At 59.5% G+C, this 57671-nt stretch carries 50 protein-coding genes and 1 pseudogene (2 of these 51 only partly in view); 22 read left to right on the forward strand and 29 right to left on the reverse strand.

Annotation, left to right across the window (positions count from 1 at the left end):
• Nucleotides 1-622, reverse strand: partial view of a PA3225 family LysR-type transcriptional regulator gene (locus ACA066_RS07385; protein ID WP_017337034.1) — the 5' portion only. Its footprint begins 302 nt before the window's first position; the window shows 622 of its 924 coding nt (coding positions 1-622); it begins with the start codon at nt 620-622; its stop codon lies off the left edge, out of view.
• 49 nt (nt 623-671) lie between these two features.
• Between ACA066_RS07385 and ACA066_RS07390 the strand changes: the two genes are divergently transcribed.
• From ACA066_RS07390 to ACA066_RS07400, 3 genes are all read left to right on the forward strand, one after another.
• Nucleotides 672-986, forward strand: a complete 315-nt coding sequence (locus ACA066_RS07390) for a 3-phosphoglycerate kinase (protein ID WP_497698694.1) — start codon at nt 672-674, stop codon at nt 984-986.
• 170 nt (nt 987-1156) lie between these two features.
• Nucleotides 1157-1756, forward strand: a complete 600-nt coding sequence (locus tag ACA066_RS07395) for an FMN-dependent NADH-azoreductase (protein WP_497698695.1) — start codon at nt 1157-1159, stop codon at nt 1754-1756.
• Between the two features lie 335 nt (nt 1757-2091).
• A complete protein-coding gene (locus tag ACA066_RS07400) occupies nt 2092-2961 on the forward strand; it encodes a carboxylate/amino acid/amine transporter (RefSeq protein ID WP_497698696.1) in 870 nt (289 codons plus the stop codon).
• Nucleotides 2962-3061: 100 nt separating this feature from the next.
• On the opposite strand, the gene ACA066_RS07405 is transcribed toward ACA066_RS07400, so the two are convergent.
• Nucleotides 3062-4360 (reverse strand): mechanosensitive ion channel family protein, encoded by a 1299-nt coding sequence (locus ACA066_RS07405; protein ID WP_497698697.1) that lies wholly within the window; start codon nt 4358-4360, stop codon nt 3062-3064.
• 192 nt (nt 4361-4552) lie between these two features.
• Between ACA066_RS07405 and ACA066_RS07410 the strand changes: the two genes are divergently transcribed.
• The gene (locus ACA066_RS07410) at nt 4553-5899 is read left to right on the forward strand and encodes a DEAD/DEAH box helicase (RefSeq protein ID WP_150713764.1); all 1347 of its coding nucleotides are present in this window, start codon (nt 4553-4555) and stop codon (nt 5897-5899) included.
• A gap of 155 nt (nt 5900-6054) precedes the next feature.
• Here the strand turns inward: ACA066_RS07410 and ACA066_RS07415 are convergent, their stop codons facing one another.
• A complete protein-coding gene (locus ACA066_RS07415; RefSeq protein WP_497698698.1) occupies nt 6055-6330 on the reverse strand; it encodes a hypothetical protein in 276 nt (91 codons plus the stop codon).
• 237 nt (nt 6331-6567) lie between these two features.
• On the opposite strand from ACA066_RS07415, the gene ACA066_RS07420 reads away from it, so the two are divergent.
• Complete coding sequence (locus ACA066_RS07420) at nt 6568-6954, forward strand: contact-dependent growth inhibition system immunity protein (protein ID WP_497699823.1); 387 nt, start codon at nt 6568-6570, stop codon at nt 6952-6954.
• 139 nt (nt 6955-7093) lie between these two features.
• Here the strand turns inward: ACA066_RS07420 and ACA066_RS07425 are convergent, their stop codons facing one another.
• A complete protein-coding gene (locus ACA066_RS07425) occupies nt 7094-7828 on the reverse strand; it encodes a DUF899 domain-containing protein (RefSeq protein ID WP_497698699.1) in 735 nt (244 codons plus the stop codon).
• A 178-nt stretch (nt 7829-8006) separates the two neighbouring features.
• On the opposite strand from ACA066_RS07425, the gene ACA066_RS07430 reads away from it, so the two are divergent.
• On the forward strand, nt 8007-8396 hold the full coding sequence (locus ACA066_RS07430) for a transcriptional regulator (protein WP_497698700.1): 390 nt from the start codon (nt 8007-8009) through the stop codon (nt 8394-8396).
• 131 nt (nt 8397-8527) lie between these two features.
• Here ACA066_RS07430 and ACA066_RS07435 read toward each other — a convergent pair.
• From ACA066_RS07435 to ACA066_RS07445, 3 genes and pseudogenes are all read right to left on the reverse strand, one after another.
• Nucleotides 8528-9391 (reverse strand): annotated as a pseudogene (locus ACA066_RS07435) (DUF6279 family lipoprotein); the annotation flags it as partial.
• A gap of 65 nt (nt 9392-9456) precedes the next feature.
• Nucleotides 9457-10173 (reverse strand): TorF family putative porin, encoded by a 717-nt coding sequence (locus ACA066_RS07440; protein WP_497698701.1) that lies wholly within the window; start codon nt 10171-10173, stop codon nt 9457-9459.
• Nucleotides 10174-10392: 219 nt separating this feature from the next.
• Entirely contained in the window at nt 10393-10581 is a 189-nt protein-coding gene (locus ACA066_RS07445; RefSeq protein ID WP_017337097.1) for a PFL_1563 family small protein, read from the reverse strand.
• Between the two features lie 352 nt (nt 10582-10933).
• Between ACA066_RS07445 and ACA066_RS07450 the strand changes: the two genes are divergently transcribed.
• Both ACA066_RS07450 and ACA066_RS07455 read left to right on the forward strand, forming a co-directional pair.
• Complete coding sequence (locus ACA066_RS07450) at nt 10934-11770, forward strand: CvfB family protein (protein WP_461951398.1); 837 nt, start codon at nt 10934-10936, stop codon at nt 11768-11770.
• Between the two features lie 65 nt (nt 11771-11835).
• Nucleotides 11836-12768: a DMT family transporter gene (locus tag ACA066_RS07455; RefSeq protein WP_497698702.1), complete on the forward strand. Its 933-nt coding sequence runs from the start codon at nt 11836-11838 to the stop codon at nt 12766-12768.
• On the opposite strand, the gene ACA066_RS07460 is transcribed toward ACA066_RS07455, so the two are convergent.
• Complete coding sequence (locus tag ACA066_RS07460; RefSeq protein ID WP_497698703.1) at nt 12713-13894, reverse strand: MFS transporter; 1182 nt, start codon at nt 13892-13894, stop codon at nt 12713-12715. The genes ACA066_RS07455 and ACA066_RS07460 overlap by 56 nt on opposite strands.
• Nucleotides 13895-13997: 103 nt before the next feature.
• Here ACA066_RS07460 and ptrR point away from each other — a divergent pair, with 103 nt between their 5' ends.
• Nucleotides 13998-14891, forward strand: coding sequence for a putrescine utilization regulator PtrR (gene ptrR / locus ACA066_RS07465; protein WP_497698704.1), 894 nt, complete (start codon nt 13998-14000; stop codon nt 14889-14891).
• Between the two features lie 139 nt (nt 14892-15030).
• Nucleotides 15031-15159, forward strand: a complete 129-nt coding sequence (locus ACA066_RS07470) for a PA1414 family protein (protein ID WP_007914492.1) — start codon at nt 15031-15033, stop codon at nt 15157-15159.
• 200 nt (nt 15160-15359) lie between these two features.
• On the opposite strand, the gene ACA066_RS07475 is transcribed toward ACA066_RS07470, so the two are convergent.
• The 6 genes from ACA066_RS07475 to speB all read right to left on the reverse strand — a co-directional run bounded on the left by ACA066_RS07475 (nt 15360) and on the right by speB (nt 21039).
• Nucleotides 15360-15611, reverse strand: a complete 252-nt coding sequence (locus tag ACA066_RS07475; RefSeq protein WP_497698705.1) for an acyl carrier protein — start codon at nt 15609-15611, stop codon at nt 15360-15362.
• A gap of 56 nt (nt 15612-15667) precedes the next feature.
• Nucleotides 15668-16393, reverse strand: a complete 726-nt coding sequence (locus ACA066_RS07480) for an MBL fold metallo-hydrolase (protein ID WP_497698706.1) — start codon at nt 16391-16393, stop codon at nt 15668-15670.
• Between the two features lie 85 nt (nt 16394-16478).
• Nucleotides 16479-17858: a sodium:solute symporter family protein gene (locus ACA066_RS07485; RefSeq protein ID WP_497698707.1), complete on the reverse strand. Its 1380-nt coding sequence runs from the start codon at nt 17856-17858 to the stop codon at nt 16479-16481.
• Between the two features lie 232 nt (nt 17859-18090).
• Complete coding sequence (locus tag ACA066_RS07490; protein WP_497698708.1) at nt 18091-19602, reverse strand: purine-cytosine permease family protein; 1512 nt, start codon at nt 19600-19602, stop codon at nt 18091-18093.
• A 54-nt stretch (nt 19603-19656) separates the two neighbouring features.
• Nucleotides 19657-20079, reverse strand: coding sequence for a YybH family protein (locus ACA066_RS07495; protein ID WP_497698709.1), 423 nt, complete (start codon nt 20077-20079; stop codon nt 19657-19659).
• A 9-nt stretch (nt 20080-20088) separates the two neighbouring features.
• A complete protein-coding gene (speB, locus tag ACA066_RS07500) occupies nt 20089-21039 on the reverse strand; it encodes an agmatinase (protein ID WP_017337107.1) in 951 nt (316 codons plus the stop codon).
• Between the two features lie 359 nt (nt 21040-21398).
• Here speB and ACA066_RS07505 point away from each other — a divergent pair, with 359 nt between their 5' ends.
• Complete coding sequence (locus ACA066_RS07505) at nt 21399-22292, forward strand: LysR family transcriptional regulator (RefSeq protein WP_007945995.1); 894 nt, start codon at nt 21399-21401, stop codon at nt 22290-22292.
• A gap of 4 nt (nt 22293-22296) precedes the next feature.
• Nucleotides 22297-22893: a tRNA-uridine aminocarboxypropyltransferase gene (locus tag ACA066_RS07510; RefSeq protein WP_497698710.1), complete on the forward strand. Its 597-nt coding sequence runs from the start codon at nt 22297-22299 to the stop codon at nt 22891-22893.
• A 147-nt stretch (nt 22894-23040) separates the two neighbouring features.
• Here ACA066_RS07510 and ACA066_RS07515 read toward each other — a convergent pair whose 3' ends face one another.
• Genes ACA066_RS07515 through ACA066_RS07525 form a run of 3 tightly spaced genes read right to left on the reverse strand, consistent with a single transcriptional unit; the run spans nt 23041 to nt 27955 of the window.
• Complete coding sequence (locus tag ACA066_RS07515; protein ID WP_497698711.1) at nt 23041-24408, reverse strand: HlyD family type I secretion periplasmic adaptor subunit; 1368 nt, start codon at nt 24406-24408, stop codon at nt 23041-23043.
• 10 nt (nt 24409-24418) lie between these two features.
• Nucleotides 24419-26578: a type I secretion system permease/ATPase gene (locus ACA066_RS07520; RefSeq protein ID WP_497698712.1), complete on the reverse strand. Its 2160-nt coding sequence runs from the start codon at nt 26576-26578 to the stop codon at nt 24419-24421.
• Nucleotides 26579-26596: 18 nt separating this feature from the next.
• Nucleotides 26597-27955, reverse strand: a complete 1359-nt coding sequence (locus tag ACA066_RS07525) for a TolC family outer membrane protein (protein WP_497698713.1) — start codon at nt 27953-27955, stop codon at nt 26597-26599.
• 592 nt (nt 27956-28547) lie between these two features.
• On the opposite strand from ACA066_RS07525, the gene ACA066_RS07530 reads away from it, so the two are divergent.
• From ACA066_RS07530 to ACA066_RS07540, 3 genes are all read left to right on the forward strand, one after another.
• Nucleotides 28548-34487 (forward strand): retention module-containing protein, encoded by a 5940-nt coding sequence (locus tag ACA066_RS07530; protein WP_497698714.1) that lies wholly within the window; start codon nt 28548-28550, stop codon nt 34485-34487.
• Between the two features lie 271 nt (nt 34488-34758).
• Nucleotides 34759-36744 carry a hypothetical protein gene (locus ACA066_RS07535; protein ID WP_497698715.1) on the forward strand — a complete coding sequence of 662 codons (1986 nt, stop codon included), beginning with the start codon at nt 34759-34761 and terminating at the stop codon, nt 36742-36744.
• A 198-nt stretch (nt 36745-36942) separates the two neighbouring features.
• Nucleotides 36943-39222 (forward strand): autotransporter outer membrane beta-barrel domain-containing protein, encoded by a 2280-nt coding sequence (locus ACA066_RS07540; RefSeq protein WP_497698716.1) that lies wholly within the window; start codon nt 36943-36945, stop codon nt 39220-39222.
• A gap of 64 nt (nt 39223-39286) precedes the next feature.
• Here the strand turns inward: ACA066_RS07540 and ACA066_RS07545 are convergent, their stop codons facing one another.
• The 3 genes from ACA066_RS07545 to ACA066_RS07555 form a co-directional block, all read right to left on the reverse strand.
• On the reverse strand, nt 39287-40786 hold the full coding sequence (locus tag ACA066_RS07545; protein ID WP_497698717.1) for a hypothetical protein: 1500 nt from the start codon (nt 40784-40786) through the stop codon (nt 39287-39289).
• Nucleotides 40787-40949: 163 nt separating this feature from the next.
• A complete protein-coding gene (locus ACA066_RS07550) occupies nt 40950-41345 on the reverse strand; it encodes a YbaN family protein (protein ID WP_497698718.1) in 396 nt (131 codons plus the stop codon).
• A gap of 10 nt (nt 41346-41355) precedes the next feature.
• Nucleotides 41356-41943 carry a UPF0149 family protein gene (locus ACA066_RS07555; RefSeq protein ID WP_497698719.1) on the reverse strand — a complete coding sequence of 196 codons (588 nt, stop codon included), beginning with the start codon at nt 41941-41943 and terminating at the stop codon, nt 41356-41358.
• Nucleotides 41944-42344: 401 nt separating this feature from the next.
• Between ACA066_RS07555 and recQ the strand changes: the two genes are divergently transcribed.
• The 4 genes from recQ (at nt 42345) to ACA066_RS07575 (ending at nt 47251) form a co-directional block, all read left to right on the forward strand.
• On the forward strand, nt 42345-44471 hold the full coding sequence (gene recQ / locus ACA066_RS07560; RefSeq protein WP_497698720.1) for a DNA helicase RecQ: 2127 nt from the start codon (nt 42345-42347) through the stop codon (nt 44469-44471).
• A gap of 130 nt (nt 44472-44601) precedes the next feature.
• The gene (locus tag ACA066_RS07565) at nt 44602-45036 is read left to right on the forward strand and encodes a MarR family transcriptional regulator (RefSeq protein WP_084320510.1); all 435 of its coding nucleotides are present in this window, start codon (nt 44602-44604) and stop codon (nt 45034-45036) included.
• A gap of 128 nt (nt 45037-45164) precedes the next feature.
• Nucleotides 45165-46919: a motility hub landmark protein FimV gene (locus ACA066_RS07570; RefSeq protein ID WP_497698721.1), complete on the forward strand. Its 1755-nt coding sequence runs from the start codon at nt 45165-45167 to the stop codon at nt 46917-46919.
• Between the two features lie 44 nt (nt 46920-46963).
• Nucleotides 46964-47251, forward strand: a complete 288-nt coding sequence (locus tag ACA066_RS07575; protein ID WP_084320512.1) for an Rdx family protein — start codon at nt 46964-46966, stop codon at nt 47249-47251.
• Here ACA066_RS07575 and ACA066_RS07580 read toward each other — a convergent pair.
• Together ACA066_RS07580 and ACA066_RS07585 are read right to left on the reverse strand one after the other, a co-directional pair.
• Complete coding sequence (locus ACA066_RS07580) at nt 47245-48138, reverse strand: DMT family transporter (RefSeq protein ID WP_497698722.1); 894 nt, start codon at nt 48136-48138, stop codon at nt 47245-47247. The genes ACA066_RS07575 and ACA066_RS07580 overlap by 7 nt on opposite strands.
• Before the next feature lie 78 nt (nt 48139-48216).
• Nucleotides 48217-48975, reverse strand: coding sequence for a helix-turn-helix transcriptional regulator (locus tag ACA066_RS07585; RefSeq protein WP_497698723.1), 759 nt, complete (start codon nt 48973-48975; stop codon nt 48217-48219).
• A gap of 135 nt (nt 48976-49110) precedes the next feature.
• On the opposite strand from ACA066_RS07585, the gene ACA066_RS07590 reads away from it, so the two are divergent.
• The gene (locus tag ACA066_RS07590) at nt 49111-49926 is read left to right on the forward strand and encodes a UDP-2,3-diacylglucosamine diphosphatase (RefSeq protein WP_084320514.1); all 816 of its coding nucleotides are present in this window, start codon (nt 49111-49113) and stop codon (nt 49924-49926) included.
• A gap of 158 nt (nt 49927-50084) precedes the next feature.
• Here ACA066_RS07590 and ACA066_RS07595 read toward each other — a convergent pair whose 3' ends face one another.
• Both ACA066_RS07595 and ACA066_RS07600 read right to left on the reverse strand, forming a co-directional pair.
• Nucleotides 50085-50675: an HD domain-containing protein gene (locus ACA066_RS07595; protein ID WP_497698724.1), complete on the reverse strand. Its 591-nt coding sequence runs from the start codon at nt 50673-50675 to the stop codon at nt 50085-50087.
• Between the two features lie 99 nt (nt 50676-50774).
• On the reverse strand, nt 50775-51086 hold the full coding sequence (locus ACA066_RS07600) for an Mpo1-like protein (RefSeq protein ID WP_497698725.1): 312 nt from the start codon (nt 51084-51086) through the stop codon (nt 50775-50777).
• Nucleotides 51087-51246: 160 nt separating this feature from the next.
• On the opposite strand from ACA066_RS07600, the gene ACA066_RS07605 reads away from it, so the two are divergent.
• The gene (locus ACA066_RS07605; protein WP_497698726.1) at nt 51247-52308 is read left to right on the forward strand and encodes an AraC family transcriptional regulator; all 1062 of its coding nucleotides are present in this window, start codon (nt 51247-51249) and stop codon (nt 52306-52308) included.
• Here the strand turns inward: ACA066_RS07605 and ACA066_RS07610 are convergent.
• Nucleotides 52265-53719 (reverse strand): TrkH family potassium uptake protein, encoded by a 1455-nt coding sequence (locus ACA066_RS07610; RefSeq protein WP_497698727.1) that lies wholly within the window; start codon nt 53717-53719, stop codon nt 52265-52267. The two genes, ACA066_RS07605 and ACA066_RS07610, sit on opposite strands and share 44 nt — an antisense overlap.
• 122 nt (nt 53720-53841) lie before the next feature.
• Here ACA066_RS07610 and ACA066_RS07615 point away from each other — a divergent pair, with 122 nt between their 5' ends.
• Nucleotides 53842-54411 (forward strand): NAD(P)H nitroreductase, encoded by a 570-nt coding sequence (locus ACA066_RS07615; protein ID WP_497698728.1) that lies wholly within the window; start codon nt 53842-53844, stop codon nt 54409-54411.
• A gap of 172 nt (nt 54412-54583) precedes the next feature.
• Here the strand turns inward: ACA066_RS07615 and ACA066_RS07620 are convergent, their stop codons facing one another.
• The 4 genes from ACA066_RS07620 to ACA066_RS07635 all read right to left on the reverse strand — a co-directional run.
• Entirely contained in the window at nt 54584-55924 is a 1341-nt protein-coding gene (locus ACA066_RS07620) for a sensor histidine kinase (protein ID WP_497698729.1), read from the reverse strand.
• Nucleotides 55925-56099: 175 nt separating this feature from the next.
• A complete protein-coding gene (locus ACA066_RS07625) occupies nt 56100-56549 on the reverse strand; it encodes an LTXXQ domain-containing protein (RefSeq protein ID WP_017337134.1) in 450 nt (149 codons plus the stop codon).
• 255 nt (nt 56550-56804) lie between these two features.
• Nucleotides 56805-57482 carry a response regulator transcription factor gene (locus ACA066_RS07630; RefSeq protein WP_150637657.1) on the reverse strand — a complete coding sequence of 226 codons (678 nt, stop codon included), beginning with the start codon at nt 57480-57482 and terminating at the stop codon, nt 56805-56807.
• Between the two features lie 7 nt (nt 57483-57489).
• Nucleotides 57490-57671, reverse strand: partial view of an SH3 domain-containing protein gene (locus ACA066_RS07635; RefSeq protein WP_462007043.1) — the 3' end only. The gene runs 217 nt beyond the window's last position; only the last 182 of its 399 coding nucleotides appear in the window; its start codon lies beyond the right edge, outside the window — the gene reads right to left on this strand; the stop codon is at nt 57490-57492.

Raw genomic sequence — 57671 nt, forward strand, 5'->3', positions numbered from 1 at the left:
CCCGTGGCTGCTGGCGGCCGGAGTCGCGGATCACCACTTGCATCTGGCTTTCCAGGTCCTGGAAATTCAGTTCGCGGTTCAGACGGTGCAGGGCGTGCTCGGGGTGGGCGACGGCGACGAATTCGACGTCGCTCAATTCCGCGCCCAGATAGCCAGGAATACTGAAGCCGGTGATCGCCAGGTCGGCCACGCCTTCGAGCAAGACTTCTTCAACACCCGACAACACTTCTTCGCGCAGACGCACGCGGCAGCCACGGCTTTGCGGCATGAATGCGGTCAGGGCGCGGACGAGGCGGGCGCTTGGGTACGCGGCGTCGACCACCAGCCGCACTTCCGCTTCCCAGCCTTGCTCCATGTGATGCGCCAGGTCTTCCAGTTGGCTGGCCTGTTTCACCAGTTGCCGCGAGCGGCGCAGCAACACACCGCCGGCTTCGGTCAGCACGGCTTTGCGGCCGTCGATGCGCAGCAGGGGAACACCGAGCTGGTCCTGCATACGTGCCACGGTGTAGCTGACTGACGATTGCGAGCGGTGCAGCGCTTCGGCGGCCTGGGCGAAACCGCCGTGGTCGACCACGGCCTGCAGCGTTCGCCATTGATCAAGGGTCACGCGGGGCGCTTTCATGTTGAGCTCCTCTTGTCCTAAGCTGGCAGTCCTTATTGGAGACTGCCGAATGAAAAAATTCTGTTGTGTGGTGTTGGCGATGCTGCCGCTGACTGCCTTTGCTTACCCGATCGACGTACAAAAACAGTTGAACGGCTTGAGCATCGACTACAACGCGTATGACACGGATACCGACATCGCCTCCATTCAGGTGAACAACTACGGCAGCACCGATGCAGTCTGTAAGGTGGTTTTCAATAACGGTCCGGAAGCACCGCGCACCCGCAATATCGAAGTGGCTGCCGGCAAGCACAAAAATGCCACCGCCAAGTTCAACCGGAACATCATCAAGATGCGCATCAATCTGACCTGCACCCCGAAATAGTATTTAGATCCTGTGGGAGCGAGCAGGCTCGCTCCCACAGGAGAGCATGCCCAGCTTATAAACGAATTTATTGATGGGTTATAGCAGTTATTTGCGCTTTTTCATCGATATGACTCTGTTTAACCTTCACTCCATCGACTTACAACATTCTCAGATGGAGCCTACATCCCATGTCCCGCGTTCTGATCATCGAAAGCAGTGCCCGTCAGCAAGACTCGGTTTCCCGTCAACTGACCCAGACCTTCATCAGCCAGTGGAAAGCCGCCCACCCCAACGACCAGATCACCGTGCGTGACCTGGCCGTCAACCCGGTGCCGCACCTGGACATCAACCTGTTGGGCGGCTGGATGAAACCCGCCGAGCAGCGCAGCGACATCGAACAGGCTTCCCTGGAGCGCTCCAACCAGTTGACCGATGAATTGCTGGCCGCCGACGTGCTGGTCATGGCTGCGCCGATGTACAACTTCGCGATCCCGAGCACGCTGAAAGCCTGGCTCGACCACGTGCTGCGTGCCGGCGTGACCTTCAAGTACACCGACACCGGCCCGCAAGGCCTGCTCAGCGGCAAGCGCGCTTACGTGCTGACCGCTCGCGGGGGGATCTACGCCGGTAGCACCGCCGATCATCAGGAACCCTACCTGCGTCAGGTCATGGGCTTCATCGGCATCCACGACGTGACCTTCATCCATGCCGAAGGCATGAACCTGGGCGGCGACTTCCAGGAGAAGGGGCTGAACCAGGCCAACGCCAGGCTTGCCCAGGTGGCTTGAGGCTTTAATCGCCAGATAATCGCTGGATGGTCTAGTGACCTGGCGCAACCCTTCAAGCCTGTACGCGCATCGACCTCCCTTTGCACTTGTTGCTCCTGAGTGCTGTAGCCCGATTGAACGCTTTAGCGAGATCGGGCTTTTTTTTGCCTGCGATTTGGTGGTTGTCCACGGATCTGTAGGAGCCGAGCTTGCTCGCGATGGCGGCGCCACATTCAACATGGATGGCGACTGACACACCGCCATCGCGAGCAAGCCCGGCTCCTACAGGGATCTATGTGTTCTCGCGATCGCCGACAAAACCCGCTATCGTCGCCGCCATTCAAAACGAGGCGAGCATGGGCTATCTACTTTTTGTCACGCTGATCCAGGCGTTTTCCTTCAGTCTGATCGGCGAATACCTGGCCGGTCATGTCGACAGTTACTTCGCAGTGCTGGTGCGGGTGTTGCTGGCGGGTTTGGTGTTTATTCCGTTGACGCGCTGGCGTTCGGTGGAACCGGCGTTCATGCGCGGCATGCTGCTGATCGGCGCGTTGCAGTTTGGCGTGACCTACGTCTGCCTGTACCTGAGCTTCCGGGTGCTGACGGTGCCGGAAGTGTTGCTGTTCACCATCCTCACGCCACTGCATGTGACGTTGATTGAAGATGCGCTGAACCGGCGCTTCAATCCATGGGCGCTGGTCGCAGCGTTGGTGGCAGTGCTTGGCGCGGCGGTGATTCGCTTTGACCGGATCAACCCGGATTTCTTCATGGGATTCCTGCTGCTGCAACTGGCCAACTTCACCTACGCCGCCGGGCAGGTGCTTTATAAGCATCTGGTGGCGCGTCATCCGAGCGATCTGCCGCATTACCGGCGCTTCGGTTACTTCTACCTGGGCGCATTGGCGGTGGCGTTGCCGGCCTTTCTGCTGTTCGGCAAACAGAATTTCCTGCCCGAAGCACCGCTGCAATGGGGCGTGCTGGTGTTCCTCGGCCTGGTCTCGACCGCGTTGGGGTTGTATTGGTGGAACAAGGGCGCGTGCCTGGTGAATGGCGGGACACTGGCGGTGATGAACAATCTGCATGTGCCGGTGGGGCTGCTGATCAATCTGCTGATCTGGAATCAGCATGAAGAGTTGGGGCGGTTGTTTCTGGGTGGTTCGGTGATTTTGATGGCGGTGTGGATTAGTCGGTTGGGCATCAGACCCACCGCAATCCGCTCTTCGTAGGAGCATGGCTTGCCCGCGAAGGCGGAGTGTCAGGAGGCAATGATGTCGACTGACACTCCGTCTTCGCGGGCAAGCCTTGCTCCTACAGGGGGCGGCGGTGCTACATGATGTGTTTTTCCTGCTCCGGAATGTGGCTCGCGCCCAGCACCGCTGGCAACAACCCGGCGCGCAGATCCCCGCCACTCGGCTGTTGATAAAGACTCAAGCCAAACTCCGGCAGCACCGCCAGCAGATAATCGAAAATATCCCCCTGAATCCGCTCGTAGTCCGCCCACGCGGTGGTGCGGGTGAAGCAGTAGATTTCCAGCGGAATCCCCTGCGCCGTCGTCTGCATCTGACGAACCATGCAAGTCATGTTCGGCTGGATCTCCGGATGACTCTTCAAATACGCCAGCGCATACGCGCGGAAGGTCCCGACATTGGTCATCCGCCGACGGTTGGCCGACATGGCCGCGACGTTGCCCTGAGCCTCGTTCCACGCCTTGAGTTCAGCCTGTTTGCGGCTGATGTAGTCGGTCAGCAGATGCACCTGGGACAGTCTCTGTTCTTCGTCATCACGGATGAAGCGCACACCGCTGGCATCGATGAACAGGCTGCGCTTGATCCGTCGCCCACCCGATTGCTGCATACCGCGCCAGTTCTTGAACGACTCGGACATCAGGCGCCAGGTCGGAATCGAAACGATGGTCTTGTCGAAGTTCTGCACCTTGACCGTGTGCAGCGTGATGTCCACCACATCGCCATCGGCGCCGACTTGCGGCATCTCGATCCAGTCGCCGACCCGCAGCATGTCGTTGCTGGTCAGCTGCACGCTGGCGACGAACGACAACAGGGTGTCCTTGTAGACCAACAGAATCACCGCCGACATGGCGCCCAGACCCGACAGCAGCAACAGCGGCGAGCGGTCGATCAACGTGGCGACGATGATGATCGCGCCAAACACGTACAAGACCATTTTCGTCAGTTGCACGTAGCCCTTGATCGAGCGGGTACGGGCATGTTCGGTGCGCGCATAGATGTCCAGCAACGCGTTGAGCAGGGCGCTGATGGCCAGCACCAGGAACAGAATGGTGAAGGCCAGCGCGACGTTGCCGAGGAAGATCAGGCTGATTTTGCTCAGCTCCGGCACCAGGTGCAGGCCGAACTGGATCACCAGCGACGGCGTCATCTGCGCCAGGCGATGAAACACCTTGTTCTGCCGAAAGTCGTTGACCCAGTGCAACGCCGGTTGGCGGCCAAGCATTTTGGTCGCGTGCAGGATCAGGTAACGCGCCACTCGTCCGAGGGTCAGTGCCACCACCAGCAACAGAAGCAGCCCGAGGCCGGAATGCAGGAGCGGATGCTGATCGAGAGCACCCCAAAGGTCTTGGACGTTGAGCCAGAGCTGTTTGATATCCATGGGTAAAACCGTTCTTCTATAGGACGCGTCGGGGCGATTAGAGCATTTAAGACGCTTTGGATGACGTTTGAGGACAAAAGAGGCAACAAAAAAGCCACTGTTTACGGTCGTTTGCATAAAGAAACTCGGCCTCGGCGCTCGAAACCGTTACCCTATGCAGCTGTTTTTTTGTATTTCTTCGAGGTAGCACCCGTGTTTTCCCAATTCGCCCTGCACGAACGCCTGCTCAAAGCCGTGGCCGAGCTTAAATTTGTCGAGCCAACGCCTGTGCAAGCAGCGGCTATTCCGCTGGCGCTCCAAGGGCGTGACCTGCGGGTGACAGCGCAAACCGGCAGCGGCAAAACCGCCGCCTTCGTTTTGCCGATCCTCAACCGTCTGATCGGCCCGGCGAAAATCCGCGTCAGCATCAAGACCCTGATCCTGCTGCCGACCCGCGAGCTGGCCCAGCAGACCATCAAGGAAGTCGAGCGCTTCGCCCAGTTCACGTTCATCAAGTCCGGCCTGATCACCGGCGGCGAAGACTTCAAGGTCCAGGCCGCCATGCTGCGCAAGGTGCCGGACATCCTGATCGGTACGCCAGGGCGGATGATCGAGCAACTGAATGCCGGCAACCTCGACTTGAAAGAAGTTGAAGTGCTGGTCCTCGACGAAGCCGACCGCATGCTCGACATGGGTTTTGCCGAAGACGTGCAGCGTCTGGTGGAAGAGTGCACCAATCGCCAGCAGACCATGCTGTTCTCCGCCACCACCGGTGGTTCGGGCTTGCGCGAGATGGTCGCCAAGGTCCTGAACAACCCTGAGCACTTGCAGCTGAACAACGTCAGCGATCTGAACGCGACCACCCGTCAGCAGATCATCACCGCTGACCACAACCAGCACAAAGAACAGATCGTGAACTGGCTGTTGGCCAACGAGACCTATCAGAAGGCCATCGTGTTCACCAACACCCGTGCCATGGCCGACCGCATTTACGGCCGCCTGGTGGCGCAGGAATACAAAGCGTTTGTCCTGCACGGTGATAAGGACCAGAAAGACCGCAAACTGGCGATCGATCGCCTGAAACAGGGCGGCGTGAAAATCCTCGTCGCCACTGACGTTGCCGCTCGCGGCCTCGACGTCGACGGCCTCGACCTGGTGATCAACTTCGACATGCCGCGCAGCGGCGACGAATACGTTCACCGCATCGGTCGCACCGGCCGCGCCGGCAACGATGGCCTGGCCATCTCGCTGATCTGCCACGGCGACTGGAACCTGATGTCGAGCGTCGAACGCTACCTCAAGCAGAGCTTCGAGCGCCGCACCATCAAGGAAGTCAAAGGCACCTACGGCGGACCGAAAAAGGTCAAGGCCTCGGGCAAAGCCGTTGGCGTGAAGAAGAAAAAGGTCGACGCCAAGGGCGACAAGAAGAAAACCGGCGCCAAGGCACCGACCAAGCGCAAAATCGCCAACCGCCCGAAGACCGACGCCCTGTCGCTGGTCAGCAAGGACGGCATGGCGCCGCTCAAGCGCCGCAAGCCGGAAGCGCCGGCTGCTGAATAAGGCGCCGTAGCGATCCCATAAAAAAACCGGACCCATGTCCGGTTTTTTTACGCCCCTGAATTGGAACGCGATCCGCTAATGTAGGAGCCGGCTTGCTGGCGATCGCCTCGACGCGGTGTGTCAGGGAGAATCGCCAGCAAGCCGGCTCCTACAGATCAGCTTTCGGCTTTTTTCTCCGCCGATCCCAACTCCTTCAAACGCTGATCGATCAACTGGCACTTGTCCGGTAGATCGGCGCTGGCCGTGCCCAGATCCATCTTCTGCAACTCATCGTTGATCTCTTTGGCTTTCTTCGGATTCTGCTCCGTGAGCCTGGCGACTTCCTTGGCCAGCTGTTCACGTTTGGCGGTGGCTTCCTCCGGTGTGCAGGCCCAGGCGGGGAGGGCGCAAGCGAGGGTAGCGGCGAGGGTGAGTTTCAGCAGGGTTTTCATGGAGTGGGCCTCGGTTCCGGTTAAGGCGGGTTATCCGGTTGAGGGTTGAGGTCAGGGGAAAGTTCAGCGCACAGGCATTTTTTGCACAACAGCGGCTCAGTGGGTCCAGATTAACAAGGCGATCCAGTACGGTGCGACCAAAGGCGTTACCTAAAAATCAGCACGGTGAATTGACATGGTTGAGATTGCAAAAAAAAGCGTGGGCGGAAGTGAAGGCCAATAAGGAATAAGGAATTTATTTCGGTCAAAACGTTTTTCGGCTACAACAGCTGCCGCGCCGATCCTCTGGGGGTGGATTGTCTGATGGCTCCCGACGTGAACAACGAGGAATTGGGTGCTTGCGTGCAGGAAGCTCTGGCGCGCAGTAGATTCGTCCTGTCCGAACCACGCAACGACGTCTGGATTCACCCTGAAGCAACATTTGACCGGGATTTGTACGACTACGATTTGACCAATCGGCGCTATGACCAATGGGTTGCCAGCGTTATGGATCGTTATGAATACAAGACCAAACGTGCACTGTTCAAAGACATGCGACGATGCAGCATTGAAAGCAAAAATGGCGAGATAACCATTCGTCCGAGCTGCCATGAAAAGCTTGAGGGGTGGAGCGCAAGGGGATAGCTGAAAGTGATTGTGTCGTTATTTCTGTCACTGGCTCGCCGGCGGAAGTCGGCGCGGCGCTTCGATTGGCCCTTGGTCGCTGTAAATAAAAAAAATGCCCCGGTATTGCCGGGGCGTTTTTTTATCCTCGCGATATGATCTAGCCGCTATGGCAGCAGCTCGAAAAGGCCTTGTCTTCATACCGATCGTGATGCCTTACCCATTCCATGATTTCCCCTTCGTTGCGGCCCTTGGGCATGAGGTCGAGGTAGTTGTAGGCGCCGACCAGCAGGTCCAAGCCGCGGGCATAGGTGGAGTAGGTGTGAAAAATCTCGCCAGCTTCGTTGCGATAAAACACGCTGAGGCCTGGGAGTTCTTCTTCGGCGCCGTCGGATTTTTCGTAGTTGTAGGTCGCTTTTCCGGCGGCAACATCTTCTGCTCGGGCCGAGACGCCAAAGTCGTAGTTGAAATCGCAGCCTGCTGAAGATACCCAGTCGAATTTCCAGCCCATGCGCCGTTTGAACGCCTGGAATTCGGCGAACGGTGCGTGGGAAACCGCCACCACGGCGACATCGTGATGAGCCAGGTGCTGGTTGGCGCCGTCGATGTGGTCGGACAGGAACGAGCAACCGGGGCAGCCTTCATCCCAGCCTTCGGCGAACATGAAGTGGTAGATGACCAACTGACTGCGGCCGCCGAACAGGTCGGCCAGTTTCAATTCACCGTTGGGGCCCTGGAAGCGATAGTCCTTGTCGATTTTCACCCAAGGGAGTGCGCGACGTTCGGCGCTGAGTTTGTCCCGTTCCTTGGTAAAGGCTTTTTCGTGGGCCAGGTGTTGTTTGCGAGCGGCGAGCCATTCTTCTCGCGACACGATTTGATGGTTCTGAACGTTCATCGGGTTTTCTCCTGCGCAATGCGGGGAGGTGACTGACACAACCTTGTCGTTTGACCTGTGCCGAATTCGACATACCGCCGGTCAGCGCCGTTCAAAACCTGCGCTGAACGGCTGCGCGCGTCGTCGGTCACAACCTGTGAATGCCATCACACTCACGGGCTTTGGAGGTTGAATCAGGATGACAACTTACAACTGGGATTTGATTGAACGCTTGCTGCACGAAGTGCAAAACGGAGCAGCCAGCTTCACGCCACGGCCCTATGCCGAGCAGTATGCGGCGGAGAAAGCCACGGAGGGCGAACAGACTGAAAACCTGGATCACCTGAAAGCGGTGGCAGGTGAGTACGAAAAGTTACTGCTGGCGCGCGGTTATATTGAATCCAGGCCAGAAGAGCAGGGCGGCACCGGTTCGAATTACATACTGACGCCACGGGGCTCGAGTTTGTTGAGCCTGATCGACAGCAGCATTCCGGGCGATGCTCATCCGCGGCAGGTGCTGGATGAGCAGGAAGATGCGCTGGATGAAGTGACGTTTGATGAGGTGGCGTCGAAGGCGCAGATTGCCTGAAGATCGCCGATTACCAATGTGGGAGCGAGCCTGCTCGCGAATGCGGAGTGTCAGCTGACATCGATGTTGTCTGATACACCGCCATCGCGAGCAGGCTCGCTCCCACATTGTATTTGTGTTGATCCGTAACTCTGCTGCGCTGCTTTAAGGCACTTCAAATCGTTGAAATCCTTGCGCACCCCTTCGATTTTCTTCAACAACCGCTCACGCTGACTCGGCGTGCTCTCGGCCATCAAATCCACAAACAGGCTTCGCGCCTGTGCTTCGGTATTGGCGTAAGCCTTACGGTAATCGGCCGTCCATAAACTCTCGCGATTCACCAGAAGTGTCTCGATTCGCTGTGGGAATTCCGGACTCTGACGTTGCGCAACCGCTGCACTGAACTGCTTCTGCCAATGGGCGCGGTTGGCGATCCATTGCGTGTTCTGGTCACCCAAGGCATTCGACCAGGCGACGACACGTTGTTGCTGGGTCGGACTGAGCGGGCCGAGCCAGTCATTCAAGCGTTTTTCCATGCGCTCGCTGCGCTCCTTGATCTGCTGATCGAGGGACGGTTTCAGGTAATCCTGCTGGCGTTTGCGCTGGTCCTTGGCAAAGGCGTCGTTCATCTCCGCAACTTGCTTGTCATCCAGCCCCTGCAACAACTCGATGGCCGACGGGGTGATTTCCCGAGCGGTCTGGGCGATGGCTTGTTTGGCTTCCCGGGTGCGGGTTTGCAGCGCGGCGTCGGTCACCTGATTGGTCTCAACCATCACCTGCAAACGGTCGAGCCAATCGAGGTAACCCGGCAGTTGCGTGGTGCAGTGCCAGCTCAGGTGTTCTTTCAGGCGCTCGTTGAACCAGCCTTTCTGCTCGCCGTTCATGTCCAGGTAATCGCTGAGCGTCCACGGGATGATCACGTCGAGGTTGCGATAGGCCAGACCCACGCGACTGCACGCGCCGAGGGCGAGACTGAGGGTGAGGACGACGGCGAGACACTTCAACCAGCGCGACATGGGCGAGTCCTTGCGAAAGCGTAGATTCTCATGTGAACGCAGGATGAGCCTGCCAGTTCAGCCGATCAATAGAACGCGTGTTCTGCCTTGAGGGTGACCAGACCGTCGCACTGACTGTTATGCCCGGAATAGGCGGAGCAGTCGCTGCCGCTGAGGCTTGAGTCGCTGTAGATCAGGTCCAGGTCGATGCCCATGAACGGCCGGGACAATGTCAACGACCAGTCAGTGAAACTGCCTACATACCCACCGTCCACCGACACCGGGGTGTTGAGCTGGTGGGTGGTGTATTTCATGCTGATCCCGACGCCGAACGGTTGATTGCCACCGAGATCGGCGAACACGGTGCTGTTCTGTTTGTCCGGGTCGTTGCTGAAGGCTGCGCCGAAACGGCTGCCAAGCAGGGTCAGGCCGCCGAAGAGTTCCTGGGTGTCGAGGGTGTCCACCTTCGGATAGCTGTAGTGGATCATGCCGACTTCGTAACCGAGGGTTTGATCGAAGGGCTGTTTAAAACCCATGTAGGAATCGACTTCCAGGTTGTTCCCCGGACTCAATCCCATGCTCGGTGACCATTGACCGAAGTAGAAGCCGCTGTCGTGGCTCAGGTCGAGGCCGCCGTGAAAGGAGCCGGTGGTCGAGGGTTTGACCAGCCCCTGGGCCATGCTGCGACTGGGGGTGGTGCCGAGCTTGAGATCGAAATCCCCCAGTTCACGCTGGAAGATTTGCGCGTGGGCGACCGAACAGGACAGCAGGCCGCTGAGCAAAAACAGAAAGGGTTTGAGCATGCGTCACTCCATGACAGCGAGGAGCCGAAACGAAAAACTGCTGAAACGCTTAATCTAGACGTGTGCAAGCATACCGGCGAATGCCCGGCATCGAGGGCCGTTCGTCGATTTTTGAAATATTGATGTGTTTATCGGGGTGTTGCGGGAGGGTTCCAGTCCAAGCGCTTCGAAGCTCAAAGCGCTTACGGACCAGGTGATGCGAGGGGTCTTGTAAAAGTGTTACTTTTTGCCGAGCGTGATCTGCTTGGACGGGCCGAACGTCTGGCCGCTGACGCCTTTGGCAATTTGCTGGATCTCGCCACCGGACTTGAGGAAAGCAGCAATCTGGTTGTTGATCGATTCGCTGGTTTCAACGGCTGGAGCTGGCTTTGCTTTGCTGTTGGATGCTTTTACACGCATGGCGGCCATTAACCTGTAGAAAATTAACTTGGCCACGCATCGTACAGGAAATACTTGACAATTGCTTGGTAAATATCCCCCTGAAATACAGATCACAAATGCAAGATCAGTCGCAAGTTATTATTCGAAATATCTACGTAACCTGCTGTTTTGAATAAGAACATCGGTGCATATAAATGGATTTTTGCCTGGCTGGAAGGGGCAAAAACCAGCAGGCTGGCCTGACGAGTGGCCGGACGCCTCCGACAAAATCCAGGAAAATTAAGACCTTCACAGGATTTTTCTCGAGCCACCTGGCCGGGCGTCGAACGCCGCGTGCAAAAACGGGTAGAATGCCGCCCACGCAATGAGGGTATTGGAAATGGCTTTAGTCGGGCGTTACAACAGTTTGCAAGTGGTTAAACACACTAACTTCGGTTTATATCTGGACGGTGGCGCGGATGGCGAAATCCTTCTGCCTAACCGTTATATTCCCAAAGATATTCCCAGCGAAGATGAAGACTGGCTCAACGTTTTTATTTATCTGGACAGCGATGACAAACTTATCGCAACTACCGAAAAGCCGAAAGTTCAAGTCGGTGAATTCGCCAGTTTGAAAGTCGTTGAAGTCAACAGCATCGGTGTTTTCCTGGATTGGGGTTTGCCGAAGGATCTGTTGCTGCCGTTTTCCGAAGAGAAGCGTCAGATGACTGCTGGCGAGTACGTCGTGGTGCACGTCTACCTCGACAAGCACACCCGCCGCATCACCGCGACCGCGCGTCTGGACCGTTATCTGGACAAGACCCCGGCCAATTACACACCCGGCCAGGAAGTTGATCTGCTGGTTGCCGAAGCCACCGACATGGGTTTCAAGGCAATCATCAACAACAAGCACTGGGGCTTGATCCACAAGAACGAAATCTTCAAGTTCATGCGCGCCGGCAAGGAAGAGAAGGGCTTCATCAAAGAAGTCCGGGCCGACGGCAAGATCAGCCTGAGCCTGCAACCGGTGGGCGAAGAAGCGGCCACCAGCCTCAACTCGAAGATCCTCGCCAAGTTGCGTGAAAACAACGGCACGCTGCCGGTGAGCGACAAGAGCGACCCGACGGTGATCACCAGCATGTTTGGCGTCAGCAAGGGCAACTTCAAGAAGGCCATTGGTGCGCTGTACAAGAATGGCCAGATCGTTATTCATGCCGATCGCATTGAACTGAGCTGATCCCGCGCCGGCCTTTGCTTTAACTGTCGAGTCATTGCCATGGATTGTGTTGACGAGGTGTTCCGGTGAGCGCTACTCGGCGTAGCGCCGATGCTTTTGCCCTGCAAGTGATGATGGGGTTGTGCCTGATCTGGGGCGTGCAGCAGGTGATGATCAAGTGGGCGGCGCCTGACATCGCGCCGGTCATGCAGGCTGCGGGGCGGTCGGGTATTTCTGCGTTGCTTGTAGGATTGCTGATCTGTTGGAAGGGCGGCTGGGATCAGGTCGGCAAGACGTGGCGTGGTGGACTGCTGGCCGGCGCGCTGTTTGGACTGGAGTTCTTCTTCATTTCCGAAGGCCTGCAATTGACCACGGCTGCGCACATGTCGGTGTTCCTTTACACAGCGCCGATCTTCACCGCCCTGGGCGTGCACTGGCTGTTGCCGAGTGAACGTTTAAGGCCCGTCCAGTGGTTGGGCATTTTCCTCGCCTTTATCGGGATTGCCATCGCGTTTGCCGGTGGCGTGTCGTGGGACAACCTCGATCGCCGCATGTTGATGGGGGACGCGCTTGGCGTATTGGCCGGCGCCGCTTGGGGCGCGACCACCGTCGTGGTGCGCGCTTCGCGCTTGTCGGAAGCACCGGTGACGCTCACGTTGTTCTACCAACTGATTGTCGGTTTCGTCGGTTTGCTGCTGATCGCGATGCTCAGTGGCCAGGTCACCCACGTCAGCCTGACCACCGTGGCGGTGGCCAGTGTGCTGTTCCAGGGACTGGTGGTGTCGTTCTTCAGCTACCTGACCTGGTTCTGGTTGCTGCGTCGCTATCTGGCGGCGAACCTGGCGGTGTTTTCGTTCATGACGCCGTTGTTCGGCGTCACGTTCGGCGTGGTCTTGCTGGGCGAGGCGCTGAGCCTCAACTTCGTCATCGGTGCTGTGCTGGTGCTGCTCGGCATCACGTTTGTCAGCGCTGAACAGTGGGTGCGCCGTCGTTTGCGCAAAGCCCTCGGCCAGCACTGACCGGACGGAACAACAGACCACCAGCGATAAGCAAACCGCTGCCCGCCACGATCAGCGCCGGCTGCAAGCCACCGCTGAAATGGCTGCTCAACGCTGCCAGTAGCGGTCCGGCAAGCTGACCCACGGCAAAGCACGCGGTCAGCAGTCCGGCATTGCGTTGGGTGGCGTGGGGCGCCAGTTCCCGGGAGCGTTGCATCACCAGCTGCATGCAGGCCAGGAACGGCGTGCCACACAGCATCACGCCCAGCGCCAGGCCTGACCCGCTGCCCAACAGGCAGGCAAACACACCGGCCGCTTGCAGCCACAACGTTGCCATCAGCCAATGACGGGTGGCGTTCGGGTTGTGCCGACGAAGACTCACCAGCACCACGCCGATGGCCGATGCCAGACCAAAGCAGGGCCAGAACAGGTCGGCTTGCCATTGCCCGTGGAACTGCGCGTTGGCCATTTGTGAGAGGAAAGTGGCCGGGATGATGTAGCCCAGACCGTACAAGCAGTAGATCACCCCTAAACGGCCGATCCCCTGGTTGCCCGAACCGGCAGCGCTGGAGGCGACTGCCACGGTGGCGGACGGTTGCGGCAGGAAAGGCAAAATCCCCAACAGCATCACCAGTGCGACGCCGGCGTATACCAGCCACAAGGTTGCGGAGGTCTGACCCAACAGGTTCGAGCCCAAAGCCAACAATCCCGTCAGAAAAATCCCCAGACCCGGTCCGGCAAATACCACTGCGCCAAGCCGAGGTCGACCGGCTGCCGCGGCCAGTGGCTGGCTCAATGCGGTGATCATCACCAGCACCCAGGCGCTGGCCACGCCCGTGCCGAAACGCAGCAACAGATGCGACCAGAATCCGTTGGCCCAGAACGATGCGAGCGTGAGTAATACACACAGCCATAACCCCCCCAGCAACCGCTGCCGGACTTGCTCGGGACGGCGGGAGAACATCGCGTCCACGGCGCCAACGAAATACCCAAGGTAGTTGGCTGCGGCAATCAGACCGGCGGCCGTGAGGTCGATCTGACCTTCGCTGAGCAGGTGCGGCAGTTGCGGGGTGAGGGCGAATCGCCCGATGCCCATGGCCATCATGAGCGCGATAAAACTGGCGATTAAGCGAATCAGCGGGGACATAGTCTGAGTTCCGACAGAGGATCAATGACCGTCAGGCTAGGGCTGATTGACTTTCTTTAAAAATGAATAATAGTGAGTAACTTGTTCTTATTTGGAGAATATCGTGGAATTCAGCCAATTGCGGATCTTCCAGGCGGTGGCGGAAGAGGGCTCGATTACCCGTGCTGCTGAACGTTTGCATCGGGTGCCGTCGAACCTGTCGACACGACTCAAACAACTTGAGGAGCAGCTCGGTGTAGAGCTCTTCGTACGTGAGCGTCAGCGTTTGCAGTTGTCACCGGCGGGAAAAGTCTTGCTGGACTACACCGCGAAGCTGTTCAACCTGCACGATGAAGCGCAGGCGGCGGTGCAGGGCGGGCAACCGGCAGGTGATTTCGTGCTGGGGACCATGTACAGCACCGCCGCCATTCATCTTCCGAAGTTGTTGGCCCGTTATCACCGCACGTACCCGGCAGTGAACCTGCAAGTGCAGTCCGGGCCCAGCGGCGAACTACTGGAAGGCCTGCTCACCGGTCGCCTCGATGCGGCGCTGGTGGACGGTCCGCTGGAACTGGCCGGACTCGATGGCGTGCCCTTGTGCGACGAACGGCTGGTCCTGATCAGCGAAGCCGATCACCCGCCGGTACACAGCGCGCTGGATGTGGAGGGGCGCTCGGTGTTCACCTTTCGTCAGGGTTGTTCCTATCGGATGCGTCTGGAAGCTTGGTTCGCTCATGATCACGCGGCCATGGGCCGGGCGATGGAGATCGAGTCTTATCCGGGAATGCTCGCCTGCGTGATTGCCGGCTCGGGTGTGGCGCTGATGTCGGAGTCGATGCTTGCCAGCCTTCCGGGTCGCGAAAGTGTGGCGGTGCACCCGTTGGCCGAGCCATTCGCCAGTGCGACGACCTGGCTGATGTGGCGCAAGGGCATGCTCGGGGCCAATCTGAATGCATGGATCGAGCAGCAACAGGCGGTCTATCCGTCGGAAACGACGCCGGCCCTGGCAATTGCCTGAACTAATGGTCAGGTATTTGGATCAATTCAGTAACAGATCATTGCGGATTTTGCCGAGCATTGCGTAGGACTTCGGACTATTATCAGTGCGAAGGGGCTACAGAATTTCAGCCGCTCGGCACTACCCTGAAGGGGGCACCATGAAAGAGAAAATCCAAAACTGGCTGCATGACCTGGGTGTCGCACTCGGTTTGATCGAACCGCCTCTGCAGCCTGTGCCTATTCGCACAGACGACGAACAGCGTCGACGCCAGCAGCGCCGTCGGTAAGTTAGGCTCATTGGCGCAAATCACCTGTGGCGAGGGAGCTTGCTCCCGCTGGGGCGCGTAGCGCCCCTTGGCAGTCACGAAGATTTGTCAGGCATGGAACACGGGCACTGCATTTTGCGACTGCTGCGCAGTCGAGCGGGAGCAAGCTCCCTCGCCACAAGTCCACCGTTAAACCACGACAGTGTATTTGGCAGCTATTCTCAATGCCGCGCGATCTCCATCAAAAACCGACTCAAATCATTCGCCGTCCTGGCGGTCTTGAGTATCCGGTCTTCCTCAGCGGTAAACGCCGTCAACCCCAGCTCATCTTCCAAATGAAAGATCAGGTCTTCGATGTCCGCTTTATCCAACCCTAATTCCATCAGGCTGGCGTTATCGTCGAAGTCATCCTGACGCTCCAGCAGTCGGCTGATGAAACGATGCACTGCGGCACGTACGTCGGCTCTTTTCATGAGGGTTCTTCGAGGGCGTTGGTATTGTTGTTCCCTGCGCTTGAGTACAGCAGGCTTCAGGCGTGTGAGCGCTGCCACTCGTCAATCATGCTGCGCAAATGTTCCCCGGAAAAACTCCCGAAATGCCCGCCATGCACGGTGCGGATCGGCAACTCACGCAAGCGTTGCAGGCTGCGCGCGTAGTCGTCGAGGTCGGAGTGGTAGGCGTCTTCGATCAGCGGGCCGTCGTAGATGATGTCGCCACTGAACAACGTCTCGGTCGCCGCCTCATACAGGCTGATGCCGCCCGGTGAATGCCCCGGCGTGTGCAGCACTTGCAACACGCGATTGCCCAGATCCAGCACGTCACCTTCCTCAATCATCCCCGTGGCCGGTGCGGCTTTGACCCGGTATTCGGCGTAGCACAGCGGGCAGTCGGGATGAGCCTCGAACATGTCGTCGCCGACGAAGGCCCGGCTCAAATCGTTTTCGCCGTCAGGTGCCGCAAGGATCCCGGCCTCGGCCGGATGCACCAGGCGTTCGGCAAATTCGTGATGGCCGGCGATGTGATCGAAATGGCAATGACTGGCCACGGCCACCAGCGGCCGTTCGGTGATCCACGGCAGTTGCTCGCGCAGGCTCACCAGTCCGGAGCCGCTGTCCAGCAGCAGGTCCTTGTCGCGGCCCTGAATGTGCCAGAGGTTGCAGCGGTAAAAGGGACGGATGTAAGGCTCGTGGATCAGGCGGATGCCGTCGCTGAGCTGTTTGACCTCGAACCACTGATCGCGAGAAACAATCTTCATCAAAGGTTTTCTCCAGACGAAAAAAAACGGGTGTGGCAACCGACGCCACACCCGTCGAAGAAAGCATCAAGTCGTTATGTTCAGCTTAGGCGGCGCTGGCCACCACTGCAGGGCGAGGGGACAGCAAGCTGACTACCACGAAACTCACCAGACTTACGCCGAGGCTGTAGTAGATCGGGGTGTTGGCGTCCATACCGTCCTTGATCATGAACAGCAGCGCGGTGGCGAAGCCCATACCCATGCTGGCGATAGCGCCGGCGGTGGTTGCGCGTTTCCAGAAGATTGCACCGATCAGCGGGATCAGCATGCCGCCCACCAACAGGTTGTAGGCCAGGGTCAAGGCACTGATCACATCGTTTACCACCAGTGCGATACCCAGCACCACGAAGCCGGTCAGCAGGGTGAACAGGCGGTTGATGCCCAGGCTCGACGCTTTACCGCCGCGCAGTTTCGGCAGCAGGTCTTCGGTCAGGGTGGTGGCAGCGGCGAGCAGGCCGGCGCTGGCGGTGGACATCATGGCTGCCAGGGCAGCGGCGATCACCAGGCCACGGATACCGTCCGGCAGGGACAGTTTGACGATGGCGGCGAAGGCGTTGTTGACGTTGTCCAGGTCCGGGATCAGCACATGAGCAGCCATGCCGATCAGGGCGCAGGCCAGTCCGTAAAGGATGCAGTAGAAGCCTGCGAATGTACCGGCGACCTGAGCCACTTTGGCGCTCTTGACGGTGAACACACGCTGCCAGATGTCTTGGCCGATCAGGATCCCGAAGAAGTAGATCATGAAGTAGGTGATGATGGTGTCCCAGCCAATCGTGGTGAAGCTGAAGGCGGTTGCCGGCAGTTTCAACACCAACTCATCCCAACCACCGACGCGGTACAGGCATATTGGCAACAGGATGAACATCAGGCCCACGGTCTTGATGACGAACTGGACGATGTCGGTCAGGGTCAGGGACCACATGCCGCCGATCGCCGAATAAATCACCACCACGCCACCGCCGACCAATACCGACAGCCAGAACGGCAGGTCGAACAGCACTTGCAGCACGGTGCCAATGGCCAGGATCGAAACCACGCCGATCATCAGCGCATACGCCAGCATGATCACCGCGCTCGCGGAGCGGGCCATCGGGTTGTAGCGTTTTTCCAGCACCTGGGTAACGGTGTAGATTTTCAGTTTCAGCAGCGGTTTGGCGAGGAACAGGTTCAGCGCCACGATCCCGCAACCGAGGGCCGCGCAGAGCCAGAAACCGGAAATGCCATGGACGTAGCCCAGGCGCACGGTGCCGACGGTAGATGCGCCGCCCAGAACAGTAGCGGCCATGGTGCCCATGTACAGGCTCGGGCCGAGGTTACGACCGGCGACCAAAAAGTCTTCGTTGGTCTTGGCCTTGCGCATGCCGTAGTAGCCGAGAATCAGCATCGCGGCGGCATAGATGAGTACGACGAATAAATCCAATGCCATGATGGCGTGTCTCCGATTGTCTTTTTTATGGTGAGGCTGAAAAGCAATGTGGCAATCAGGCCGCTTTTTGTGGCGAGGGAGCTTGCTCCCGCTGGGCTGCGAAGCAGCCCCAAATCCTGCAACCGCGTTTCTTCAGGAGAAACACCATTAGCCTGTTTTGCGACTGCTGCGCAGTCGAGCGGGAGCAAGCTCCCTCGCCACAGAGGTTCCGTTGACCACCGTTTGTGTCGAATCAGGCGGCTTGTCGCACCGACGATTTAGCGAGCGAATCCGTGCTCTTGCTGCGTGGATCGTTGGGACCGAACACCGTTGCCGATTCCGGGAACAGGCTCAGCAGCGCCAGGTACACCAGCGAGGCCAGGCCCAGGGTTACCGGCAGGCTGATGTCGATACCGCCGGCCATTTCGCCCAGTGGTCCGACGAACTGCCCCGGCAGGTTCACGAAGCACAGGCCGACGGCCGCACTCGGGATCCAGGCACCCAGCCCACGCCAGTTCCAGCCATGGGTGAACCAGTAACGACCGCCTTTCTCGCCGCGGGTGAACACTTGCAGGTCATCCGGGCAATAGAAGCCGCGGCGAACCAGCAGACCGATGATCATGATCACCATCCACGGGGTGGTGCAGGTGATGATCAGCACGGCGAAGGTCGACACGCTCTGCACCAGGTTCGCCGCGAAGCGTCCGATGAAGATGAAGGCAATCGACATCACACCGATCAGCAGCGTGGCCTTGACCCGCGACAGCACACGCGGGAACACGCTGGACATGTCCAGCCCGGTGCCATACAGCGAGGTGGTGCCGGTGGACATGCCGCCGATCACTGCGATCAGGCACACCGGCAGGAAGAACCAGCTCGGCGAAACGGCCAGCAGGCCGCCGACGTAGTTGTTCGCCGCGATGTAGTCCGGCGCGTTGATCGCGACGATGGTCGCGGTGGCGAGGCCGAACAGGAACGGGATGAACGTTGCGATCTGCGAGATCACCACGGCGGCCATGATCCGGCGCTTTGAGGTGTCACGCGGGATGTAACGCGACCAGTCACCGAGGAACGCGCCGAAGGAAATCGGGTTGCTCATCGCCACCAGCGCGGCGCCGATAAAGGCTGCCCAGAAACCGGGCTGACCCATGTTCACGGTACCGGCGTAGTTCACATCGAAAGGACCGGCGAACGCGAAGATGCCCAACAGGAACAACAGGCTGGCGCTCCACACCGCGATCTTGTTGACCCACAGCAGGAAGCGGAAACCGTAGATGCAAACCGTCAGCACCAGAATCGCGAACAGACCGTAGGCCAGGCCCAGGGTCAGGTCGGTTTCCGGCAGGCCGATCAGGCGTTTCGCACCACCGATCAACGCATCACCCGAACTCCATACCGAGAGCGAGAAGAAGGCGATGGCGGTCAGCAGCGACAGAAACGAACCGACGATCCGCCCGTGCACGCCGAAGTGTGCACCGGAAGAAACCGCGTTGTTGGTGCCGTTGATCGGACCGAACAGGCCCATGGGTGCGAGGATCAACGAACCCAGCAACACGCCCAGCACAACCGCCCAGACGCCGGCCTGGAAAGACAGGCCAAACAGCACCGGGAAACTGCCGAGCACGGCGGTGGCAAAGGTGTTGGAACCGCCGAAGATCATCCGGAACAAGTCCGTCGGGCCTGCGGTGCGTTCGTTGTCCGGGATCTGTTCGACCCCGTAGGTTTCAATGTGCGTAAGGCTTTGGTCGTTTTTGTTGTTATTCATGATCTGCTCCGATCATAAAGGCGCGCTCATCGTGTGTGAGCGTCACCTGTTTGGCTAAGGGGTTGGCAGCCCTTCCGGCATTGCGGACAAATGTTCATGGCAGGCCAGCCACAGGCCTTGTTGTTCTTGGCCAGACGCTTGTTTCTTGAAAACAATCGTCTCGCGCTCCTGGCTGAAGTGTTGCTCCCCTTGCATGCGCAGCTCGGTGGCCACGTCATGGATGAAAATCGCGACGTCACCCTGCAGGCTGACGAAGGCGTTGCTCGAGGTGCACGAAAGCACCTCGAAGCCATCCTCGGCACGCCAGATGTCCCACAACGCCTGATAGGCATCGCGCGACAGCAGTGGCTGCTCGAGGGTGTAAAACACGAAGCTGGCATCGGCGCTGAACGCGCCGAAATACGCCTCGCGATCGTTACGGGCAAAGGCGGACACCAGATCGGCGGCGGCCTTCAAAACCTGATCACGTTCGTTCACGACCGATCCTCAGCGATGGACCACGCCAGGCAGTACGCAGAGCATTTCGTACAGCAGGTTGGCTGCCAGCAGCGAGGTGTTGCCGGTTGTGTCATAAGCGGGCGAGACTTCTACCAGATCGCAACCGACCAAGTCGAGGCCTTGGCAGCCGCGAACGATCTCGATTGCCTGAATGGTCGTCAGACCACCGATTTCCGGGGTGCCGGTGCCAGGCGCCCAGGCCGGGTCGATACCGTCGATGTCGAAACTCAGGTACACCGGACCGCCGCCGACTTTCTCGCGAACTTCGGCCATCAGCGGTGCCAGGGATTTGTGCCAGCACTCTTCGGCCTGAACCACACGGAAGCCCTGGTTACGGCTCCAGTTGAAGTCATCAGCGGTGTAGCCCTGGGCGCGCAGACCAATTTGCACGACACGGTCCGGGTCCAGAAGGCCTTCTTCGACGGCGCGGCGGAAGGTGGTGCCATGGGCGATCTTCTCGCCAAACATGTGATCGTTTACATCGGCGTGGGCGTCGATGTGCACCAGGCCGACCTTGCCATGCTTCTTGTGGATGGCACGCAGGATCGGCAGGGTGATGGTGTGGTCCCCGCCCAGAGTCAGGGGGATCACATCGTGTTCGAGGATTTTGTGGTAGGACTCTTCGATGATCCGTACGGCATCCAGCAGGTTGAAGGTGTTGATTGCCACGTCCCCGATGTCGGCAACCGACAGCGAATCGAACGGCGCTGCGCCGGTGGCCATGTTGTACGGGCGGATCATCACCGATTCGGCGCGGATGTCACGCGGCCCGAAACGGGTGCCGGGGCGCAGCGAAGTACCGATGTCCAAAGGCACGCCGACGAAGGCAGCGTCGAGGCCGGCAGCGGTAGGTACATGGGGGAGTCGCAGCATGGTGGCGATGCCGCCGAAGCGCGGCATTTCATTGCCGCCCAGTGGTTGGTGAAGAATCTTGTCCACGGGTAGGGCCTCATCGTCGTTGTTTTATTTATGTCGGTTGCGCAGGTCCAGGGAGGATCGGGCACCGTTAGGGGCCGATTTTGCGAAAGGTAGTGGCCGGGAAGAATCGCTACGGGCAAATACTTAGTTCAGATTTTTCTAAACTAATGGCTGCGGTTAGCGATAGACTTTCGATCACACGCAGAACCCCTGTGGCGAGGGAGCTTGCTCCCGCTGGGCTGCGAAGCAGCCCCAAAACCATGAACCCCGTTGTGTCAGACTGACCGCGCCGGGAAGTTTACGACTGCTGCGCAGCCGAGCGGGAGCAAGCTCCCTCGCCACAAAAGCAATATGCATGACTTTGCAAACGGAGCCCCCCCATGGCCAACGCTTTACCCGACCTGAAACTATTGCGCATCTTCGTCAGCGTGGTCCGCCATCAGGGGTTCGCCAACGCGCAGCAAGAGCTCAACCTCTCGACCTCGGCGATCAGCACCTACATGAGCCAGCTCGAAGCGGCCCTTGGCCTTGTGCTTTGCCATCGTGGTCGTGGCGGTTTCAGCCTGACCAGCAAAGGCGAATTGTTCCATCAGGAAACCCTGCGCCTGCTCGGCGAACTCGAAGGTTTCGAGCAATACGCGGCGGCGCTGAAGGGCGAGTTGCGCGGCACGCTGAACCTCGGTGTCATCGACTCCACCGTCAGCGACAAGGCCTTGCCGTTCGCCGAGGCCATCGGCGCCTACAGTCAGGAACACCCGGCCGTGCATCTGCACCTCTCGGTGATGAGCCCGTACGAACTGCAACTCGGCGTGCAGGACAACCGCCTCGACCTGGCCATCGGTGCGTTTTCAACGCGCATGAGCGGGCTGGTCTACATGCCGCTGTACCGCGAACAGCACTGGTTATATTGCAGCAGCCGCCATCCGCTGTTCACCGAGCGGCGCATCCCCGAGCAAGTCATCACCCAGCAACGCATGGTGGGGCGCGGTTACTGGAGCCAGGCTGAACTGGCGCGCCACGGTTTCAAACACAGCGCCGCGACCGTGGAAAGTATGGAGGCGCAGTTGATCCTGGTGCTGTCCGGCGCCTACATCGGTTACCTGCCGGAGCACTACGCCCAGGCTTGGGCAGACAAGGGTGACTTGCGCGTGTTGCTGCCGGCGACCTTCGGTTACCAGGCGCCGTTCTCGATGATCGTGCGCCGGGGGCGCAGCCGCGAACCGTTGATCCAGACCTTCCGCGATTTGCTCAAAGCACAGCTCAATCAGGCTTGAAAACATGTCCAGAATCCAATGCCCGCGCTGCCTGCGCCCGCAAACACATTGCCTGTGCCCCCTGATCCCGAGCCTCGACAGCCGCACTCGGGTGTTGCTGCTGCAGCATCCGAGCGAAGTGAACCACGCGCTGAACACTGCGCGTCTGGCCGCGTTGGGCTTGAACAATGCCGAGTTGATCGTGGGCGAGGTGTTCGATGATTTGCCGGCGCTGTTGAATCAACCTGGTTATCAGGCGCGGTTGTTGTTTCCTGCCGAGGATGCGCAGCCGTTGCAGGCTTACACCGTGAATGATCAACCACTGTTGCTGGTCGTACCGGACGGCACCTGGCGCAAGGCACGTAAAATGCTGCACCTCAATCCGCTGTTGGCGGCGTTGCCCCGAGTGACCTTGGTGGAGGGCGGCGTGTCCCGCTATCGATTGCGCAAGGCGCCGGGGCCGGGCGCGTTGTCGACGGTAGAGGCGATTGTGCAGGCGTTGCAGACGCTGGAAGCGCCTGTCAGTTTCGAGCCGTTGTTGAAACCGTTCGAGGCGTTGATCGAGGGGCAGATTGCGGCGATGGGGGAGGAAACCTTCCAGCGCAATCATGGCGACAGATAAGTATTGTCCGTACCGGCCCCATCGCTAGCAGGCTAGCTCCCACAGGGGACTTGGAGTGAACACATATTTGTATTCACAAGTGATCAAATGTGGGAGCTAGCCTGCTAGCGATAGCCATTGCACAGTCAATGTAGATTCTGGCCGGATCTATCGCTCGCGCATCGCCTCGGTCCGCGCTTTCAACACCGGTTTCAGCAGATAATCCAGCACACTTTTCTCACCCGTGATGATGTCCACAGTGGCCACCATCCCCGGAATAATCAGCAGCGGTTTCACATCCCCACCCAAGTGATTTTTATCGGTCCGCACCTGAATCAGATAAAAACTGTTGCCCTTGTCATCTGTAGTCGTGTCCGCACCAATCAACTCCAGCTTCGCACTCAACCCGCCATAAATCGTGTAGTCGTACGCACTGAACTTGACCATCGCTTTCTGCCCCGGATGCAGGAATGCCACGTCCTGTGGCCGCACCTTGGCTTCGATCAGCAGGTTGTCTTCGATGGGCACGATTTCCACCATGTCGCTGCCCGGCTGGACCACGCCGCCGATGGTGTTGACCTTCAGCACCTTGATAATCCCGTGCACCGGCGACACCACCGTGGTGCGGCTGACGCGGTCATCGATGGCGATGCTCGACGCGGTGATTTTCGACAGGTCGGTACGTTTCTCATTGAGCTCTTTCGCCGCGTCCGAGCGGAAGGATTGTTCCGATTCGTCGATCTTGCTTTTGATCTCGTTGATCGCCGATTCGGCGCGGGGAATCGCCAGCGTCGTGGCGTTCAGTGAGCCGCGAATCTCCACCGCGCTGCGTTTGAGCCGCAGGATTTCCACCGGCGAAACCGCCCCGGTGCCCACCAGCGGCGCGGACATGTTCATTTCCTGTTGCAGCAGCGCCAGGCTGGAACTGTATTGGCCCTGTTTCGAGCGAAACTCCGCCAGTTCCTGGGTTTTTTGCCGCAGTTGTTCGGTCAGCGTGCGCTGTTCGCTGGCCAGGCGACGTTGCCGTTGTTCGTACAGCGAGCGCTCGTCCTCGGCCACTTGCGGGGCCTTGGCGATCACCTCCGGCGACAACTTGAACGGCCGCCCCTCGGCCTCGGCGGACAGGCGTTCAACCTGCGCAGTCAGCGCATAACGATCCGCCTCGCTTTCACCCTTGTTCGACAGAAACCGTGTGTCATCCAGGCGCAGCAGCGTGTCGCCCTTGTTCACCATTTGCCCTTCGCGCACGAAGATCTCGGTGACGATGCCGCCCTCCAGGTTCTGGATCACCTGCACCTTGCTCGACGGGATTGCCTTGCCTTCGCCCATGGTGACTTCCTGCAACACGGCGAACTTGGCCCAGACCACGGCGCTGATGATCAACGCGGCGGCGAGCCACACAGTGATCCGCGACCAGCGCGGAGAATCCTGCAATGACGCGCCGGCGGTTTCCGGCATGAACTCGCTTTCGGCGCTTTTTGAGAAGCTGTCGAAGTATCCGCGTGTCTTCGACGTTACAGGCGGGGAATAAGGCATGAGCGGACTCCTAGACGGCCGCAGAGCCGACACGGCCCTTGCGCAGTGCATCGATGACCGCTTCCTTCGGACCGTCGGCGACGATCCGCCCGTTGTCCAGCACAACCAGCCGATCCACCAGGCTGAGCATCGAGGTGCGGTGGGTCACCAGCAGCAGGGTTTTGCCCTGGACCCAGCCGTGAAGTTTTTGCCGCAGGACATCTTCGCTGCTGTTGTCCATGGCGCTGGTGGGTTCGTCGAGCAACATGATCGGCGGGTCGAGCAACAAGGCGCGCGCCAGCAACACCGCCTGACGTTGACCGCCCGACAACAACTGTCCGCGTTCGCCGACAGGCCGGTCAAAACCTTGTGGATGTTGACGCGCGAGTTCGGTGACGCCGGTCAGCTCGGCCACCTCCAGCATCCGCGAATCGCTGATGTAGCGGGCGCCGAGGGTCAGGTTGTCACGCAGGCTGCCGGCCAGCAGCGGCAGGTCATGAGCGACGTAACCGATCTGTTGGCGCAGGTCGGCGACGTCCAGTTGCCGCAGGTCCAGGCCATCGAGCAGCAACTGGCCTTCCTCCGGTTCGTAGAAACCCATGATCAGTCGCCCCAGGGTACTTTTGCCCGAGCCGCTGCGCCCGATGATGCCGACCCGTTCACCGGGTTTCAGGCTGAAACTGATGTTGGCCAGCGCCGGCGCGTTCTGGCCGTTGTAGCGAAAGGTCACGCCGCTGACGTCGAGGGCGCCTTGCAATTGCGTGCGTTCCAGCGGCCGCTGTTTGGCATCGCGCTCTTGCGGCAAGCTCATCAGCGCATCGGTGCTTTTCATGGTCAGTTGCGCTTGCTGGTAGCGGGTGATCAGCCCGGCGATCTGTCCCAGCGGCGCGAGTACGCGACTGCCGAGCATGTAGGTCGCCACCAGCGCACCGACGCTGAGGTTGCCGGCGATGATGCTGTAGACCCCGGCGACGATGGTCGCCATGCCGGAGAATTGCTGGATGAACAGCGTGCCGTTGGTGGCCAGTGCCGAGAGGTTGCGCGCGTGGCTGTCGAGGCGGGTGAGGGCGCCGTGGGTGCTTTCCCATTTGTGCTGGCGCTCGCTTTCGGCGCTGCAGGCCTTGAGGGTTTCCAGGCCGCCGAGGGTTTCGATCAGCAAGGCCTGGCGTTCGGCGCCGAGGGCCAGGCTTTTTTGCACGGTGTCGCGCAGGCGCACCTGAATCACCATGGCGAACAGGATGGTGATCGGAAACGCCAGCAACGGAATCACCACCAGCCAGCCACCGAGCAGGCCGATCACCACCAGCATCAGCACGGCGAACGGCAGGTCGATCAGGCTGGTCAGCGTGACGGCGGTGAGGAATTCGCGAAGGCCCTGGAAGTCATGAATACTTTGGGCAAAACCACCGATGGTCGCCGGGCGCGCTTTCATCGACATGCCGGTGATGCGTTCGAACAGCGTCGCGGAAAGGATCACGTCGGTTTTCCTCCCGGCGGTGTCCAGCAAGTGCGCGCGCACCACTCGCAGCGCCAGCTCGAAACCGGTGCCGATCAGCAAGCCGATGGACAGCACCCACAAGGTTGAAGTCGCCTGGTTCGGCACCACCCGGTCGTAAGTCTGCATCACGAACAGCGGCACCATCAGCCCCAGCAGGTTGATCAGGAAGCTCGCGAGGATTGCATCGCTGTACAGCCATTTCGACAACTTCAACGTGTCGCGAAACCACGCTTCCACTCGTGGCACCAGCGGCGAGCGCAAGTCTTCGAGTTCATGCCGTGGCCGGGCAAACAAGGCCTGGCCGCTGTAGTTTTCGGAGAGTTCTTCGCGGCTGACCCACTGCTCGCCACCGTCGGCTTCGCTCGGCAGAATCAGCAAGCGGCCATCATCGCCGAAGCGACGCAGGATAGCGGTGCGGCCGTTGTTGAGGATCAGCATCACGGGCAGGTTGAGCGCGGAAATGTCCTCCAGGTCACGGCGTAAAAGCCGCGCCTGCAAACTGGCCCGGGCCGCTGCGCGCGGCAGCAGGTCCAGGCTCAGGCGTTGGTGTGCCATTGGCAGTCCGGCACTCAGGCTGGCGCGACTGACCGTCGCGCCGTGGAGTTTGCAGAGGATCAGCAGACCGTCCAGAAGCGGGTCATCGAAGCTCAGCCGCGGATCGACACCGGTGTTGCCGGGTTCCATGCTGGTCACATTGATCGCTCCATTGCACTACTTCAATTCAGGCAGACGGGCTTCATTCTTCACTTCGGTCCGGGCGATCGCATCGGCGGGCAGCACCACCCGTTGTTTGCTCAGCAACTGGCCCATGTTCGCCAGCACGCGGTACATCGAGTATTCCTCGGTATAGCGCACTTCGGTGTAGCGACGGTTGGCGTTGTAGAGTTCGTTTTCGCTGTCGAGCACGTCGAGCAGGGTCCGTTGGCCGAGGCCGAACTGGTCCTGGTACGCCGCCCGCACACGGGTGGTGGTTTCGGCGTATTCACGGGCGGTCGGGGTTTGTTTCCGGGCGTTGAGCATGGCGTTCCACGCCAGGTGGATGTTCTCGTTGAGCTGGCGCAGGGCGTTGTTGCGGATGTCCATTGCCTGGTTGATCTTGTGCGCATCGGAGGCCAGTCGTGCCTTGTCGCTGCCGCCGCGGAACAGGTTGTAGTTCATCACGACGCCGACGCGCCATTCGTTGTCGTGGCCTTCTTCACCGGCGATGTTGTTGTTCGCCCCCACCGCGGCTTCAGCGTCGAAGCGTGGGTAGAACGGCGACTTGGCGACTTCGTACTGGCTCTCGGCCGATTGCACATCCGCCTGGGCCGATTTCAGGTACGGGTTGTTGTCGACCATGCTCTGTTGGGCATCCTGGATCGTGGGCGGCAATTCGCCCTTGATCGATGGCAGTGTTTCCAGTTCATCCGGCATACGCCCGGTGACGGCGTAGAAATTTGCTTCGGCATCGGCCAGATCGACTTCGGCGGTATCGAGGTTGTTCTCCGCGAGTGCCCGGCGAGCCACGGACTGATCGGCGTCGGCGTTGCTGCCGATGCCGCGCTGGGTACGCAGGCCGATCTGGTCGTTGACCCGCAGGTGCGCCTGCAGGTTGTTCTTGGCCAGGGTCACCAGTTCGCGGCGCTTGAGCACTTCGAGATAGACCTCGATGGTGCGCAGGGCCAGGTCCTGCGCGGTGCCCTGGGCGTAGTAGGCCCGGGAGTTGACCACGCCTTTGGTGCGCTCGACTTCGTTGGGCGTGTTGAAACCATCGAAGAGCATCTGCCGCAGGCGCAGTTCCGATTGGGTGTAGTTCAGGATTTCGGTGTGATGATTGCCGAAGGCGCGGGTGTTGGTGTTGTCGCTGTACCCGCGCCCGTACGCGGCATTCAGGTCAACAGAGGGATAAAAACCGCCCTTGGCGACTTTCACGTCTTCATCCGCCGACAGGCGGCTGTCTACACGTGAGGCGAGTTCCGGGTGGGTGGCGATGGTGCTCTGGATCGCCTCGGTCAGCGACATGGCTTGAGCCTGAGAAGTGCAGGCCATGGCCAATAGAATCGCACTGCAAACGGGGGTCAATCGGCGCATGGATACATCTCCCTGTCATCCTGATGGTGCTTATCAGTCGCCAAATATTTGACGGCATTTATAGGTAAATCTGTTTCACACTTGTAACATCAGAGCTAAGAACATTCTCAAAAGAACCTTGGAAGCTTTTCTCATAAGTGATATGCCGAAATAAACTTATGCGCTCTTAAAAATCCAGCACATTGTTCAATCCGAAAGCCCTTGATTTACGAGCCTTAGGAGCTTCTTGAGGGTTGGGGAAAGTTCAATCCACTTATCGATGTGGGGCGAAGAAGTGCTGGAGGGGGAGGGGTGCGCTACGGTTTTTTGGGTGACGGTTTTTTGTCACTTGCTGGTTCAGAACCGTTACGCATTGCCCGTAGGTAAGGTTGTTTCGCAACAGCATTCCGATGTAATTGATTGCATTGGGTTTTATGCCGAATCGAGACACTTCGCCCACGAGCGACACGCTTGGCGAGAAGTCGCCAGGGCAGCGGCTTGATCAGGCAAGCCGCTGCCCGGTAGACGATCCGCCGATAACCCGCTCACGCCATGAGCACGTTCTTCGCAATCAACAGGATGCCGACAGCGGTTGGCAGCGGAGGAAATGCACATGGCTACGCTCATCGGTATCGTCAGTAAGGTCATTGGTCAGGTGTTCGCTGAAGCAAGCAACGGCACCCGACGTGCCTTGATCGAGGGGGACAGGCTGTTCGTCGGCGATCAACTGGTCACAGGTGCCGAAGGCGCGGTGGCGGTGCACCTGCAGAATGGCCAGGAACTGACCCTCGGGCGTGGCAGCAGCCTGCAAATGAATTCGCAGTTGCTTGCCCATCACGTACCCCATGTGGATACCGCTGAAGCGAGCGCGCCGACGCAGGCGCAACTGACCGACGTCGAACGACTGCAAAAAGCGATCGCGGCGGGCGATGACCCGACTCAGACAGCAGAAGCCACGGCGGCAGGCCCGGGTACACCGGGCGCACCCGGTGGTGCATTGGGTGGCGGCCACAGTTTTGTGCTGCTGGAAGAAGTGGCCGGGCGGGTCGATCCAACCATCGGTTTCCCTACCGCCGGCTTCAACGGTATTCCTGAATTTCCTCTGGAGCGTCTGGCCGGTGATGCGGATAACGGTGGCAACGCGGCTGCGGCGCCGATTGGTGCTGATACTCCGGATGCTCCGGGCGTTCCGGATGTTCCGGATGTTCCGGATGACCCTGAAGCTTCGGACAGTCCCGTCACCCTCAACGGCCTCAATGTTCCCGGTGGCGAACTGACCGTCTACGAAAAAACCCTCACCTTCGGCACCGACCCCGATGCCCCGGCCCTGACCCGGACGGGCACCTTTACCGTCAGCGCGCCGGATGGCTTGCAAACCCTGACTGTCGGCGGCATCGCCATCGTCACCGCTGGCGTGGCCGCAGGCTTCCCGCAATCGGCCGACACCTGGCACGGCAGCACGCTAACCATCACCGGATACGATCCGGCCACTGGCGTGGTGAGCTACAGCTACACCCTGAATTACGACAGCGACCACCCGAATGCCGATGGCGTCAACAGCATCTCCGAAAACTTCGACGTCGTTGCCACCGATACGGACGGCAGCACCGCGACCGGGCAAATCAACGTCAACATCGTCGATGACACGCCGAACGCCAACCCCGACGCCACGTCGGTGACGGAGGGCGGCGTCGTCAGCGGCAACGTGCTGTGGAACGACGTTGCCGGCGCCGATGGTCCCTTGCTCGGCGGTGGCGTGGTCGGTGTGCGCGCCGGTTCGGACACTTCGACCCCGGTGAACGGCGGGCTCAACACCCAGATCAACGGCACCTACGGTTACCTGACCCTGGATGCCCAGGGCAACGCCGAATACCACAGCTACCCGAACGGGGTGAACGGCCCCGGCGCAACCGACGTGTTCACCTACACCTTGCGCGATAACGACGGTGACGAAAGCACCACCACCATCACCATCGACGTCAACAACAGTTGTATCAACAACCCGGTCACCCTCAACGGCCTCGACGCGTGTGGCGGCGAGCTGACCGTCTACGAAAAAACCCTCACCTTCGGCACCGACCCCGATGCCCCGGCCCTGACCCGGACGGGCACCTTTACCGTCAGCGCGCCGGATGGCTTGCAAACCCTGACTGTCGGCGGCATCGCCATCGTCACCGCTGGCGTGGCCGCAGGCTTCCCGCAATCGGCCGACACCTGGCACGGCAGCACGCTAACCATCACCGGATACGATCCGGCCACTGGCGTGGTGAGCTACAGCTACACCCTGAATTACGACAGCGACCACCCGAATGCCGATGGCGTCAACAGCATCTCCGAAAACTTCGACGTCGTTGCCACCGATACGGACGGCAGCACCGCGACCGGGCAAATCAACGTCAACATCGTCGATGACACGCCGAACGCCAACCCCGACGCCACGTCGGTGACGGAGGGCGGCGTCGTCAGCGGCAACGTGCTGTGGAACGACGTTGCCGGCGCCGATGGTCCCTTGCTCGGCGGTGGCGTGGTCGGTGTGCGCGCCGGTTCGGACACTTCGACCCCGGTGAACGGCGGGCTCAACACCCAGATCAACGGCACCTACGGTTACCTGACCCTGGATGCCCAGGGCAACGCCGAATACCACAGCTACCCGAACGGGGTGAACGGCCCCGGCGCAACCGACGTGTTCACCTACACCTTGCGCGATAACGACGGTGACGAAAGCACCACCACCATCACCATCGACGTCAACAACAGTTGTATCAACAACCCGGTCACCCTCAACGGCCTCGACGCGTGTGGCGGCGAGCTGACCGTCTACGAAAAAAACCTCACCTACGGCACCGATCCTGAGGCCCCGGCCCTGACCCAGACCGGCACCTTCACCGTCAGCGCCCCGGATGGCCTGCAGACCCTGACCGTGGGCGGTATCGCCGTGGTCACCGCTGGCGTGGCCGCAGGCTTCCCGCAATCGGCCGACACCTGGCACGGCAGCACGCTCACCATCACCGGTTACGACCCGGCCACCGGCGTGGTGACCTACAGCTACACCCTGAATTACGACAGCGACCACCCGAATGCCGGCGGCGCCAACAGCATCTCCGAGAACTTCGACGTGGTGGCCAAGGATGTCAACGGCAGCACCGCGACCGGGCAAATCAACGTCAACATCGTCGATGACACGCCGAACGCCAACCCCGACGCCACGTCGGTGACGGAGGGCGGCGTCGTCAGCGGCAACGTGCTGTGGAACGACGTTGCCGGCGCCGATGGTCCCTTGCTCGGTGGTGGCGTGGTCGGTGTGCGCGCCGGCTCGGACACTTCGACCCCGGTGAACGGCGGCCTCAATACCCAGATCAACGGCACCTACGGTTACCTGACCCTGGACGCCCAAGGCAACGCCGAATACCACAGCTACCCGAACGGGGTGAACGGCCCCGGCGCAACCGACGTCTTCACCTACACCCTGCGCGATAACGACGGTGACGAAAGCACTACCACCATCACCATCGACGTCAACAACGGTTGCATCAACCCGGTCACCCTCAACGGCCTCGACGCGTGTGGCGGCGAGCTGACCGTCTACGAAAAAAACCTCACCTACGGCACCGATCCTGAGGCCCCGGCCCTGACCCAGACCGGCACCTTCACCGTCAGCGCCCCGGATGGCCTGCAGACCCTGACCGTGGGCGGTATCGCCGTGGTCACCGCTGGCGTGGCCGCAGGCTTCCCGCAATCGGCCGACACCTGGCACGGCAGCACGCTCACCATCACCGGTTACGACCCGGCCACCGGCGTGGTGACCTACAGCTACACCCTGAATTACGACAGCGACCACCCGAATGCCGGCGGCGCCAACAGCATCTCCGAGAACTTCGACGTGGTGGCCAAGGATGTCAACGGCAGCACCGCGACCGGGCAAATCAACGTCAACATCGTCGATGACACGCCGAACGCCAACCCCGACGCCACGTCGGTGACGGAGGGCGGCGTCGTCAGCGGCAACGTGCTGTGGAACGACGTTGCCGGCGCCGATGGTCCCTTGCTCGGCGGTGGCGTGGTCGGTGTGCGCGCCGGCTCGGACACTTCGACCCCGGTGAACGGCGGCCTCAATACCCAGATCAACGGCACCTACGGTTACCTGACCCTGGACGCCCAGGGCAACGCCGAATACCACAGCTACCCGAACGGGGTGAACGGCCCCGGCGCAACCGACGTGTTCACCTACACCCTGCGCGATAACGACGGTGACGAAAGCACTACCACCATCACCATCGACGTCAACAACGGTTGCATCAACCCGGTCACCCTCAACGGCCTCGACGCGTGTGGCGGCGAGCTGACCGTCTACGAAAAAAACCTCACCTACGGCACCGATCCTGAGGCCCCGGCCCTGACCCAGACCGGCACCTTCACCGTCAGCGCCCCGGATGGCCTGCAGACCCTGACCGTGGGCGGAATCGCCGTGGTCACCGCTGGCGTGGCCGCAGGCTTCCCGCAATCGGCCGACACCTGGCACGGCAGCACGCTCACCATCACCGGTTACGACCCGGCCACCGGCGTGGTGACCTACAGCTACACCCTGAATTACGACAGCGACCACCCGAATGCCGGCGGCGCCAACAGCATCTCCGAGAACTTCGACGTGGTGGCCAAGGATGTCAACGGCAGCACCGCGACCGGGCAAATCAACGTCAACATCGTCGATGACACGCCGAACGCCAACCCCGACGCCACGTCGGTGACGGAGGGCGGCGTCGTCAGCGGCAACGTGCTGTGGAACGACGTTGCCGGCGCCGATGGTCCCTTGCTCGGCGGTGGCGTGGTCGGTGTGCGCGCCGGTTCGGACACCTCGACCCCGGTGAACAGCGGGCTCAACACCCAGATCAACGGCACCTACGGTTACCTGACCCTGGATGCCCAAGGCAACGCCGAATACCACAGCAATCCGAACGCCGTGAACGGCCCCGGCGCAACCGACGTGTTCACCTACACCCTGCGCGATAACGACGGCGACGAAAGCACTACCACCATCACCATCGACGTCAACAACGGTTGCATCAATGCGTCCAGCGACAACGACGTAACCGTCATCACCAACGTGCTGTCGGACAACGTCGCGGTGCCGGGCGAAGCGTTGCTGGCCAACGACACCGATCCCGACGGCGATCCACTTACTGCATCACCGACGACGTTCAACACCGGCTGGATCGCCAAGGGTGGGGACTTCACCGGCAGCAACCAGAACTACAGTTTCACCGGCAGCAACGCTCAATCCGTGACCATCGCCCGCAGTGCCTTCGTCGCCAACACCGCTGCCATGACCGCGGTGCTGGTGGTCAGCGGCGCGTTGGGCGAAGTCAAACACAACACCACCCATGACGAAGACCGCATCACCGTCACCCTCAAACAGGGTGAGACCCTCAACCTCGACCACAACCTGGCGGCCGGTCACGTCGCCATGGAGTACTCGGTCAACGGCGGCGCGTTCATTGCCATCGGCGATGGTCAGACCATCACCGCCGCGTCGGACGGCACCTACCAGATCCACATCACCAACATCGACAACGACGGGCCGGGCCACAGCGGCAAGGGCGCGGAAAACTACCAGCTGACCCTGACCGTCAACTACTCCGGCGCCCACAACATCACCCCTGACTACCACGGCACCTACACCGTCAACGATCACCACGGCGGCAGCGACAGCGCCGGCGTGACCATCACCTATCAGGACGGCCACATCCTCATCGGCACGGCGGGTGATGACGTGCTGGTGGCAGGCACCGGCGACAACGTGATCAACGCCGGCGATGGCAACGATGTGCTCACTGCCGGTGCAGGCAACAACGAACTGCACGGCGGCGCCGGCAATGACTTGCTCTACAGCGGGCCGGGTAACGACCTGCTCGACGGCGGCGATGGCATCGACACCGCGAGCTACGCCCACGCCACCGCCGGGGTCAAGGTTGACCTGAGTCTGCTCGGCGCGCAAAACACTCTGGGCGCCGGCACCGACACCCTGACCGCCATCGAAAACCTCACCGGCTCCGATTTCGACGACAAGCTCACCGTCGACAACCACAACAACATCATCACCGGCGGCCTCGGCAACGACGTGCTCAACGGTGGCGGCGGCGATGATTTGCTCATCGGCGGCCTCGGCAACAACACCCTCACCGGTGGTGCTGGCGCGGACACCTTCCAGTGGCTCAAAGGCAACAGCGGCCACGACGTGGTCACCGACTTCACCCCGGGCGCCGACAAACTCGACCTGTCGCAACTGCTGCAAGGCGAGAATGGCACCGCCGCTTCGCTGGATGACTACCTGCACTTCAAAGTCACCGGCAGCGGCGATTCACTGGTCACCAGCATCGACGTCAGCAACATGGCCGGTGCTGCACCGAACCAGACCATCGATCTGGCTGGGGTGAACCTGGCGAGTCATTACGGCGTGACGCCGGGGGCGGGCGGGGTGATTGCCGGCGGGGCGGATACGGCGACCATCATCAACGGCATGTTGAATGACCATTCGTTGAAGGTGGATACCGTGTGACCTGAAACCTTAAACAACAAAACCCGCCATCCCTGTGTAAGGGATGGCGGGTTTTTTATTGTGCGCAGTTTAGGGAAGTGTCCGACCGGCGGTAGCAAAACCTGTGATTTCTGACAGTAGCCAGTCTTCCGTGGCTGCCTTTAAATCAAGACATCGAGATGAGTGAAGCAATCATCCATGTAAGGCGAGCGATCGGTGTCGGCGCTCTTCGCCTGGCATTGCGATAACCGAACGTCAGGGCAATAAAGCTCAACATCAAAGGAGTATTAAAATGTCCAAAGAAGAAAGCTTTCCTTTTAATGGCAGAGACAGGGCGCAATATCGGGCATTTCGAACCAGCATACAACTTATTGATCTGAATGCCCCTGTACCGGGGAGCGCCAATCCATTTAAACCGGCCTTGGTAACCGATGGTCCACAATATCTTCCCTATGCTTATTTCAATAGGCCGCTCGACTTTGATATTCCGGAGTTCATTGATCAATATGATCCATCGGGGCTCATCGTCGTTATTAGAATGACGGTAGATGGAACCGAAGATGCAATTGAGCACAAGTTTGACGAAGAAACTCCTATCGCTACAGCGCCTATTCCAATGAAACTTCACCTGGCAGATAAAGATAAAGACGGACTGCGAAAAGTCAGTTATACCCTGGATTTTGGTGGTAACCCTGCGACCGTCATTCCACTCGAATATATGGTTGATAAAGTTCCGCCAAGCCTTGATAAAAATATAGAGTTGCCGAAATCCGTAACAGATTATGGTATAGGTCCAGAAGACTTTGAAGGGGCCAAGACTGTCCCGCTGACGTACCAGAATTACACAGGCAAAAAACTGGGTGATTTGGTTAAATGCTTTATTGGGCCCAGTAGGACCGTTCCCACAGAAGTCGGGGCTGTCAGGGTTACTGAGGCTAATATAGGCACTCCGATGGTCTTCGATTTAACTGCTGCGCACGTCAATGGTTTTGACGGGGAGTTTGTTGTTTGGTGTGAAGGGGAAAATTACCCAGGCGTACCGGCTACGCCGTCGGCACTTACGAATGTTTCGGTGTTCAAGGATCTTAGGCCGGTTGTTGCGGCCCCTCTTTACGTTCCTCAAATCGTAGATGAGGAAAACGATACTCTTGAAATAGAACATCTTATTGATCGCGTCGGTGCTGGCCTTGAAAAATCGTATGATAACTTTAGCACTGCGATAGATAAACTGGTTATTTCCATCGATGGGGTTGCACAGCCAGAGCAAACTATGAACGGGTTCCCTTCTGTGCATAACCTCGCTAACGAGGCTCTGCTTGTAAAGGGTCATGGACGAAGACAAGTAGAATTGGGGTACAGAATCAAACGTGGGAACAAATTTTTTCCAACGGATTGGATTACCCGGCTTGTCTGGCTTGACGTAAGGAAGCCGGCTAATCCGATTGATCCTTCCAACCCCGGTTTTCTGGACCCGAGTTTGTTGGAACCATGGTTTCAGGGACCGAAAAGCACAGTGAAGAACAGACTGACGGCAGCCGATAAACAAGATGGGGGGCCTGTTGAAGGGTTTTTGGAGTTCCATACTCTTTTCAAAAAAGGCGACAAAGCCCGGTTTGCTCTAAATGGTCGTGAATCGCCGACTCCGTGGGTTTATCCAACGGATGGCAGCGAAGATCCATCAAAACCAATAAAATGGAATCTTCCTTGGTCCTGGCTTAATACTTTGTCAGACGACGATACCACGCAAGTTCAGGTCTTTGTGGAACATGATCTGAACTTTAATGAAGCGCATTCTCCGGTGGCGAATGCGTTTGTCCGTACTACGCCAATCGTCTTGTTAGCGGCTGGATTCAGGCACTTACACTCAGATCCCAGAAACGGAGTTGTATGCAGCTCGTTGAGAAAGCATCCGACGCTTGGTGTAGTGGGCGTTGTTCGTATTCCTGGCGATACGCGAATGGCAGATATAGAAGTTAAACTGACTTACGGTGGTTACCCGACCAATGCTGCTATTGAAGCGGAGCTTATTCCTGGATCTAAAGTCGAGGTGCCTTTTACCCCGAATTTAGAACAGGCCACCAATGGCTTTGATATGTATGTTCCGTACCAATATTTGCTTGCGACACGTATTGGTTGGGGGCGAGCGGACTATGCGGTCGTTATCGAAGAGGAAAACGTTTATACCAAGGGCACAGTTGTCCGAGTCAACATGAGTAGGGGGCAGGATACGTGCGAGCTGAATGACGTCGTCGATCCGACAAGGTTGATCGGCAAGTGAAACTTTGCTGAGTTCATCTCGTATATCCGGTGTCTAGGCACCGGGTATATGTTCGTTGTTATTGAAAACCTGTATCGGTTTTTTCTTACACTTTCAGAGATTAATCCTACATTTTTTTGTAGGAAGTCTCTGTATCGTCCGCAGCCCTCAACGTTCTCCGCTTCTTTGCAGGAGACAAGAAGACGAAAGGACTGACCCATGAACTTCGACAACCCAGTTTCAAGTAAACCTGCGACCGCAACGACGTTCAAAGTGCTGGCATTGTTGCCGGCTTTTTTTTTGGCAAGCCCTTCGGCCATGGCGGCGATCGTTATCGGCGCTGGCCAAAACGAAACGATAGGTCCGGCAGATCCGATTAGTGACTACATAGTGGAAAATGGCGGTGTACTCAATGCCGTAGGCGCAACGACCCAAAGCTTGACCGTCCAGACCGGATCGACCTTGAATATCGACGGCGCCATCGTCAACGGCAACAGTGGCTCCCACGGAATTTTGGTGAGTGAAAGCCAGGCCACCATTCAACGGGCTACCGTCACTGCTGACACCCGGGCGCTATGGGTCAGTCGACCAAATTCATCCACGCAAGGCTCGACTGTCACCGCAACTGACAGCACATTCCACGGTGGAGAGACGGGGGCACTAGTCACCGGTCTGAGTACATTGACGCTGGTAAACAGCGAACTCAGAGGCACCAATGCCGGCAGCGTAGGCCTGGACAGTCGAGGCGGAGATGTCCGCGCATTGGCAGGCACACTGATCAGCGGCGACAGCGCAGGCGTACGGATGACCAATGACGCCGGCGGCCAGGGCACCAATGCATTGTTGCTGGACAACGCCGTCGTAGAAGGGCGCAACGGGCCGGCAATCCTGGTGGAAGGTGCCGTTCAAGGCGCGACGATTCAGGTGCAGAACAATGCCGTTCTGCGGGCGGCCGATGGCAATCTGTTGAAGGTTCAGGGCGCCTCCACGGCGACGATGAATGTCGTCGGCAGTGCGTTGGACGGCAACGTGCAGGTGCTGCAGAACAGCACAGTCGATCTCTCGTTCAACGGGGCTTCGATGGTGGGGGACATTCTGCGCGAGGACGGCTCCACCGCCAATGTCACCTTGAACAATGGCTCATCGTTCACCGGGCGCTTGAACAACAGCAACCTTAGCCTCAATAGCGGGTCAAGCCTGACCATGGTCGGCGATGACAGCATCGGTACCTTAACGTTGAGCGACGGCACGGTTAATTTCGGTGCGCCTGGCGCGCAGCGTGCGAATCGTCAACTCGAAGTGGGTACGCTTGCTGGCAACGGCATCATTGCCATGCAGGGCAATTTCCAGACGGGTCAAAGCGACTTGCTGAAAGCCGATACGGCGACCGGTAGTTACGAATTGGCCGTCAATGCGTCGGGCAAGGACGCGACGTCTCCTCAACAATTGACGCTGGTGCAGATCGCCAATAACCAGGCAGCTTTTGCATTGCTGGGAGGTCGGGTCGATGTGGGGACATTTGAGTACGATCTGGCCGAAAGGACCAATGCCACAGGCGGCACGGAGTACTACCTGAACCCTACCACCCGGCTCACTTCCGGTGCGCAATCGGTGGCAGCCTTGTTCCAGACAGCCCTTACCGTGTCGTATGGCGAGTTGAAGTCGCTGGAAAACCGCATGAGCGAGTTGCAGGCCGACGACAAGCGCCATGGTCTGTGGATACGGTCTTATGGCAACAAGTGGAACGTTGACGACGGTTCGTCGGGTGTGGGTTATCGTCAACAGCAGCAGGGTTTCACCATGGGCGGCGACACCCGACTGGGTGACAGTCCCTGGACTGTCGGTATGCTGGCGGGTTACAGCAAGTCCGATCTGGACCTCAATGGCGGCACCTCGGCCGAGGTCAACAGTTACTACTTCGGCCCCTATTTTGGCTGGCTGAATCGCGACACTGGCTACTACGTTGATGGCGCCCTGAAGTTCAACCATTTCCGCAATGAATCCAAAGTCAGGATGAGCGATGGCAAACGTGCCGAAGGCGATTACAGCAACTCGGCGATGAGTGCGATCGTAGAAGGCGGCCGCAATATCGACCTTGGGGATGGCTGGTTCGCCAAACCTTCTGCCCAGGTCTCCGCGGCAGTGATTCAGGGCAAGAACTATCGCCTGGAAAATGAAATGGACGCCGAAGGTGACCGCACGCATTCGTTGCGGACAAAGCTGGGCGTCATGGCCGGTCGAAGCATCGACCTGGGTGATACGCAGGTGCGTCCATACGGGCGGGTAGCGGTGGTCCATGAATTTGCATCGAGCGACAACGTGCGGGTCAACGGAAACGCGATCAACAACGACTTGTCGGGTAGCGGTTTCGAAGTAGGTGCCGGGGTGACAGTTTCGTTGTCCGAGAAGCTGCGTCTTGATGTCGGTGTCGATTATGCCAAGGGTAAAAATATCGAACAGCCTGTGGCCGCCACCTTTGGTTTGAACTATCAGTTTTAAATGTGAGGAACGAAAAAAAACCGCTATTAGCGGTTTTTTTTCGTCCTGCCTTCTGCGAGTTTTACTAGCTTTGGGAAGGGGGCCGTGCAACGACTTTCCATTTATTAGACTCAGCCTTTTCATCTAGCGTCAGGGCGCTGATTTCATAGGCGGTGCCGACTACCAGATTGCCCAAGTAAAACGCCCAGCGACCCTTATCGCTGGTGGTCTCTGGATTTGGTTGGATAACACCGTTGAGTTTGATTTTGACCGCACTATTCGGCTCATGATCGCCCCTGGCTATTAACCAGCTCTTGTGTATATCTCCTCCATCAGAAATTTCATGCCCATCGACATCATAAATACGGGTGTTTGTCGGTGCGGTGGTGGCCGCTTCCACTGTAATCGTGTACGGCCCAGCGGAGCCGCCGCCTGGGTATTTTGCGGTGGCGGTGAAGGCGTAGGTGTCATCGGTCAGCACGCCTGTTGGATGTTTGTAGCGACCGGTTGCAGGATCCACGGTCGCTTCATCCAGCGAGTCACCATTTTTGAATATCTCAACCTTCGCACCCGGGTCACCTTCGCCTTCCACAAACAGGGAGGTCTCGGGTGTTGTGGTGCCGTCAGGAACTTCAGGTCCGGCAAGGGTAGTGACCTTGTCGAGGGTTACCTGCTTGTTAGCTTTCACTGTAATCGTGTACGGCCCAGCGGAGCCGCCGCCTGGGTATTTTGCGGTGGCGGTGAAGGCGTAGGTGTCATCGGTCAGCACACCTGTTGGATGTTTGTAGCGACCGGTTGCAGGATCCACGGTCGCTTCATCCAGCGAGTCACCATTTTTGAATATCTCAACCTTCGCACCCGGTTCACCTTCGCCTTCCACAAACAGGGAGGTCTCGGGTGTTGTGGTGCCGTCAGGAACTTCAGGTCCGGCAAGGGTAGTGACCTTGTCGAGGGTTACCGGCGTGATAACGTCCTCTTCCACGGTAAATTTGAAAGGGGTCGACTCTTGGCCATTGGAACCCTTGATCGTGATGTTGTAGGGGCCTGGTGCCAGATCTTCCAGCTTGAAAGTGCAAATTCCGCAGGCACTGGTTAGCTCCGTTTTGAGTGGAGTATCGCCATTAAGCGCTTCGGCATTCTGGTTTGGGCGCGCATTGCAGTTGATGGTGACTGAAGTCTCACGAATGGTGTCACCGTCAGCAATCGGCTTTCCGTCGCTGAGTACTTCATTAATGATCGGAGTGTTGGTAGCCACGGTAAACCTTCTGGTCGGCGACACAGGTTGGTCAGCCCATTTGCCTTCAGCGAACACGCTGTAGCAATCGAACTTCGGCGCAGCGAGCAGCGGCGTCTCCCACTCGCCGACGCTGTTGCTTGTGGCTTCGCCCAGTTTGTCGTTACCGCGCATAATCCAGACTGAGCTGTTCCGTTCGGCGTTGATGCCGCCAACTTTGAAGGATGTTTGGTAGGTAGTTCGGTTAATGATGGTCGCGCCGTTGGGATCAACGATTCTACTGATCGTTAACTGATTTTCTTCATCTTCGTCGGACGTACGCAATGAACTGTTCGAGGGGGTAACGGCCATGATCATGACTCCGGTTGGTCAAGGGGACGGAGTGATTTAAGGCCTCGAACAGTTGAATTGGCTACTGTCAGAAATAACAGGTTTGAGTAGGTTTCCGATGAGCGGAAGGGGCGATAACGGGAGTTGAAGGAGGACTTATCCGCTATTAATAGCGAAGAGAGTTTCAGGGTCTACGCAAGGTCTTCTGCCGAACAATGTAGATCGTCACCAGCGCCGCACTGGTCAGCATGAAACCGCGTGCCCACGGCAGGGGCACCAGATAGCACGACAACAGAATGCTCACCCACATCAGGCCGATGGCGTACACCTTGCCCTTGAGCGGGATGCCATTGCCGTCGAGGTAGTCGCGAATCCATGGCCCCAGCCGTGGATGCTCCACCAGCCAGTGATAAAAGCGCGGGGAACTGCGGGCGAAACAGGCGGCCGCCAGCAGCAGGAAAGGCGTGGTGGGCAACACCGGCAGGAAAATCCCGATCACCCCCAGCGCTACGCTCAGCCAGCCGATGGCCAGCAGCCCGTAACGCAACATCAGGGAGCGGTTGCCTATGGGGTTGTCCATAGGCAGAACCTTAGTGGTGACGTGGCTTGAGGATCGCCGGTTTTTCGTCTGGCGCGTTGCACAGCAGGTACAGCGCGGTCAGGGCTTCCGGGATCTGCACGATCATGTCGTCCATCAGGTTCGGGTCGGCCGCGATGTCGGAGAATTCAGGCTGCTCGTCGAACAGACCGGAACCGACCATGATCGGCAGCAGCATTTCGCTGACTTCATCTTCGGCGGTTTCGAACCAGGCCGCTTCGCGCAGGAACACGCCTTCCATGAAGCCGATGCACCAGCCGCGCAGGTCGGAATCATCCGGCTCGTCGCCCAGGTCGAGGTCGCACGGCAGCTCGAATTCTTCGTCGGACGCCAGTTGGCGAGCGATGTGAGCCTTGAGGGCGAGCAGGGTGGATTCGATCGCTTCACGCTCGGTGTCGTCGGCGTAATGCGGCTCTTCGGCGAAGAGGGCATCGATCCATTCACGGTCGGGAACTCTTTCGGAACAGATCGACAGCGCGGTGAGGTAGCCGTGGGCGGCCACGTAGTCCAGCGCCTCGTCATGCAGTTCATCGGCGTCGAGGAAGACTTGCAGGCGGGTTAGTTGCTCAGCGAAGGACATTAAAGGGCTACCTTGGGAATTAAACAGATGCGGGAATTCTAGGCCTTCTTGAGCACTCAGGCCAGCCGCGCGGGATATTTGCGTCGCGCAACACCACAATCCCTGTGGGAGCGAGCCTGCTCGCGAAGGCGGCATTACATTCAACATCAATGTCGACTGACCCACCGCCTTCGCGAGCAAGCTCGCTCCCACAGGTTCTGCAATGGTGTGGCTTCATGTGTCTTCTCAGCGGCGCCCTTTGCCGGACAGGCCTCGGGTATACTCCCGCGTTTTGTGATGCCCTGCTGGCGTCGCGGCTGAAATGTGAAGCGTCATGCAATGCGCACTTACGATTTGTCAGTGCAGCCTTGCGGATCCTGAACCAGCCTTGCAGGGATGTTTCGGTGATTTTTGGAGTTTTTATGCTCGAACAGGCTCAACGCGTCCTCAAGGATATCTTCGGCTACGACAGTTTCCGTGGCCGTCAGGGTGCAATCATTGAGCGCGTGGCCAGTGGCGGCGACGCCCTGGTGCTGATGCCTACCGGTGGCGGCAAATCCCTGTGCTTCCAGGTGCCGGCGTTGTTGCGCGAAGGCCTGGCAGTGGTGGTGTCGCCGCTGATCGCGTTGATGGACGACCAGGTGGCGACCCTCGAGGAACTGGGCGTCGCTGCCGCTGCGTTGAACTCAACGCTGAGCGCCGAGCAGCAACGCGACCTTGCCGCGCGGATCAAGCGCGGTGAAGTGAAGATGCTTTATCTCGCGCCCGAACGTCTGGTCCAGCCGCGCATGCTGGCCTTCCTGCAAAGCCTTGAAATCGCCTTGTTCGCCATCGACGAAGCGCATTGCGTGTCCCAATGGGGCCACGACTTCCGCCGCGAATACCTGCAACTGGGTCAGTTGGCGGAGCTGTTCCCCAACGTCCCGCGCATTGCTCTCACCGCGACCGCCGACAAGCGCACCCGGGAAGAAATCGTCGATCGCCTGCATCTGCAGAATGCCGAGCGCTTCCTCTCCAGTTTCGACCGCCCGAATATTTTCTATCGCATCGTGCCCAAGGAACAGCCGCGCAAGCAGTTGCTGGCATTCCTCGCCGAACGGCGCAGCGATGCCGGCATCGTCTATTGCCTGTCACGCAAGAAAGTCGACGAAGTCGCGGTGTTCCTCAGCGAGCAGGGCTTCCCGGCGCTGCCATATCACGCCGGTCTGGCCAACGAAACCCGGGCCCATCACCAGAAGCGCTTCCTCAACGAGGAAGGCCTGATCATGGTCGCCACCGTGGCATTCGGCATGGGCATCGACAAGCCCAACGTGCGCTTTGTCGCGCACCTCGATCTGCCGAAATCCCTTGAGGCTTACTACCAGGAAACCGGTCGCGGCGGCCGTGACGGTCTGCCGGCGGATGCGTGGATGGCCTACGGCCTGCAAGACGTGGTGATGCTCAAGCAAATGCTGCAGAACTCCGAAGGTGACGAGCGTCACAAGCGTCTGGAGCAGCACAAGCTCGACGCGATGCTCTCGCTCTGCGAAGAAACCCGCTGCCGGCGTCAAACCCTGCTGGCCTACTTCGACGAAGACATGCCGGAGCCGTGCGGCCATTGCGACAACTGCGTCGATGGCGTGCAGACCTGGGACGCCACCGAGCCGGCCCGTCAGGCACTCTCGGCGATTTACCGCACCGGTCAGCGCTATGGCGTCGGCCATCTGGTGGACGTGTTGCTGGGCAAGGACAACGAAAAGGTCCGCAGCTTCGGTCATCAGCATCTGTCGGTATACGGTGTCGGCAAGGCGATGGGCGAGAGCGAATGGCGCTCCCTGTTCCGGCAACTGGTTGCTCGCGGTCTGGCCGACATCGATCTCGAAGGTTACGGCGGTCTGCGCCTCAGTGACACCTGCCGGCCGCTGCTCAAGGGCGAAGTGACGTTGGAATTGCGTCGCGACCTCAAGCCGCAAACCACCGCGAAAAGCAGCAAGAGCCAGGCGAGCCAACTGGTCCGTGGCGAAGAACGCGAACAGTGGGAAGCCTTGCGCGCCTTGCGTCGCAAGCTCGCCGAAGAGCACGGTGTGCCGCCTTACGTCATCTTCCCCGACTCGACGTTGCTGGAAATGCTCCGCAGCCAGCCGACCTCGCTGGCGGAAATGGCCACGGTCAGCGGCGTCGGTGCACGCAAACTTGAGCGTTACGGCGAGGCCTTCCTCGAAGTGCTCGGCGGCCAGGTCGAGGCGCCGAAAGTGGTGGCCGACGTGCGCCACGAACTGATCACCCTCGCTCGGGCCGGCATGACGCCGGTGCAAATCGCCGGTCAATTGCAGTGCTCGGAGAAGAACGTCTACACGATGCTCGCCGAGGCAATAGGCAAGCAGCAGTTGTCGCTGGAACAGGCGCTGGACCTGCCCGAAGACTTGATGGGCGAAGTCCAGGATGCGTTCCTCGACGGCGAGGGCGAGTTGCCGCCGGTGGCGGAGATTGCTGCGCTGTTCGCCGGTCGCGTGCCGGAAGGTGTTTTGTACTGTGTTCGAGCCGCGCTGCAATCGGAATTCGAGATCTGAGTTTCAAATTTCGGACAGGGTTGTATTGATGTAACGATTCAGTACAGAGCAAGCCTTGCCTCAAGCCAAGGGTCATGCTTAGCTGACTAATAATTAGTTTTCTCTATTTCAGTCTAACCATGAGTGTTTTATGCCGTTAACCGATCAACACCGCTTTGGCATGCAACTGGCCCAGATGTCGCGCGGCTGGCGTGCCGAACTGGACCGCCGTCTGGCCGGCCTGGGTTTGTCCCAGGCGCGCTGGCTGGTGCTGCTGCACCTGGCGCGATTTGAAGAAGCGCCGACCCAGCGCGAACTGGCGCAAAGCGTCGGCGTTGAAGGGCCGACCCTGGCTCGACTGCTCGACAGTCTGGAAACTCAGGGCCTTGTTCAGCGTCAGGCCGTGGTGGAAGACCGCCGGGCGAAAAAAATCGTCCTCTGTGCCCCGGCCCGTCCCCTGATCGAACAAATTGAAACCATTGCCACTCAACTGCGCCACGAGCTGTTTGAAGGCGTCGATGAGGCCGATTTGAAGGTCTGCATGCGTGTTCACGGGCACATTCTGGCCAACCTGGAAAAATCCTGAAGCAGAACCGGGTGTCAGCTTTTTGAGATACCCCGTTGGGCAGACTATAAAGAACTACTAGGCAATATCGTGTTCGTACCGGATATGCGAACACGCATCGGTTGGTTCTGGTTATCGAAGGGATGCTCATGCTCGAGAGTTGGCACGTTGTACTGCGGTGGTGCGCCAGGCTGGTTCTGGCCGGTGGGGCTGTGACCTACTCGGCACTGGCGCCCGCGCTGGGGCTGGGTGAAATCACCGTGCATTCGGCGCTGAATCAACCGCTGCGTGCCGACATCGATCTGGTGGATGCTGCCGGTCTGGAGGAGGGCGACCTGTCCGTCAGTCTGGCGACCGCGGACGAATTCAGTCGCGCCGGTGTCGAGCGGGTGTTCTTTCTCAATGACCTGAAGTTCACGCCCATCCTGCGGGGCAACCGCAGCCTGATCCGGGTGAGCTCCAATAAAGTGGTCAACGAGCCTTTTCTGAATTTCCTCGTGCAGCTCAATCAGCCTAACGGGCGCGTGCTGCGCGAGTACACCGTGCTGATCGATCCGCCGGGTACACCGGGGATTGTGCCGGTTGCCGACGAACCGGTCGCCAGCTCCCCGAACTCTCCATACCCGAGCGTCAAACCGGCCACTGCGCCGCCACCCGCGGCCAAAAAAACGGCCCCTAAAGTTGAACAGCCCGCCGCCCCCGTCATTGATCTCGTCGCCGAGCAATTGGCCGCGAGCGTGCTGCAAAACCAGCAACTACAAAAAACCGTCGACGAGCTGAATGCAAAACTTCAGGGCCAGGATGAACAGATCGCCGGTCAGAAAAAACAGATAACCGAGCTGCAAACGCAATTGGCGGAGGCCCAGGTGCCCCCGGTTACGCCGGAAGTTGTTGCGCCAGCACCGGTCGCGGTACAAGAGCCCGAGGCGTCCAACTGGCCGCTGATCGCCGGGTTGTCGGCGTTGGTGGCATTGCTGTTGGTGGGCTTGTTTGTTCGCCGCCAACGACAGCAGGTTCAGGTCCTGGCCGCAGATCCTCCCGTTTTGCCGTCGCGACACGAGCCGGTGCTTGATCAAACCGTGGAGCCGTCAGCGAAGCCCAACCCGTCGAAACCTGCGCCCGATCTTCATGACGAGACGCCGTCAGGGGATGTGTTGGAAGGTGTGGGCATCTACTTGGCCTATGGTCGTTTTTCCGAAGCTGCGGGCTTGTTGCGCGATGCCTTGGCGAAGGAGCCACAACGCACGGATCTGGCCGTGCAGTTGCTGGAAGTCCTCGGCAAGCAAGGTGACGGGCCAGCCTATGACGCTCAGGAAAACAGCTTGCGGGATGCAGGGTTCGACTCGCAGCAACTTCAGGACATTCGTGCCCGCTACCCGAAACTGGGCAGTGCGGTGCCCGTGGCTGCTGCGGCAGCCCTCACAACACCGGTGAAATCCGAAGAATCGCCAAGCGACGAGTTCCAACTGAATCTGGATGACCTGTCGATGGATTCGAGTTGGGATCTGGTCAGTCCATTTGAAAACACTAAACCCTCGGAAAAACCAGCTGAGGTCGTGGCTCCCGCATTCACCTCGAACCTGCACGTGTTGCCCGATGTGTTCGAGATGCCTGAAGAACCGACACTGGACGAGCCCGAGCTTGAGTGGGTCGCCGAGCCTGACTCACAGTCACTGGATGACGATTTTCTCGACGAATTCAAGGATGCCGACCCGTCATTCGAGCTTGAAACGCTGAGCCTGGAACCCGCCGTGCCGGACAACGCAGGCAAACTGGAACAGGCCCAGAACTGCATCGATGACGGCGATCTGGACAGCGCCATCGAGCTGCTGAACGAGTTGCTCAAGGACGGCGATGAGCCACTTAAACAAACTGCGCGGACATTGTTGGCCGGTATTCGCTGAGCCTCTATCATGGCGGCGCCCTCTGGTTCAGGAGTTCCCTCGTCATGACCGCGCACAAACCGGAAATCGTCATCACCTACTGCACGCAATGCCAATGGCTGTTGCGTGCCGCTTGGTTGGCGCAAGAGCTGCTCAGTACCTTTGGCGATGACTTGGGCAAGGTTTCGCTGGTGCCTGGCACCGGTGGCGTGTTTCACATTTTCTGTGACGATGTGCAGATCTGGGAGCGCAAGGCGGACGGCGGTTTCCCGGAAGCCAAGGTGCTGAAGCAGCGGGTCCGCGATCAGATCGATCCGGACCGCGACCTCGGGCACAACGACCGCACTCAGTGAGACGCGGCTTCGGCAGCGACCGCTTTCTTGCTTGAACCGCCGGAGAGCCTGCTGGACACCACAATCGCGACGATGATCAAGGCGCCGCCGATCAGCATGCGCAGCGTCGGGTTTTCATTGAACAGCAGCCACGCCATGGTGATGCCGTACACCGGCTCCAGCGCAAACACCACGGCGGCGGTGCGCGCCTTGATCACAGCGAGGCTGGCGACGAACAGGCTGTGAGCGACACCGGTGCAGAACACCCCGAGCAGGCCGATCCACAGCCAGTCAATGGCGCGGACTTCGCTTAACTGAGGCGCCGCCACTGGCAGCAAACACAACGCGACCACGACGTTCTGGCACAGCGCAGCCTGTACCGGCGGAATTCTTGCGGAACTGGCGCGGTTGGTCAGGGACAGTAATGCAAATAGCAACCCGGAGCCCACCGCCCACAACAGGCCGGTGGTGGCGCCGCTGGCCAGATCGAAATCAGGCGTGACCAGCACCAGTCCGATACTCACCAGCACCACCAGCAGGATTTCATTGGCGCGAATTCGCTCGCGGAAAATCAGCCCTTCCAGGATCACGGTAAATGCCGGGAAACTGGCGAAACCCAGGGTCGCGATCGCCACGCCCGCGACCTTTACCGCAATAAAAAAACTTATCCAGTGCCCGGCCAGCAGCAAACCGCTGAGCAGCAGGCGGCGCCAGTCCACGGCTTGCAGCTTCTGCCAGCGCGTCTGGCTGGCGAACCGTGCGAAAACGGCCAGGGCGAGCACAGCAAAGGCAGCGCGACCGAAGACGATGACGGCAGGGGAGGCGGCGGCGAGTTTGCCGAACACACCGGTCAGGCCAAACATCAGTGCGCCGATATGCAGTGCGCCGAGGGCGGTACGGGGAGTCATTGCAATCCTTGATGAACATAACCAACAGAGGTGCAGTCTAGAGGGCTGTCGGCATGCCTGTCTGTCGTCAGGCTCGCATCATTTGTCGCCAGCCTCGCGCCGCAATTTCCCGGGGGAGGCACCAAACTCCCGCAACACCGCCGCCGAAAATGCACTTTGCGAACTGTAGCCAACCCGACTGGCAATTTCGCCAACGGGCAACGCCGAATCCCGCAACAGACTCCCGGCCATGTGCAAACGACGACTGCGAATGTAGTCCATCGGCGTCTGCCCGCATTCCGCGACAAACCGCGCATGCAGCCGAGCGCTGGACAACCCGGCGATGCGTGCCAGATCGGCGACTTGCAGCGGGTAGGCCGCGTGCTGATCGATGTGCGCATTCAACGCGGCATAGGGCAGGCGCCGGCCGCCCATCACGTCCGGCCTGGCATGGTTGAGGCTGGCCAGCAACAGCACCGCGCCTTGTTGCGCGATCAGCGGGTCGCTGACCTGACTGCCCGCCAGCCAGTTCACCAATTGGCTTTGCCCGGCATCCAGCGGCAGACGCCCGGCGCTGTCGAGCAAACGGCGGCTGGCATCGGCGTGCTCGCCAAGGGACTGCGCCACCCATTGATCACTTGGCACGTCCAGCACCAGGCAGCGGCTGCCATTGGCGCTGCCACAGGCATGATGGAAACCGGACGGGACCACCACGAAACTCTGTTGAACCACCTGACTGCCACGCCCGTCGATCTCGAAATCCAGCGCGCCCGAGAGCCCGAACACCAGTTGCGCGTGGTCGTGACTGTGGACGATCAGGTCGTGAGTGTATTGGCGGAGCGTGAGGATCGGTCTCATCGCAGGTCTCCCGAGTAAGGCCGTCAGTCTACACCGAGGTCGTCCAGGCGCGTTGTCACAGGACTGACTTGTCACTGTCATGGGCAATTAACCCGACCGGCGCAAGCTTGCAAAAACAATCGCAGAGGGTTGCCCATGACCAGCGCCGAGCTCGCCAAACCCAGTCGTAAGCAACGTGTGCGGACCTTGTGGATTTCCGATGTGCATCTGGGCACCCGGGATTGCCAGGCCGAGCACTTGTCGCAGTTTCTCAAGGGCTACCATGCGGACAAGATCTACCTGGTCGGCGACATCATCGATGGCTGGAAACTGCGCAGCGGCATGTATTGGCCTCAGGCGCACACCAACGTGATCCGTCGCCTGTTGACCATGAGCAAGCGCGGCACCGAGGTGATCTACGTCACCGGCAACCACGACGAATTCCTGCGCCGTTACTCGAAGCTGATTCTGGGCAATATTCAATTGGTGGACGAAGCGGTGCACGTGACCGCCGACGGCCGCCATTTGCTGGTGATCCATGGTGACCAGTTTGACGTGATCACCCGTTATCACCGCTGGCTGGCCTTTCTCGGCGACTCGGCCTACGAATTCACCCTGACCCTCAACCGTTGGCTCAACCACTGGCGTGCCCGTTATGGCTACGGTTACTGGTCGCTGTCGGCGTACCTCAAGCACAAGGTGAAAACCGCGGTCAGCTTCATCAGCGACTTCGAAGAAGCCATCGCCCACGAATGCGTCAAACGCGAATTGCACGGGGTGGTGTGCGGGCACATTCACCATGCCGAAATCCGCAAGGTTGGCGAAGTGGACTACCTCAATTGCGGGGACTGGGTGGAATCGTGCACGGCGCTGATCGAGCATTGGGATGGTTCGATCGAGTTGTACCGGTTGGCGGATGCTCAGGCGCGGGAGGCGGAGTTGAAGGCAATCAAAATCGCGGAACCGGCGTAGGGTGGTTTTTGTGGCGAGGGGGCTTGTCGGACCGCCGCACCGCCCCGTTCGGCGGCGAAGCCGTCGTAAACTACAAAACGCGGTAAGCCTGGAGAAACGCGGTGCATGGTTTTGGGGGCGCTTCGCACCCCAACGGGGGCAAGCCCCTCGCCACAATTTCAGGCCGACGCGTGCTCTTCCATCGCCGCCCTGTAAATCGAGTTCTTCGGCTGCGCAAACAACCGCTCCATCATCGGCTCGAAGAAACTCAGCGGCAGTGTCTCGTAAGCCGGATCAAACGCCGCCGCATCGTACTTCGCGCAGAATTCGATGGTCGCCTGATACTGCGGATGACCGCTGAACTGCTCGCGCAAATGCCGATCCATGCCCAAGTGATGGAAAAAGTAATACCCCTGGAAAATCCCGTGTTTCTCCACCATCCACAGATTCTCGGCGCTGACGAATGGCTTGAGGATCGCTGCCGCGATGTCCGGATGGTTGTAGGAGCCCAAGGTGTCGCCGATGTCGTGAAGCAGGGCGCACACCACGTACTCTTCGTCGCGGCCATCGCGCCAGGCACGGCTGGCGGTTTGCAGGGAATGGGTCAGACGATCCACCGGGAAGCCGCCAAAATCACCCTCCAGCAGTTTCAGGTGCGCCACAATCCGTGTCGGCAATTGTCTCGCATAGGCACTGAAGTCGGCGGCGATGATTGCCCAGTCTTCCTGCGTGCCGTCCTGCATGTGGGTGAAACGGGCATTGGCATTCATCGGCTATCCTCTTGTTCTTGTCGAAAGGGATTTTTTCAGTGTAGGACCTGTAACCATTAGCGCACTGGCTGCGCAGGACGCATTGCTGGCCCATCGGGCCTAGAACGGCACGCGGCCCAGAATCATATCGCGGTACATGACGAAATCGCCGAGCAGGCTGTAAAGCGGGTGTTGAAAAGTCGCAGGACGGTTCTTTTCAAAGAAGAAATGCCCGACCCAGGCGAAGCTGTAGCCGGCCAGCGGAACGGCCAGCAGCCATAACCAGGCCCCTTTGCCGATGGTCAGGGCCAGAATGAAAATAACCAGTGTCGTGCCGATGAAGTGCAATCGTCGGCAGGTACTGTTGCTGTGTTCACTCAGGTAATACGGGTAAAACTCGGCGAAGCTATTGAAACGCTTGATGTTTTCCACGACTGCGATCTCTGTGGTTATTGTTCTGACTGCAAGTTGTTCTGCGGGTAGCTTATTTGAGTCTAGAGTGATCATTGGCATCAGCCAGTGACAATGGGCGCCACTTTAGTATCCTTCGGAAATTGGCCGTAGCATGCGGCTCACCATGTAAGTAAACGCCATGAGCGAACGAACGACTTCTGCAAGCTGGGCGATGGGGATTGTCAAAGCACTGGAGATGGACGGCCTGGATTGCCGGGTTCTGTTCAAGCAGCTGGGGCTCGATTACGCGTCACTGGACGATCCGGATGCGCGCTTCCCGCAAGATTCCATGACGCGACTCTGGCAGCGTGCCGTCGAGCTGTCCGGCAACCCGGCGATCGGCCTGAACATGGGCAAGGTGGTGCGACCGGCTTCCTTCCATGTGGCGGGCTATGCCTTGATGTCTAGTCAGACCCTGGCCGAAGGCTTTCAACGGCTGGTGCGTTACCAGCGGATCATTGCCGAAAGTGCCGATCTGAGTTTCCGCCTGCTGGATGAGGGTTATGCGCTGATTCTGACGGTCCACGGCGACCACCTGCCGCCGACCCGACAAAGTGCCGAAGCGTCGCTGGCCTGTGCACTCGCGTTGTGCGGCTGGCTGACCGGGCGCACCCTGCAACCGCGCAAGGTGCTGGTGCAGGGTGAACAGCCCGCCGATCTTGAACCGTATAAACAAGCCTTCCATGCGCCGCTGGTGTTCAACGCGGCCTATGACGCGCTGATCTTCGAACGCGCCGACATGGAAGCGCCGTTGCCGACTGCCAACGAGGCCATGGCGCTGCTGCATGACCGGTTTGCCGGGGAATACCTGGCGCGGTTTTCCGAAAGCCGCGTGACCCACAAGGCACGTCAGGTGTTGTGCCGCTTGCTGCCCCAGGGCGAACCCAAGCGCGATACCGTGGCGCAGACGCTGCACCTGTCGCAACGGACGTTGCAGCGACGCTTGCAGGAAGAGGGTACGAGTTTTCAGACATTGCTCGATGACACCCGGCGCGAACTGGCCGAGCAATACCTCGCGCAGCCCACCATGACCCTGCTGGAAATTGCCTACCTGTTGGGGTTCGCTGATCCGAGCAACTTCTTCCGCGCATTCCGACGCTGGTTCGACGCCACCCCCGGCGAGTACCGGGTGCGGCTGATGGAAGCGCCGAATCGGGTCAGTGACGCCAGAACGCCGGAATACACAGAACAAACACAGTAATGATCTCCAGTCGGCCGAGCAGCATGCCGAATGAGAGAATCCATTTGGCGGCATCCGGCAGGGTGGCGAAGTTGCCCGCCGGGCCGATGGTCTCGCCGAGTCCCGGCCCGACGCCCGACACGGTACTGGCCGCGCCGGTCAGGGCGGTCATCCAGTCGACGCCGAGCAGCGACAGCAGCAAGGCGATCACGCAGATGGTGATGGCGAAGAAGAACGAGAACGTCAGGATCGAACGCACGATCTCTTCATCGAGGCGGTGGCCGTTGTACTTCTGCTTGATCACCGCGCGTGGGTGAATCAGCTGGTTAAGGTTGGCCTTGAGCAGGATATAGGCAACCTGGAAGCGGAAGATCTTGATCCCGCCCGCGGTCGATCCCGAGCAACCGCCGACAAACCCCAGATAAAAGAACAGCATCAGCGAGAAATTGCCCCAGAGGCTGTAGTCCCCGAGTGCGAAACCGGTGGTCGTCACCACCGACGTCACGTTCAGCGCCACATGCCGCAGCGCGTCCAGCCAATGCAGCTGGGTGGTCCACCAGTACCAGGTGGTGAGCACCAGCCATGTCACCAGCAACATGCCGAGCAAACCTTGAACCTGCTGATCCTTGATCAGGGCCCGGCGGTTACCGCGCAAGGTCGCCACGTACAGCGTGAAGGGCAGACTGCCGAGAATCATGATGACGATCGCCACCCAGTGCACTGCCGGTTGCGTCCACTTGGCCAGGGACTGGTCGGACGTGGAGAAACCACCGGTGGAAATCGCCGACATCGCATGGTTGATCGCGTCGAACGGGCTCATCCCGGCCCACCAGAACGCCAGGCTGCCGAAAATGGTGATGCCGACGTAGGCCGCTACGATCAACCGCGCCACCATGTGCGAACGGGGCATGACTTTTTCGGAACGGTCCGACGACTCGGTCTGAAACAGCCGCATGCCACCAATGCGCAGCAGTGGCAGAATCGCGACTGCCATGCCGATAAAGCCGATGCCGCCGATCCAGTGCAGCAACGAGCGCCACATCAGGATGCCGGGGGACATGGCGTCCAGGCCAGTGAGCACCGTCGAACCGGTGGCGGTGATGCCGGACATGCTTTCGAAGAACGAGTCGGTGTAGCTGATGTGCTGGGTCAACAGGAACGGCAGCGCGGCGAAGATGCACACCACCAGCCAGCTGCTGACGGTCAGCAGGTACATGTCTCGCGGACGCAGGTGCACGTGCTCGGGACGACCGGGAATGACCAGCGCGAGGCCGGCGACAAAGGTGATCATGCTGGCCCAGAGGAACGACGGCAGGTCGCCGGTGCGATCGAAAATCACCAGGGTGGCCATGGGCACGACCATGGCGATCGCCAGCGTGATCAGGAAGAGGCCGATGATGAAACCAATGAGACGTAAGGTCGGCAACGCCATGAAGTCCGCTCGGGCTGAAAGTAGGAAGGGCGCCATTCTACCCGTGGGGCAGGGCATGTAAACCGGCATCCCCGTGGCACTTGCAGCTAGAATAGCCAGACATTTTTTTCAGGAGGTGGCCGATGCAGGCTCTCGACGCTTTGCTCAACCGTGTTTCCGTTCCACGACTGGTCGACCCGGCCCCCACCGCCGAGCAGCGCGAAGTGCTGTTTGCCGCCGCGATGCGTGCGCCGGACCACGGCCATTTGCAGCCTTGGCGCTTCCTGACAGTCGAAGGCGCCGCGCGTGAGCAGATGGGCGAGTTGCTGGCCGAAGCCGCGAAACTGCAGGACAGCGACGTGTCCGAAGCCGCGCTGGACAAGGCGCGCAACGGCCCGCTGCGCGCACCGCTGGTGGTTGTGGTGATCGCACGCTTGCAGGATCACGTCAAATATCCGAAGTCCGAGCAACTGCTGGCGGCTGGATGCGCGGCGCACGGGATTTTGCTGGCAGCGTATGCACAGGGAATTGGTGCGGTATGGCGCACCGGTGAGCTGGCCTATTCGGCGCATCTGGCCAAAGGGTTGGGTTTGGCGGAAGGGGAAGAGGTGATTGCGTTTCTTTACCTCGGTACGCCGCAGAAAGAGCCGCGTGTTGCAGAAAAAGTAGACCTCACCGAGTTCGTCAGCGCCTGGCTGCCTTCGAAAGCCTGAAGATCAAAAGCTTCGCGGGCAAGCCTTGCTCCTACAGGTTGCGAAGTGTTCACGATACCGTGCACGACACATAACCCGTAGGAGCAAGGCTTGCCCGCGAAAGCGTCGGCACATTCAGCATCTCTGTTGAATGTTAAATCGTCTTCGCGAGCAAGCTTGCTGCCACAAGGTTTCAGGGTTGGACGATGATTCCCGGCACCAACGGCAATCCGAGGCTGGCGATAAAACCGCCATCCGGGTGATTGGCCAGCACCAGACTTCCGCCATGCCGCTCCGCCGCACGCCGCGCAATGGCCAATCCCAAACCATGCCCCGCCGCCGTCTGCCCCGGCGCCCGATAAAACGGCTCACCCAACTGGCTCAAATGCTCGGCATCCACGCCGGGCCCATGGTCGCGCACACTCACGACAATCCGATCACCCTGCCGCACCGCCTGCATTTCAATCGATCGCCCCACCGGGTTAAAACGCTGAGCGTTGCGCAGCAGGTTGTCCACGGCGCGCTCGATCATTGTCGGCCAGCCTTTCAGGTTCAATTGCGGTTCGGCGTCGAGGCGAACGGTCTGCTCCGGCGAACCCAATTGCGCATCCTTTTGCAGCGTGTTGAGCAGCGCATTCAGGTCGACGTCCTCAGCACTGGCGTTGTCGGCATCGACCCGCGCCAGTACCAGAATCTCGCTGATCAGCGCTTCGAGCCTGTCGCACTCGCGTGTCAGGCGCGGCGAGAGTTTTTCCCGCTCCTCGGGGCTGGCCCGTTCTGCCAGTGCCAGCGCAATGCGCAGTCGGGCGAGGGGCGAACGCAATTCGTGGGACACATCGCGCAGCAGTTGCCGCTGACTGCCGATCAGGCTCTGCAGGCGTGCGCCCATGCGGTTGAAATCGTTGGCCAGCACGCCGAACTCGTCGCGACGGTTGGCCAGTTTCACCAGGCTGTTTTGTTGGTATGTGGTTTGCCCCAGATCATGCACCGCGCCGCGCAAGCGGCTCAGTGGACGGGTGATGGACAGGGTCACGAACAGGCTGAACAGGGTCAGTACCACTAGTGCAATGCCCAACGCACTTAATGGCCAGAGCAGGCTTTCGCGGTGCCATGCGTCCAGTTCGGGATGCGGAATTCGGTAGATCAGCAGGTAGGTGTCGCCGGTTTTTGCGCTGGTGTACTCAGCCGTCAGACGACGCCAAGGCAGGCGCCGGTCATCGTTATTCTGCCGTGCTTCGAAGGCGGCCGCGCGGCGCGGAAAGGTGCCGCGAACGACCGGATCACCGCTCTCGTTGAGCACTTGAACGTTGATGTGATACTGGCGTTTGCGCTGTTCCAGAATGTCCTGGGCGGCTTCTTCGCCTTGTGCTTCGTAGGTCTGCGTCCACTGTTCGGCCAGGGTGTTGAGGCCCGGGTGACGGCTGAGAATCCATGCATCCTGGTTGAGCATGTGCCCGAGCAGAATGGAAAGCCCTGCAACCAGTGCGATGGCCAGCCAGAAGCTGGCCAGGATACGCCAGAACAATGAGCGCACAGAAAATCCTCAAACAAACACAAACCAGTGTGGGAGCGAGCCTGCTCGCGATAGCGTCAGCACATTCAGCATCAACGTGTCTGAAAGAACGCCATCGCGAGCAGGCTCGCTCCCACATGAAATTCAGTGGTGTCAGACCCAACGGTGTTCAGCCGTTGGGTCCGGGGTTAGCGCATTATTGCGCTTTTTGCGGTTGTTGCGCTTTCCACGCCTTGAACTCAGCCCATTCGGCACGGCGCTCAGCCTGTTTTTTCTGGATCTCGTCGAATTGCTTCTGTTGATCCGGTTTCAGCAGGGCGCGTACATCGGCTTCGGCTTTCTTGTGGTTGGCGGCCATTTCATCTTTCATGGCTTTCTGGTCGGCTGGCGAGAGTTTTTCCAGGTACTTGTCGACCACTTGCTTACGCTCGTGCATCTGCTCGCCCATGATCTTGCGGATCTGCTCGCGCTGTTCGCGGCTCAGGTCCAGTTGGCTGTACGGGCCTTTGCCGTGCATGCCGTGCATCTGACCGCCGTGGCGCGAGCCGTCCATCGGGCCACCCATCGGGCCGGCACCTTCAGGCATGGCCATGGCAACGGTCGGCAGGGCGGCAGCGAACATCAGAGCGATAAGAGTCTTGCGCATGGTGAATCTCCTTGTCTCGTTCCCGGTACGTTCCGGATGAGTTCAGATTACGGAGATCAAGGTCAGCGGCGGTCAGCGGAGCGTAAAGCTTGGGTAAAGACGATATCTCGCCGACCTGACAAACACCACGCCCCCTGTAGGAGCGAGCTTGCTCGCGATGGACGTTAACGATAATGCGTGCTGCCTGGATGAACGCGTTGTCCCGACGTTTTTCGCGAGCAAGCTCGCTCCTACAAGAGCCTCGCAGATGACGCATCAGAGGCTGTAGTAATAACCGCGGCTGCGCAGGGCGACGATACGTGGGCGGCCGTCGGGGTGGGGGCCGATCTTTTTGCGCAGGTTGCTGACGTGCATGTCCAGGCTGCGGTCGTATAGGGTCAGTTTGCGGCCGAGGGCAATTTGCGCCAGTTCCTGCTTGTCCAGTGGTTCGCCAGGCTGCTTGAGCAAGGCTTCGAGCAAGCGGCTTTCGGACACGGTGAGGGTGAATTCCTGTTCATCGATGCTGACCACGCCGCGCACGGGGCTGAAACACAGGTCGCCCAGTTCGAGCTGGCTGGACACTGCCGCCGGATGACTGCGGCGCAAGACGGCACGCAGGCGGGCAGTCAGTTCTCGTGGGTCGCACGGTTTGGCCAGGTAATCGTCGGCACCCAGTTCCAGGCCGAGGATGCGGTCCAGCGGCTCGCCACGAGCCGAGAGCATCAGCACCGGCAAGTCCGGGTGATCGCTGCGCAATTGCTTGAGCAGTTCAAGACCGCTGCCGTCCGGCAGCATCACGTCCAGCACCACGGCGGCCGGGGACGTTTCGGCCAGCGCGCGGCGGGCGCTCTGGCCATCGTGGCAGGCACGAACCTGGAAGCCTTCCTGGCTCAGCCAACTGACCAGCAGCTCACACAGCTCCTGATCATCATCAATTAATAACAGCTCGCTCATGACTCACTCAATTTAGCCATTGTCGACGTTTTCGACTTGCACCACTGGCGAAGATACCGCAGAGCAGGGCCAATAGCGCTACTCCCGCGCCGATCACGAACCATTGCTGCTGGTCTGTGAGAAAACGCGGCAGCGGACTGCTGGCCTGGGCTTCCTTGAGTTGCAGCTTCAGACGCTGGTTCTCCTGGC

The sequence above is a fragment of the Pseudomonas sp. LBUM1651 genome (genome assembly GCF_059716135.1).

Excerpts from the sequence above, each read along its gene's own strand:
- ACA066_RS07390 (WP_497698694.1), top strand. The coding sequence starts at position 672 with ATGAAAAAATTCTGTTGTGTGGTGTTGGCGATGCTGCCGCTGACTGCC.
- ACA066_RS07395 (WP_497698695.1), top strand. The coding sequence starts at position 1,157 with ATGTCCCGCGTTCTGATCATCGAAAGCAGTGCCCGTCAGCAAGACTCG.
- ACA066_RS07400 (WP_497698696.1), top strand. The coding sequence starts at position 2,092 with ATGGGCTATCTACTTTTTGTCACGCTGATCCAGGCGTTTTCCTTCAGT.
- ACA066_RS07405 (WP_497698697.1), bottom strand. The coding sequence starts at position 4,360 with ATGGATATCAAACAGCTCTGGCTCAACGTCCAAGACCTTTGGGGTGCT.
- ACA066_RS07415 (WP_497698698.1), bottom strand. The coding sequence starts at position 6,330 with ATGAAAACCCTGCTGAAACTCACCCTCGCCGCTACCCTCGCTTGCGCC.
- ACA066_RS07425 (WP_497698699.1), bottom strand. The coding sequence starts at position 7,828 with ATGAACGTTCAGAACCATCAAATCGTGTCGCGAGAAGAATGGCTCGCC.
- ACA066_RS07430 (WP_497698700.1), top strand. The coding sequence starts at position 8,007 with ATGACAACTTACAACTGGGATTTGATTGAACGCTTGCTGCACGAAGTG.
- ACA066_RS07440 (WP_497698701.1), bottom strand. The coding sequence starts at position 10,173 with ATGCTCAAACCCTTTCTGTTTTTGCTCAGCGGCCTGCTGTCCTGTTCG.
- ACA066_RS07445 (WP_017337097.1), bottom strand. The coding sequence starts at position 10,581 with ATGGCCGCCATGCGTGTAAAAGCATCCAACAGCAAAGCAAAGCCAGCT.
- ACA066_RS07450 (WP_461951398.1), top strand. The coding sequence starts at position 10,934 with ATGGCTTTAGTCGGGCGTTACAACAGTTTGCAAGTGGTTAAACACACT.
- ACA066_RS07460 (WP_497698703.1), bottom strand. The coding sequence starts at position 13,894 with ATGTCCCCGCTGATTCGCTTAATCGCCAGTTTTATCGCGCTCATGATG.
- ACA066_RS07470 (WP_007914492.1), top strand. The coding sequence starts at position 15,031 with ATGAAAGAGAAAATCCAAAACTGGCTGCATGACCTGGGTGTCGCACTC.
- ACA066_RS07475 (WP_497698705.1), bottom strand. The coding sequence starts at position 15,611 with ATGAAAAGAGCCGACGTACGTGCCGCAGTGCATCGTTTCATCAGCCGA.
- ACA066_RS07480 (WP_497698706.1), bottom strand. The coding sequence starts at position 16,393 with ATGAAGATTGTTTCTCGCGATCAGTGGTTCGAGGTCAAACAGCTCAGC.
- ACA066_RS07485 (WP_497698707.1), bottom strand. The coding sequence starts at position 17,858 with ATGGCATTGGATTTATTCGTCGTACTCATCTATGCCGCCGCGATGCTG.
- ACA066_RS07490 (WP_497698708.1), bottom strand. The coding sequence starts at position 19,602 with ATGAATAACAACAAAAACGACCAAAGCCTTACGCACATTGAAACCTAC.
- ACA066_RS07505 (WP_007945995.1), top strand. The coding sequence starts at position 21,399 with ATGGCCAACGCTTTACCCGACCTGAAACTATTGCGCATCTTCGTCAGC.
- ACA066_RS07510 (WP_497698710.1), top strand. The coding sequence starts at position 22,297 with ATGTCCAGAATCCAATGCCCGCGCTGCCTGCGCCCGCAAACACATTGC.
- ACA066_RS07515 (WP_497698711.1), bottom strand. The coding sequence starts at position 24,408 with ATGCCTTATTCCCCGCCTGTAACGTCGAAGACACGCGGATACTTCGAC.
- ACA066_RS07525 (WP_497698713.1), bottom strand. The coding sequence starts at position 27,955 with ATGCGCCGATTGACCCCCGTTTGCAGTGCGATTCTATTGGCCATGGCC.
- ACA066_RS07530 (WP_497698714.1), top strand. The coding sequence starts at position 28,548 with ATGGCTACGCTCATCGGTATCGTCAGTAAGGTCATTGGTCAGGTGTTC.
- ACA066_RS07535 (WP_497698715.1), top strand. The coding sequence starts at position 34,759 with ATGTCCAAAGAAGAAAGCTTTCCTTTTAATGGCAGAGACAGGGCGCAA.
- ACA066_RS07540 (WP_497698716.1), top strand. The coding sequence starts at position 36,943 with ATGAACTTCGACAACCCAGTTTCAAGTAAACCTGCGACCGCAACGACG.
- ACA066_RS07545 (WP_497698717.1), bottom strand. The coding sequence starts at position 40,786 with ATGGCCGTTACCCCCTCGAACAGTTCATTGCGTACGTCCGACGAAGAT.
- ACA066_RS07550 (WP_497698718.1), bottom strand. The coding sequence starts at position 41,345 with ATGGACAACCCCATAGGCAACCGCTCCCTGATGTTGCGTTACGGGCTG.
- ACA066_RS07555 (WP_497698719.1), bottom strand. The coding sequence starts at position 41,943 with ATGTCCTTCGCTGAGCAACTAACCCGCCTGCAAGTCTTCCTCGACGCC.
- recQ (WP_497698720.1), top strand. The coding sequence starts at position 42,345 with ATGCTCGAACAGGCTCAACGCGTCCTCAAGGATATCTTCGGCTACGAC.
- ACA066_RS07565 (WP_084320510.1), top strand. The coding sequence starts at position 44,602 with ATGCCGTTAACCGATCAACACCGCTTTGGCATGCAACTGGCCCAGATG.
- ACA066_RS07570 (WP_497698721.1), top strand. The coding sequence starts at position 45,165 with ATGCTCGAGAGTTGGCACGTTGTACTGCGGTGGTGCGCCAGGCTGGTT.
- ACA066_RS07575 (WP_084320512.1), top strand. The coding sequence starts at position 46,964 with ATGACCGCGCACAAACCGGAAATCGTCATCACCTACTGCACGCAATGC.
- ACA066_RS07580 (WP_497698722.1), bottom strand. The coding sequence starts at position 48,138 with ATGACTCCCCGTACCGCCCTCGGCGCACTGCATATCGGCGCACTGATG.
- ACA066_RS07585 (WP_497698723.1), bottom strand. The coding sequence starts at position 48,975 with ATGAGACCGATCCTCACGCTCCGCCAATACACTCACGACCTGATCGTC.
- ACA066_RS07590 (WP_084320514.1), top strand. The coding sequence starts at position 49,111 with ATGACCAGCGCCGAGCTCGCCAAACCCAGTCGTAAGCAACGTGTGCGG.
- ACA066_RS07595 (WP_497698724.1), bottom strand. The coding sequence starts at position 50,675 with ATGAATGCCAATGCCCGTTTCACCCACATGCAGGACGGCACGCAGGAA.
- ACA066_RS07605 (WP_497698726.1), top strand. The coding sequence starts at position 51,247 with ATGAGCGAACGAACGACTTCTGCAAGCTGGGCGATGGGGATTGTCAAA.
- ACA066_RS07610 (WP_497698727.1), bottom strand. The coding sequence starts at position 53,719 with ATGGCGTTGCCGACCTTACGTCTCATTGGTTTCATCATCGGCCTCTTC.
- ACA066_RS07615 (WP_497698728.1), top strand. The coding sequence starts at position 53,842 with ATGCAGGCTCTCGACGCTTTGCTCAACCGTGTTTCCGTTCCACGACTG.
- ACA066_RS07625 (WP_017337134.1), bottom strand. The coding sequence starts at position 56,549 with ATGCGCAAGACTCTTATCGCTCTGATGTTCGCTGCCGCCCTGCCGACC.
- ACA066_RS07630 (WP_150637657.1), bottom strand. The coding sequence starts at position 57,482 with ATGAGCGAGCTGTTATTAATTGATGATGATCAGGAGCTGTGTGAGCTG.